At 49.9% G+C, this 57,671-nt stretch carries 47 protein-coding genes and 2 pseudogenes (2 of these 49 cut by a window edge); 38 read left to right on the forward strand and 11 right to left on the reverse strand.

Annotated features, from left to right (window positions below; translation table 11 throughout):
• The 4 genes in view from ACJHWR_RS13380 to mdtA are tightly spaced (each overlapping or abutting the next) and all read right to left on the reverse strand, a layout consistent with a single transcriptional unit that may run on beyond the window.
• Window positions 1–1,009 carry the 5' portion of an MFS transporter gene (locus ACJHWR_RS13380; protein WP_000130874.1) on the reverse strand. 407 nt of this gene lie to the left of the window's left edge, so 1,009 of the gene's 1,416 nt are visible here — the first part of the coding sequence; its start codon is at window positions 1,007–1,009; the stop codon falls past the left edge of the window.
• Entirely contained in the window at window positions 1,010–4,087 is a 3,078-nt protein-coding gene (gene mdtC / locus ACJHWR_RS13385) for a multidrug efflux RND transporter permease subunit MdtC (RefSeq protein WP_000667580.1), read from the reverse strand. It lies immediately after the preceding gene.
• Window positions 4,088–7,210, reverse strand: coding sequence for a multidrug efflux RND transporter permease subunit MdtB (mdtB, locus tag ACJHWR_RS13390; RefSeq protein ID WP_001197878.1), 3,123 nt, complete (start codon window positions 7,208–7,210; stop codon window positions 4,088–4,090). It abuts the gene before it with no gap.
• Window positions 7,210–8,457: a multidrug efflux RND transporter subunit MdtA gene (gene mdtA / locus ACJHWR_RS13395; RefSeq protein WP_000678998.1), complete on the reverse strand. Its 1,248-nt coding sequence runs from the start codon at window positions 8,455–8,457 to the stop codon at window positions 7,210–7,212. Before mdtA ends, mdtB begins: the two co-directional genes overlap by 1 nt.
• A 278-nt stretch (window positions 8,458–8,735) precedes the next feature.
• On the opposite strand from mdtA, the gene ACJHWR_RS13400 reads away from it, so the two are divergent.
• From ACJHWR_RS13400 to pphC, 4 genes are all read left to right on the forward strand, one after another.
• Window positions 8,736–8,792 (forward strand): type I toxin-antitoxin system Ibs family toxin, encoded by a 57-nt coding sequence (locus tag ACJHWR_RS13400; RefSeq protein ID WP_100792650.1) that lies wholly within the window; start codon window positions 8,736–8,738, stop codon window positions 8,790–8,792.
• 272 nt (window positions 8,793–9,064) lie between these two features.
• On the forward strand, window positions 9,065–9,124 hold the full coding sequence (ibsA, locus tag ACJHWR_RS13405; RefSeq protein WP_010723109.1) for a type I toxin-antitoxin system toxin IbsA: 60 nt from the start codon (window positions 9,065–9,067) through the stop codon (window positions 9,122–9,124).
• 221 nt (window positions 9,125–9,345) lie between these two features.
• Complete coding sequence (locus ACJHWR_RS13410; protein WP_000003151.1) at window positions 9,346–10,005, forward strand: vWA domain-containing protein; 660 nt, start codon at window positions 9,346–9,348, stop codon at window positions 10,003–10,005.
• Window positions 10,002–10,763, forward strand: a complete 762-nt coding sequence (pphC, locus tag ACJHWR_RS13415) for a protein-serine/threonine phosphatase PphC (protein ID WP_000119096.1) — start codon at window positions 10,002–10,004, stop codon at window positions 10,761–10,763. The genes ACJHWR_RS13410 and pphC overlap by 4 nt, the downstream gene beginning before the upstream one ends.
• Before the next feature lie 64 nt (window positions 10,764–10,827).
• On the opposite strand, the gene ACJHWR_RS13420 is transcribed toward pphC, so the two are convergent.
• Window positions 10,828–11,289 carry a YegJ family protein gene (locus tag ACJHWR_RS13420; protein ID WP_000722362.1) on the reverse strand — a complete coding sequence of 154 codons (462 nt, stop codon included), beginning with the start codon at window positions 11,287–11,289 and terminating at the stop codon, window positions 10,828–10,830.
• A gap of 201 nt (window positions 11,290–11,490) precedes the next feature.
• Between ACJHWR_RS13420 and yegI the strand changes: the two genes are divergently transcribed.
• Window positions 11,491–13,437: a protein kinase YegI gene (gene yegI / locus ACJHWR_RS13425; protein WP_000856069.1), complete on the forward strand. Its 1,947-nt coding sequence runs from the start codon at window positions 11,491–11,493 to the stop codon at window positions 13,435–13,437.
• Window positions 13,438–13,449: 12 nt separating this feature from the next.
• On the opposite strand, the gene yegD is transcribed toward yegI, so the two are convergent.
• Window positions 13,450–14,802, reverse strand: coding sequence for a molecular chaperone (gene yegD, locus ACJHWR_RS13430; protein ID WP_000469679.1), 1,353 nt, complete (start codon window positions 14,800–14,802; stop codon window positions 13,450–13,452).
• A gap of 133 nt (window positions 14,803–14,935) precedes the next feature.
• On the opposite strand from yegD, the gene alkA reads away from it, so the two are divergent.
• On the forward strand, window positions 14,936–15,784 hold the full coding sequence (alkA, locus tag ACJHWR_RS13435) for a DNA-3-methyladenine glycosylase 2 (RefSeq protein ID WP_000288360.1): 849 nt from the start codon (window positions 14,936–14,938) through the stop codon (window positions 15,782–15,784).
• A gap of 109 nt (window positions 15,785–15,893) precedes the next feature.
• Here alkA and ACJHWR_RS13440 read toward each other — a convergent pair whose 3' ends face one another.
• Window positions 15,894–19,211 (reverse strand): diguanylate cyclase, encoded by a 3,318-nt coding sequence (locus ACJHWR_RS13440; protein WP_000043747.1) that lies wholly within the window; start codon window positions 19,209–19,211, stop codon window positions 15,894–15,896.
• Window positions 19,212–19,528: 317 nt separating this feature from the next.
• Here ACJHWR_RS13440 and udk point away from each other — a divergent pair, with 317 nt between their 5' ends.
• The 3 genes from udk to asmA all read left to right on the forward strand — a co-directional run bounded on the left by udk (window position 19,529) and on the right by asmA (window position 22,718).
• Window positions 19,529–20,170: a uridine kinase gene (udk, locus tag ACJHWR_RS13445; protein WP_001295424.1), complete on the forward strand. Its 642-nt coding sequence runs from the start codon at window positions 19,529–19,531 to the stop codon at window positions 20,168–20,170.
• Between the two features lie 91 nt (window positions 20,171–20,261).
• Window positions 20,262–20,843, forward strand: a complete 582-nt coding sequence (gene dcd, locus ACJHWR_RS13450) for a dCTP deaminase (RefSeq protein ID WP_001234777.1) — start codon at window positions 20,262–20,264, stop codon at window positions 20,841–20,843.
• Between the two features lie 21 nt (window positions 20,844–20,864).
• Window positions 20,865–22,718: an outer membrane assembly protein AsmA gene (asmA, locus tag ACJHWR_RS13455; protein ID WP_001252329.1), complete on the forward strand. Its 1,854-nt coding sequence runs from the start codon at window positions 20,865–20,867 to the stop codon at window positions 22,716–22,718.
• Between the two features lie 51 nt (window positions 22,719–22,769).
• Here asmA and ACJHWR_RS13460 read toward each other — a convergent pair whose 3' ends face one another.
• The 4 genes and pseudogenes from ACJHWR_RS13460 to ACJHWR_RS13475 all read right to left on the reverse strand — a co-directional run bounded on the left by ACJHWR_RS13460 (window position 22,770) and on the right by ACJHWR_RS13475 (window position 25,542).
• Window positions 22,770–23,060 (reverse strand): helix-turn-helix domain-containing protein, encoded by a 291-nt coding sequence (locus ACJHWR_RS13460; RefSeq protein WP_000687871.1) that lies wholly within the window; start codon window positions 23,058–23,060, stop codon window positions 22,770–22,772.
• Window positions 23,050–23,217 (reverse strand): annotated as a pseudogene (locus ACJHWR_RS13465) (type II toxin-antitoxin system RelE/ParE family toxin); the annotation flags it as partial. The gene ACJHWR_RS13460 and the pseudogene ACJHWR_RS13465, both read right to left, overlap by 11 nt.
• Window positions 23,218–23,608: 391 nt before the next feature.
• A complete protein-coding gene (locus ACJHWR_RS13470) occupies window positions 23,609–25,192 on the reverse strand; it encodes a TerC family protein (RefSeq protein WP_001366304.1) in 1,584 nt (527 codons plus the stop codon).
• 200 nt (window positions 25,193–25,392) lie between these two features.
• Entirely contained in the window at window positions 25,393–25,542 is a 150-nt protein-coding gene (locus ACJHWR_RS13475) for a hypothetical protein (RefSeq protein WP_162829205.1), read from the reverse strand.
• A gap of 308 nt (window positions 25,543–25,850) precedes the next feature.
• On the opposite strand from ACJHWR_RS13475, the gene wza reads away from it, so the two are divergent.
• From wza to ACJHWR_RS13620, 29 genes and pseudogenes are all read left to right on the forward strand, one after another.
• Window positions 25,851–26,990 carry a polysaccharide export protein Wza gene (gene wza, locus ACJHWR_RS13480; RefSeq protein ID WP_000978094.1) on the forward strand — a complete coding sequence of 380 codons (1,140 nt, stop codon included), beginning with the start codon at window positions 25,851–25,853 and terminating at the stop codon, window positions 26,988–26,990.
• A 5-nt stretch (window positions 26,991–26,995) separates the two neighbouring features.
• Window positions 26,996–27,439, forward strand: coding sequence for a low molecular weight protein-tyrosine-phosphatase Wzb (wzb, locus tag ACJHWR_RS13485; RefSeq protein ID WP_000482901.1), 444 nt, complete (start codon window positions 26,996–26,998; stop codon window positions 27,437–27,439).
• Between the two features lie 2 nt (window positions 27,440–27,441).
• A complete protein-coding gene (gene wzc / locus ACJHWR_RS13490; protein ID WP_000137122.1) occupies window positions 27,442–29,604 on the forward strand; it encodes a tyrosine-protein kinase Wzc in 2,163 nt (720 codons plus the stop codon).
• 91 nt (window positions 29,605–29,695) lie between these two features.
• Window positions 29,696–30,535: a colanic acid biosynthesis glycosyltransferase WcaA gene (wcaA, locus tag ACJHWR_RS13495; RefSeq protein ID WP_000654489.1), complete on the forward strand. Its 840-nt coding sequence runs from the start codon at window positions 29,696–29,698 to the stop codon at window positions 30,533–30,535.
• A gap of 2 nt (window positions 30,536–30,537) precedes the next feature.
• Complete coding sequence (wcaB, locus tag ACJHWR_RS13500) at window positions 30,538–31,026, forward strand: colanic acid biosynthesis acetyltransferase WcaB (RefSeq protein WP_000888740.1); 489 nt, start codon at window positions 30,538–30,540, stop codon at window positions 31,024–31,026.
• Window positions 31,023–32,240 carry a colanic acid biosynthesis glycosyltransferase WcaC gene (gene wcaC, locus ACJHWR_RS13505; protein ID WP_001023941.1) on the forward strand — a complete coding sequence of 406 codons (1,218 nt, stop codon included), beginning with the start codon at window positions 31,023–31,025 and terminating at the stop codon, window positions 32,238–32,240. Before wcaB ends, wcaC begins: the two co-directional genes overlap by 4 nt.
• The gene (gene wcaD, locus ACJHWR_RS13510) at window positions 32,215–33,432 is read left to right on the forward strand and encodes a colanic acid polymerase WcaD (RefSeq protein ID WP_000107776.1); all 1,218 of its coding nucleotides are present in this window, start codon (window positions 32,215–32,217) and stop codon (window positions 33,430–33,432) included. The genes wcaC and wcaD overlap by 26 nt, the downstream gene beginning before the upstream one ends.
• 10 nt (window positions 33,433–33,442) lie before the next feature.
• Window positions 33,443–34,189 carry a colanic acid biosynthesis glycosyltransferase WcaE gene (gene wcaE / locus ACJHWR_RS13515; RefSeq protein ID WP_000927008.1) on the forward strand — a complete coding sequence of 249 codons (747 nt, stop codon included), beginning with the start codon at window positions 33,443–33,445 and terminating at the stop codon, window positions 34,187–34,189.
• Window positions 34,190–34,204: 15 nt separating this feature from the next.
• Window positions 34,205–34,753 carry a colanic acid biosynthesis acetyltransferase WcaF gene (wcaF, locus tag ACJHWR_RS13520; RefSeq protein WP_001153572.1) on the forward strand — a complete coding sequence of 183 codons (549 nt, stop codon included), beginning with the start codon at window positions 34,205–34,207 and terminating at the stop codon, window positions 34,751–34,753.
• Window positions 34,754–34,779: 26 nt separating this feature from the next.
• Window positions 34,780–35,901: a GDP-mannose 4,6-dehydratase gene (gene gmd / locus ACJHWR_RS13525; protein WP_000048190.1), complete on the forward strand. Its 1,122-nt coding sequence runs from the start codon at window positions 34,780–34,782 to the stop codon at window positions 35,899–35,901.
• A gap of 2 nt (window positions 35,902–35,903) precedes the next feature.
• Entirely contained in the window at window positions 35,904–36,869 is a 966-nt protein-coding gene (gene fcl, locus ACJHWR_RS13530) for a GDP-L-fucose synthase (RefSeq protein WP_000043606.1), read from the forward strand.
• A gap of 2 nt (window positions 36,870–36,871) precedes the next feature.
• Window positions 36,872–37,351, forward strand: a complete 480-nt coding sequence (gene gmm / locus ACJHWR_RS13535) for a GDP-mannose mannosyl hydrolase (RefSeq protein ID WP_000479836.1) — start codon at window positions 36,872–36,874, stop codon at window positions 37,349–37,351.
• Complete coding sequence (gene wcaI / locus ACJHWR_RS13540) at window positions 37,348–38,571, forward strand: colanic acid biosynthesis fucosyltransferase WcaI (protein ID WP_000699660.1); 1,224 nt, start codon at window positions 37,348–37,350, stop codon at window positions 38,569–38,571. The genes gmm and wcaI overlap by 4 nt, the downstream gene beginning before the upstream one ends.
• Before the next feature lie 2 nt (window positions 38,572–38,573).
• Window positions 38,574–40,010: a mannose-1-phosphate guanyltransferase gene (cpsB, locus tag ACJHWR_RS13545; RefSeq protein ID WP_000079255.1), complete on the forward strand. Its 1,437-nt coding sequence runs from the start codon at window positions 38,574–38,576 to the stop codon at window positions 40,008–40,010.
• Between the two features lie 101 nt (window positions 40,011–40,111).
• Complete coding sequence (gene cpsG, locus ACJHWR_RS13550) at window positions 40,112–41,482, forward strand: colanic acid biosynthesis phosphomannomutase CpsG (RefSeq protein WP_001296216.1); 1,371 nt, start codon at window positions 40,112–40,114, stop codon at window positions 41,480–41,482.
• A gap of 54 nt (window positions 41,483–41,536) precedes the next feature.
• Window positions 41,537–42,931 carry an undecaprenyl-phosphate glucose phosphotransferase gene (gene wcaJ / locus ACJHWR_RS13555; RefSeq protein ID WP_000183124.1) on the forward strand — a complete coding sequence of 465 codons (1,395 nt, stop codon included), beginning with the start codon at window positions 41,537–41,539 and terminating at the stop codon, window positions 42,929–42,931.
• A gap of 1 nt (window position 42,932) precedes the next feature.
• Complete coding sequence (gene wzxC, locus ACJHWR_RS13560; RefSeq protein WP_000058491.1) at window positions 42,933–44,411, forward strand: colanic acid undecaprenyl disphosphate flippase WzxC; 1,479 nt, start codon at window positions 42,933–42,935, stop codon at window positions 44,409–44,411.
• A 71-nt stretch (window positions 44,412–44,482) separates the two neighbouring features.
• Complete coding sequence (gene wcaK / locus ACJHWR_RS13565) at window positions 44,483–45,763, forward strand: colanic acid biosynthesis pyruvyl transferase WcaK (RefSeq protein ID WP_000770801.1); 1,281 nt, start codon at window positions 44,483–44,485, stop codon at window positions 45,761–45,763.
• Window positions 45,760–46,980 carry a colanic acid biosynthesis glycosyltransferase WcaL gene (wcaL, locus tag ACJHWR_RS13570; RefSeq protein ID WP_000862667.1) on the forward strand — a complete coding sequence of 407 codons (1,221 nt, stop codon included), beginning with the start codon at window positions 45,760–45,762 and terminating at the stop codon, window positions 46,978–46,980. The genes wcaK and wcaL overlap by 4 nt, the downstream gene beginning before the upstream one ends.
• 10 nt (window positions 46,981–46,990) lie before the next feature.
• The gene (gene wcaM / locus ACJHWR_RS13575; RefSeq protein ID WP_001115987.1) at window positions 46,991–48,385 is read left to right on the forward strand and encodes a colanic acid biosynthesis protein WcaM; all 1,395 of its coding nucleotides are present in this window, start codon (window positions 46,991–46,993) and stop codon (window positions 48,383–48,385) included.
• A gap of 157 nt (window positions 48,386–48,542) precedes the next feature.
• Complete coding sequence (locus ACJHWR_RS13580) at window positions 48,543–49,538, forward strand: N-acetyl-alpha-D-glucosaminyl-diphospho-ditrans,octacis-undecaprenol 4-epimerase (protein WP_000999466.1); 996 nt, start codon at window positions 48,543–48,545, stop codon at window positions 49,536–49,538.
• Between the two features lie 242 nt (window positions 49,539–49,780).
• Window positions 49,781–50,674 (forward strand): UTP--glucose-1-phosphate uridylyltransferase GalF, encoded by an 894-nt coding sequence (gene galF, locus ACJHWR_RS13585; protein WP_000183060.1) that lies wholly within the window; start codon window positions 49,781–49,783, stop codon window positions 50,672–50,674.
• A 216-nt stretch (window positions 50,675–50,890) separates the two neighbouring features.
• Window positions 50,891–51,805, forward strand: coding sequence for a glycosyltransferase (locus tag ACJHWR_RS13590; protein WP_001183563.1), 915 nt, complete (start codon window positions 50,891–50,893; stop codon window positions 51,803–51,805).
• A gap of 1 nt (window position 51,806) precedes the next feature.
• Window positions 51,807–53,573: a hypothetical protein gene (locus tag ACJHWR_RS13595; protein WP_001373134.1), complete on the forward strand. Its 1,767-nt coding sequence runs from the start codon at window positions 51,807–51,809 to the stop codon at window positions 53,571–53,573.
• Between the two features lie 3 nt (window positions 53,574–53,576).
• The gene (locus tag ACJHWR_RS13600; RefSeq protein WP_001027535.1) at window positions 53,577–54,449 is read left to right on the forward strand and encodes a glycosyltransferase family A protein; all 873 of its coding nucleotides are present in this window, start codon (window positions 53,577–53,579) and stop codon (window positions 54,447–54,449) included.
• Window positions 54,449–55,627 (forward strand): O-antigen polymerase, encoded by a 1,179-nt coding sequence (locus ACJHWR_RS13605; protein WP_001214007.1) that lies wholly within the window; start codon window positions 54,449–54,451, stop codon window positions 55,625–55,627. Before ACJHWR_RS13600 ends, ACJHWR_RS13605 begins: the two co-directional genes overlap by 1 nt.
• Window positions 55,578–56,603, forward strand: coding sequence for a glycosyltransferase family 4 protein (locus ACJHWR_RS13610; RefSeq protein ID WP_001328290.1), 1,026 nt, complete (start codon window positions 55,578–55,580; stop codon window positions 56,601–56,603). Before ACJHWR_RS13605 ends, ACJHWR_RS13610 begins: the two co-directional genes overlap by 50 nt.
• Window positions 56,584–57,285 (forward strand): annotated as a pseudogene (locus ACJHWR_RS13615) (oligosaccharide flippase family protein); the annotation flags it as partial. The gene ACJHWR_RS13610 and the pseudogene ACJHWR_RS13615, both read left to right, overlap by 20 nt.
• 42 nt (window positions 57,286–57,327) lie before the next feature.
• Window positions 57,328–57,671, forward strand: partial view of a hypothetical protein gene (locus tag ACJHWR_RS13620; protein ID WP_223216380.1) — the 5' portion only. The gene runs 91 nt beyond the window's last position; the window shows 344 of its 435 coding nt (coding positions 1–344); it begins with the start codon at window positions 57,328–57,330; its stop codon lies beyond the right edge, outside the window.

Genomic DNA, 57,671 nt, shown 5'->3' on the forward strand with positions numbered 1-57,671 from the left:
GACCCAGCGTGGTCGCCACCAGTACCCGACGATAACCAAAGCGATTCACTACCTGTACCACAATTCGCTTCATCCCCATGCTGCCGAGCACCATCGGGATCATCATCAGTCCGGCATGAAACGGTGAGAAGCCAAGGCCAATTTGCAGGAAAACCGGCGTCATAAAGGGCAACATGCCGCTACCGATACGTCCGGCAAAACTCCCCGCCAGACCCAGCGAAAAGGTACGAGTACGGAACAGTTTCAGACTGAAAAGAGCGCGGTTGTTATTTCTGGCGTGCAGCAGATAAAGCACCAGTGCTACCACGCCAACTGCGACCAGGCCAGCAATCGCCAGCGGCGATAAACCTGTACCTTTACTGCCGTCCAGCGCCAGGGTTAATACCGCCATGCCAACCGCCAGCAATAAAAAGCCGGAGAGATCGAAGCGCCGCGTCTGCATGGTGTAGTTCGGCATTAACATCAGTGTGGCGATCGCCCCAATAATCCCCACCGGAATGTTGATCAAAAAGATCCAGTGCCACGATGCGTACTCCACCAGCAGACCGCCGAGCGCCGGGCCAAGCAGCGGACCGACCTGACCGGGCAGTGTGACAAAGGTCATCGCCGCCATATACTGCTCGCGCGGTACGATTTTCATCACCGTCAACCTGCCGACCGGCACCATCATCGCACCGCCAACGCCCTGTAACGCGCGTGCCAGCAACAGTTCGTTCAGCGTGCCGGAAAGTGCGCAAAATAGTGAACCGAGAGTAAACAGCACGATGGCGGTAAAGAAAATATTGCGCACGCCGACTTTGTCCGCCAGCCAGCCGCTGGCGGGCAGCATCACAGCCACGGTCAGCACATAAGATACGATGACCATGTGCATATGCAACGGACTTTCCCCGAGGCTTTGCGCCATTGAGGGAAGCGCGGTGTTAACGATGGTGGTGTCCAGCGACTGCATAAAGAAGCCGAAAGCCACAATCCACAATTGCCAGCGGGTGCTGTCGGGAAGATCTGTCATTTACTCGGTTACCGTTTGTTTAGGTTTACGCGAAAAACGCAGCCGCAGACGGTCGAAAAAGAGATACACCACCGGCGTGGTATACAGCGTCAGGAGCTGGCTCATTACCAGTCCGCCGACAATAGTAATCCCCAGGGGTTGCCGCAGCTCCGAGCCGTCGCCGCCCGACAATACCAGCGGCAGCGCACCAAACAGCGCCGCCAGGGTAGTCATCATAATCGGGCGAAAACGCAGCAGACAGGCCTGGAAAATAGCTTCCTGCGGCGTGAGGTTACCGTGCCGTTGGGCTTCAAGCGCAAAATCGACCATCATAATGGCGTTTTTCTTCACGATGCCGATTAATAGCATGATCCCTATCAGGGCGATTAGGCTGAACGGGGCATTGAACAGCTCCAGCGCCAACAGCGCTCCAACGCCCGCCGAGGGCAGGGTGGAGAGAATCGTCAGCGGATGTACGTAACTCTCGTAAAGGATACCCAGCACGATATACACCGTGGCGATGGCGGCGATAATCAGGATCACCTGCGAGTTCATCGTCTCCTGGAACACCTGCGCCGTGCCGGCAAAACTACCGCGCACCGTCGAAGGCACACCAAGCTGGGTCATTGCGCGATCGATCGCCGCACTGGCGTCCGAGAGCGATTTACCGGTCGGCAGGTTGAACGAAATGGTCGAGGCCGCCGATAATCCCTGATGATTCACCGACAGTGGGGCGTTCGCCGGTTGCCATTTAGCGAAATACGACAGCGGGATCGCTTTTCCTTCGTTATTGATAACGAACATTTTTTCCAGCGCACTGATGTCCTGGGTATAGCGCGGATCCACTTCCATCACCACTTTATACTGGTTCATCGGCTGGTAAATGGTCGAGATTTGCCGCTGACCGAAGGCGTTATTTAACAGGCTGTTGGCGGCCTGTACGTCGATTCCCAGCCGTGCCATGGTGTCGCGGTCGTAAACCAGATTCATCTCCGCGCCGTTATCCTGCTGATCGGAGTTCACGTCCGCCAGTTCCGGCAACGTCGCCAGTTTTTTGCGGATTTTCGGCTCCCATTCGCGCAGTGCCGCCAGGTCGTCGGATAACAACGTGTACTGGTAGCTGGCGTTCGACTGACGTCCGCCAACGCGAATATCCTGTACCGCCATCAGGAACAGATTCGCCCCCGGCTCTTTCGCCAGCTTTACCCGCAGACGGTCGATAATTTGCTGCGCCGTTTCGCTGCGTTCGCCGCGTGGCTTGAGGGTGATAAACATCATCCCGCTGTTCACTCGCGAACCGCCGGTAAATCCGGTGACATTATCCACCGCCGGATCGTCACGGATAATTTTCATAAAATCCTGCAACTTGCCGCGCATCGCCTGAAACGAAATACTCTGATCCGCCTGTATCCCGCCCATCAGTACGCCAGTGTCCTGCTCCGGGAAGAAGGTTTTCGGGATCGAGATATACAGCCAGATATTCAAAGCAATGGTGCCAAGCAGCACCACGCCCACCAGACGGGTATGATTGAGCACCCATTTCAGTGACTTGCCGTAGCCTTGTTGCAGGGCTACCAACATGCGACCAAAACCACGCAGTCGCTTTTGCTCGCGCGGCTTGCTGGCTTTCAGCATCCAGCCGCACATCATCGGCGTTAGCGTCAGGGAAACCAGCAACGAAATACCAATGGCGACAGAAAGCGTCACGGCAAACTCGCGTAACAGTCGGCCCGGCAATCCGCCCATCAACAGCAGCGGCAGGAACACCGCCACCAGTGACAGACTCATCGACAGCACCGTAAAACCGACTTCGCGAGTACCTTGCAGTGCGGCCTGTAGTGGTTTCATCCCCGCTTCCAGGTGACGGGCAATGTTTTCCAGCACCACGATGGCGTCATCCACCACGAAACCAGTAGCGATGGTGAGTGCCATTAACGAAAGGTTATTGAGACTGAATCCGCACAGGTACATCGCCGCAAACGTACCAATCAGCGAAACCGGCACCGCAACGGCGGGAATAATGGTGGCGCGACCCGAACGCAGGAACAAAAACACCACCAGAATCACCAGCGCCACCGAGATAATCAGCGTCTGCTCAACCTCTTCCAGCGACGCGCGGATAGTAGGGGAGCGATCCTGGGCAATTTGCAGATCAATTGCTGCCGGGATGGTGGATTGTAATTCCGGCAGACGGGCGCGGATGCTGTCTACCGTCTGGATAATATTGGCTTCCGGCAGCTTGCGGATCATCAGCAAAATGGCCGGTTTGGCGTTGGTCATCCCGGCGTTACGTACATCTTGTACAGAGTCGGTCACCGTCGCCACATCGCCCAGACGAACCGCTCCGCCGTTGTTGTAATGAATAATCAGCGGCTGATATTCAGCGGCAGTTTTCAGTTCGTCATTGGTCTGGATCTGCCAGCGGTGGGTGCCATCTTCCAGTACGCCCTGCGGTTTACGCACGTTGGCATTGCTGATGGCAGTGCGTACGTCGTCCAGCGAGACGCCCTGATTAAACAGCGCCTGCGGATTCAGCCCGACGCGTACGGCGGGCAGCGAGCTGCCGCCAACATCGACATCACCGACACCGTCGATTTGCGAAATCGTCGGAGCCAGCTGTGTCGAGGCGAAATCGTACAGTTCACCCTGCGAATAAGTATCGGATGTCAGCGTGAGGATCATAATTGGCGCATCCGATGGGTTCGCTTTGCGATAGGTCGGACGGCTGGGCATCCCGCTGGGTAGCAGACTTTGCGCGGCGTTGATCGCCGCTTGCACATCGCGCGCTGCGCCGTTGATATCCCGGTCAAAATCAAACTGCAAAATAATGCGCGTGCTGCCGAGCGAACTGCTGGAGGTCATTTCGCTGACTCCGGCAATGCGCCCAAGTGAGCGCTCCAGCGGCGTGGCAACGGAAGACGCCATTGTTTCTGGTGACGCACCGGGCAGCGAGGCGCTGACCATAATCACCGGAAAATCGACCTGCGGCAGCGGGGCGACCGGCAGCATACGGAAGCCCAGTATGCCGCACAGGGTAATGGCGACCGACAGTAAAATCGTCGCCACCGGGCGGTAAATGAAGAGGGCAAAAAACTTCACTTACGCCTCCTCTTCATGACGGGCAAAGCGGCTTTTGGTCCACAATGCCAGGCGGTCGAACAGCAAATAAATCACCGGCGTGGTAAACAGCGTCAGCACCTGGCTGACTATCAGACCGCCGACCATGCCGATACCTAACGGACGACGTAGTTCCGCGCCGACCCCGGTACTCAACATCAGCGGCAGCGCACCAAGCAGAGCCGCCAGAGTGGTCATCAGGATCGGACGAAAACGCAACAGACAAGCCTGGTAAATAGCTTCGCGCGGCGACATGCCTTGCTCGCGCTCAGCAGCCAGCGCGAAGTCGATCATCATGATGGCGTTCTTCTTCACGATACCGATCAGCAAAATAATGCCGATAATGGCAATCACATCCAGTTCGCTACCGGCAATCATTAACGCCAGCAGCGCGCCGACCCCTGCCGTGGGTAGCGTCGAGAGAATGGTGATCGGGTGAATAAAGCTCTCGTACAGAATGCCGAGCACGATATACATCGCCACCACCGCCGCGACAATCAGCCAGACCGTGCTGCCCAGCGCCGACTGGAAGGCGAGGGTGCTGCCCTGGAACTGCGTGGTGATATCCACCGGCAGATTCAGCGTCTTTTCGGTGTCCATAATCGCTTGCACCGCATCGCCCAGCGAATAGTTATCCGGCACGTTAAAGGAGATGGTCGTTACCGGGAACTGATCCAGATGGTTGATGGAAAGCGGCGCAAAACGCTGCTCAATTTTGGCAATTGAGCTTAGCGGCACCACGCCGCCGTCGCTGCTGGTCAGGCGAATAGTATCCAGCGCCGCAAGCCCAGGAGTATTTTCGGTGTTGTGCTCCAGCACCACGCGATACTGGTTGGCCTGAGTATAAATAGTGGAAATCAGTCGCTGACCAAACGCGTTGTAAAGGGCGTTATCGACGTCCGCCATGCTGATCCCCAGACGGCTGGCGCTGTCGCGATCAACATTGACATACGCCACCAGCCCTTTGTCCTGCCAGTCGCTGGAGACATCAGAAAGCTGTGGCAGCTGCTGGAGTTTTTCCATCAACTGTGGCACCCAGGTACTGAGCGCATCCAGTGACGTGGCCTGCAAGGTAAACTGGTACTGGGTGCGGCTGACCTGAGTATCAATAGTCAGGTCCTGCGTTGGTTGCAGGAAGAGATCGACGCCCGGCACTTTATCTACCGCCGTTTGCAGACGGGCGATGACTTTTTGCACCCGGTCATCTCGTTCATCCAGTGGTTTGAGATTGATCTGTAAACGTGCACTGTTCAGCGACGGGTTAGTGCCATCAACGCCAACAAATGAGGTCAAACTTTGCACTGCCGGATCCTGCAAAATCACGTCCGCGACCTGGCGTTGCCGCTGGGCCATATTGGCAAAGGAGCTGGATTGCGGTGCCTGCAAAGTGCCCTGAATAATGCCGTTGTCCTGCACCGGGAAGAAACCTTTCGGAATGAACACCCACAGCAGCACGCTAAGCAGCAGCGTGCTGAGCGCCACGCTTAAGGTCAGCCACGGATGATTCAGCACTTTCGCCAGTCCACGACCATAGGCGGCGATTATCCTGTCGAACATTTTCTCCGAGGCACGGGAGAAGCGGTTCTGTTTACGCAGTGACTCCTGGCTGAGCATCCGTGCGCACATCATCGGCGTCAGGGTCAGCGACACCACGGCTGAGATCAAAATCGCGACTGCCAGAGTAATGGCAAATTCGCGGAACAGTCGCCCGACGATATCGCCCATAAACAGTAGCGGGATCAGCACTGCAATCAGCGAGAAGGTCAGCGAGATAATGGTAAAACCGATTTCACCCGCGCCCTTGAGCGCCGCCGCCAGCGGTTTTTCGCCTTTTTCGATATAGCGCGAAATGTTCTCGATCACCACGATGGCGTCATCGACCACGAATCCGGTGGCGATAGTTAATGCCATCAGCGTCAGGTTATTGATCGAAAAATCGAGAAACACCATGACTGCGAAGGTGCCGATTAACGACAGCGGCACTGCGACGCCAGGAATAATGGTCGCCGGAATATTGCGCAAAAACAGGTAGATAATCATGACTACCAGCGCGATAGCCATCATTAATTCAAACTGAGTATCATCGACGGATGCGCGAATATTGGTGGTACGGTCAGAAAGTACTGTCACCTTCACCGATTTCGGCAAACTCTCGGTGAGTTGTGGCAGCATCTGCCGGATGCTGTCGGCGGTGGAGATAATGTTAGCACCGGGCTGGCGCTGAACATTCATCACAATGGCCTGTTCTTTGTTCGCCCACGCGCCGAGCCAGCTGTTTTCTGCTCCTTGCTCTACGGTTGCGACATCGCCCAGACGAATCGGCGCGCCGTTCTGGTAGGCGATGATCAGCTGGCGATACTCTTCGGCGGATTGCATCTGGTCGTTCGCGGAAAGTGTGACCGCACGGGAAGGGCCGTCGAGGCTACCTTTTGCCGAGTTAACGTTAGCGCCGGTAATAGCGGTGCGCACGGTTTCGCTGGTCAGGCCGAGGGCGGCAATCGCCTGGGCGTTAAGTTTGACGCGAACAGCCGGACGCTGGCCGCCGGAAAGCGTCACCAGGCCGACGCCGGAAATCTGCGAGATTTTTTGCGCGACGCGGGTTTCCACCATATCTTCCACTTGCGTCATCGGCATGGCGGTTGAGGTGACAGCGAGCGTCATGATCGGCGGATCTGCCGGGTTCACTTTGCTGTAAACCGGCGGGTTAGGCAGATCGCTCGGCAACAAGTTGGTCGCAGCGTTAATCGCGGCCTGCACTTCCTGCTCGGCGACATCGAGCGGTAATGTTAGCTGGAACTGCAAAGTGATAACTGACGCACCGCCGGAACTTTGCGACGACATCTGTTTCAGGCCAGACATCTGCCCAAACTGGCGTTCAAGCGGCGCGGTAACGGCAGAGGTCATGACATCCGGGCTCGCACCTGGGTAGAGGGTGACCACCTGAATGGTTGGATAGTCCACTTCCGGCAGCGCCGAAACGGGCAGGGCGCGATAACCGATAATCCCGGCGAGTAAGATCGCCACCATCAGCAGCGTGGTGGCGACAGGACGCATAATAAACAGGCGCGACGGGCCGCCTGTGCTGCTCGGGGGTAACACCTGCATCAGGAGCGTGCTCCTTTTTTCGCGTATTCGCGGCTGGTGGCTTTCTCTTCCGAAGTGGTGGCGCTCTGGGCTTCCACCACTTCCACTTTCGCCCCTTCGGTCAGGCGATCAATGCCATCCGTCACCACGCGATCGCCCGCAGAAATACCTGCGCGGATCACCACTCTCTGACTGTCCTGAATGCCCGGTGTCACCAGATGTTTGCTGACCTTGTTTTCGCTATTCAGCACCCAGACAAAATGGCCTTCGTTGCCCATTTGCAGAGCGGCGGTGGGGATCACCACGGCGTTTTGTTCGGTGTCGACTAACATGCGCGCGTTAACAAACTGATTAGGGAAAAGCGCATCATCCTGATTATTAAAGCGAGCTTTCACTTTAATCGTACCGGTAGTGGCATCGATTTGGTTATCAAGGCTTAACAGCGTGCCTTCACTTAACTTCTTCGAGTTGGTGCGATCCCAGGCTTCTACCACCAGCGGTTTTCCGGCTTTTTGTGCCTGTACAACGGTGGCGATATCGCTTTCCGGCAGAGTAAAGACCAGATCGATAGGATGTGTTTGGGTGATCACCACAATCCCGGTGGTGTCGCCACTGGAGATTTGGTTACCAACATCAACCTGCTTGAGACCAACGCGACCATCAACTGGTGCGGTGATACGGCTCCAGTCGAGTTGCAATTGCGCGCTGGCGACGCTTGCTTCATCAGCCTTAATGGTACCTTCGGTTTCACTGACCAGCGCTTGTTGGGCATCCAGTTCCTGACGAGATACGAGATTGGTTTTTACCAGTTGTTGATAACGCGCCAGGTCACGGCGGGCGTTGGCAAGCGTGGCTTTATCTTTTGCCAGTTGGCCCAGGGCTTGTGCTAATGCAACTTTGAACTGGCTGGGGTCAATTTCTGCCAATAAATCGCCAGCTTTGACCTGCTGGCCTTCTTGGAAATGCAACGCCATCAGTTGACCGTCCACGCGGCTGCGCACCGTAACAGTATTAGCGGCGGTAATGGTGCCAAGCCCGGTGAGGTAACGCGGAACAGCCTGTTCTACGGCGGTCGCCGCCTGAACCGGGGCTAATGGGCCGGAACGCATACCACGGCGACCACCCGCTGGCGATTGCTGCGCTTGTTTCGTCGCCCCTGGGGCTGCACTCCGGGAGTCATTGCGGCCTTGCCAGAACCAGAATGCGGCGATGGCGGCGATAACCACCACGATTACGATTACCCAACGGGATTTATAACTGCCTTTCATCGTTAAGAGTTTCTCTTCCTGAAACGTTTCGCGGAATGATACTAGTGTAGCCAGCCAATAAGGGAGAAAAATGGAGGAATTATGAAACACTATCGGGAATCGTCTGAATGGCGGGCACATTTGCGAGCACGCATCCAGTAATAACACAGGAAACTATTTTATCTACGCGTTAGCGATAGACTGTATTCAGGGCAAAAGGAGGTAGGCCGACGATTTCAGCGGGACGCTGAAACGGGAAAGCCCCTCCCGAGGAAGGGGCCTTAAATAAGGAAAGGGTCATGATGAAGATACTCATCATCGTGGTGCTCTTAGTCATAAGCTTCCCCGCTTACTAAGACTACCAGGGCGGGGGAAACCCCGCTCTACCCTCACTCCTGAAATTATGCCTTCACGATAAGATTGTCAATCCGCAGGCTTTGTAGTCTGCGATCCTGCCAGCAAATATTCTTTGCGAGTCGTTACGGAATAATCACAGAGGAAACTATTTTGTTCACGCGTTAGCGATAGACTGCATTCAGGGCGAAAGGAGGTAAGCCGACGATTTCAGCGGGACGCTGAAACGGGAAACCCTCTCCCGGAGAAGAGGGCTTTTAATAAGGAAAGGGTTATGATGAAGCACGTCATCATACTGGTGATACTCTTAGTGATTAGCTTCCAGGCTTACTAAGAACACCAGGGGGAGGGGGGAAACCTCTCCCTAACCCTCACTCCTGAAATTATGTCACTCCGCCCTTAGTGTCAATCGACGGCTCTCCGTTCTTGCGAGGCGAATAGCAAAATTTTCTGCGCCGCCGGGCCTAATTCTGAAAGTTTCTTCGTTTGCTCTTATTTCATTATTGCAATCGGTATGATACCGGACCTCAATAATTCTCTAAGAAAGGATTTCTTATGAGCGAACAAATCACGTTTGCCACCAGCGATTTTGCCAGTAACCCGGAACCACGTTGCCCCTGCATTTTGCTGCTGGATGTTTCTGGTTCTATGAACGGTAGACCCATTAATGAACTTAACGCCGGATTGGTTACCTTTCGCGATGAGCTGCTTGCTGACCCGCTGGCCTTAAAAAGAGTGGAACTCGGTATTGTGACGTTCGGCCCAGTGCATGTGGAACAACCCTTTACCAGCGCCGCTAATTTTTTCCCGCCCATCCTGTTTGCCCAGGGCGATACACCAATGGGCGCTGCCATTACCAAAGCCCTGGATATGGTAGAGGAGCGGAAACGTGAGTATCGTGCAAATGGTATTTCGTATTATCGCCCGTGGATTTTCCTGATCACCGATGGCGCTCCAACCGATGAGTGGCAGGCTGCCGCCAACAAAGTGTTTCAGGGGGAAGAAGATAAGAAGTTTGCCTTCTTTTCCATCGGTGTTCAGGGGGCGGATATGAAGACTTTGGCACAAATCAGCGTTCGTCAGCCTTTGCCATTGCAGGGATTACAATTCCGTGAACTGTTTAGCTGGTTATCCAGTTCGCTGCGTTCGGTTTCCCGCTCCACGCCGGGAACGGAAGTTGTGCTGGAAGCGCCAAAAGGCTGGACGTCAGTGTGAGCTGGCGTCTGGTCTATGCATCAACCGTTGGAACGTCGCACATCAGCGCGGACTTGCCTTGCCAGGATGCCTGCCAGATGCAGGTTGCCTGGTTAAATGACCAGCAGCCATTATTGTCGGTATTTGTCGCTGATGGCGCAGGCAGTGTCTCGCAGGGTGGCGAAGGCGCGATGCTCGCCGTCAATGAAGCGATGGCTTATATGTCGCAAAAAGTGCAGGGCGGGGAATTGGGGCTTAATGATGTCCTCGCCACGGATATTGTGCTGACCATTCGTCAACGACTTTTTGCCGAGGCGGAAGCCAAAGAATTAGCGGTTCGCGATTTTGCCTGCACATTTTTGGGATTGATTTCATCAGCTAATGGCACCTTGATTATGCAGATTGGCGATGGCGGCGTGGTGGTAGATTTGGGTCACGGTTTGCAACTGCCGCTCACGCCGATGGTGGGGGAATATGCCAATATGACGCACTTCATTACCGATGACGATGCTGTTTCCAGACTGGAAATTTACACCAGTACTGAGCGTGCGCATAAAGTTGCAGCATTTACGGATGGTATTCAGCGACTGGCGTTAAATATGCTGGATAATTCTCCGCATGTGCCTTTCTTTACCCCGTTTTTCAATGGACTGGCGTCAGCAACGCAGGAACAACTCGATTTATTACCTGAATTGTTAAAGCAGTTTTTGTCCAGCCCGGCGGTAAACGAGCGTACGGATGATGATAAAACGTTGGCACTGGCTATGTGGACAGAATGAACATCGCATGGCGGTTGAAGACAACGGTTCAACCGCCAGTTTAAGCAATCAATATAATGGCTGGCTAGCGAACTAATTTTGCTCTTAGCTCGTCGGCTTCTTCTTTTGGATAGGTGACCAATAAAGGATCAATGGTATAACCACCGTAAATTTTATCCCCGCGCGTATACATCCAGTCTGAAATATCTTCTTTCTTGATTTTCCACTCCTGGCCATATTCTACGTTTGTAACAATACCAGGGTCATTGCTTATTATACCAATAAACATGCCGTTAGAATAAGTGACATCCGTGAGCCAGAAATGCTCGGTTTCTCCGCGATCGGTTATCGGGGCTTTGACTGCGAAAGTATCAGCATCTTTTTTATTCATAACTTCGATGAATTGATCGGTTTCTTTCCGCGCATGTTTAATCGCGTCAGACATCGCCTTTTTATCATAACCTCCTGTCACTAACGTATCCGAAATCTCACAATAGCTTGCGGTAGTAAAAAATAGCAGACTCAACATAAGTAATATCTTTTTCATTTTTTTCTCCAGAATCCCTGTGTAGTAAAAGTTAGCAAAAAACCTGTGGAAGTGAATCATTATCAGGTTGGAATTGAATTGTATCCTGATGAAATTGCATTATCATTTTTATTCTTGAGTGGGACTCTTCCAATATAGAAATAATTATAATGGGCAGTGTTATTATTCATTGAAATATAATATGACTGCCCTTGAAACATTATGAAGACAAATATAAAAGTATTTACATCGACAGATGAATTGACCACTCTCGGGCGTGAACTGGGCAAAGGCGGCGAAGGTGCGGTTTATGATATCGAGGAGTTTGTCGATAGCGTCGCCAAGATTTATCACACGCCGCCACCCGCCTTAAAACAGGACAAACTTGCCTTTATGGCTGCGACAGCTGACGCGCAATTGTTGAATTATGTCGCCTGGCCGCAGGCAACGCTTCACGGTGGACGAGGCGGAAAAGTAATCGGTTTTATGATGCCAAAAGTTTCTGGTAAAGAACCGATTCATATGATCTATAGCCCGGCACATCGTCGTCAGAGTTACCCTCATTGTGCGTGGGATTTTCTCCTCTATGTTGCGCGCAATATTGCTTCATCTTTTGCTACGGTTCACGAGCACGGGCACGTTGTGGGTGACGTAAACCAGAACAGCTTTATGGTAGGCCGTGACAGCAAAGTGGTGTTGATTGATAGCGACTCCTTTCAGATTAACGCCAATGGAACGCTGCATTTATGCGAAGTGGGCGTGTCGCATTTTACGTCGCCAGAGCTGCAAACCTTGTCGTCATTTGTTGGCTTTGAACGCACCGCGAATCACGATAATTTTGGCCTTGCGTTGCTGATTTTTCACGTCTTGTTTGGTGGTCGGCATCCTTATTCCGGTGTACCGCTTATCTCTGATGCGGGTAATGCGCTGGAGACGGATATTGCCCATTTCCGTTATGCCTACGCGTCAGATAATCAGCGACGTGGTTTAAAACCGCCGCCACGATCTATTCCGCTGTCGATGTTACCGGGCGATGTTGAAGCCATGTTTCAGCAGGCATTCACGGAAAGTGGCGTGGCAACCGGGCGTCCGACGGCAAAAGCGTGGGTAGCGGCACTTGATTCTCTACGCCAACAATTAAAGAAATGTACCGTTTCGGCAATGCATGTTTATCCCGGTCATTTGGCTGACTGCCCGTGGTGTGCTCTGGATAATCAAGGCGTTATCTATTTTATTGATCTCGGCGAAGAGGTCATTACCACCAGCGGTGATTTTGTGCTGGCGAAAGTCTGGGCGATGGTGATGGCGTCAGTAGCACCGCCAGCATTGCAACTGCCATTACCCGATCATTTCCAACCGACTGGCAGGCCGCTTCCTTTAGGCCTGTTAAGGCGTGAATACATCATTCTGATTGAGATCGCACTGTCAGCGTTATCGCTGTTGCTTTGCGGCCTTCAGACAGAACCACGTTATATTATTTTGGTTCCTGTGCTGTCGGCTATCTGGATTATTGGCAGCCTGACAAGCAAAGCGTACAAAGCAGAAATCCAGCAACGAAGAGAGGCTTTTAATCGCGCAAAAATGGACTATGACCATTTAGTCAGCCAGATCCAACAGTTGGGCGGGCTGGAAGGTTTTATCGCCAAACGGACGATGCTCGAAAAAATGAAGGACGAAATTCTTGGGTTACCGGAAGAAGAAAAGCGCGATCTGGCAGCACTTCAGGACACCGCAAGGGAACGGCAGAAGCAGAAGTTTCTGGAGGGATTTTTTATTGATGTTGCCTCTATTCCCGGCGTTGGCCCTGCGCGTAAAGCGGCGTTACGGTCCTTTGGTATTGAAACGGCGGCAGACGTTACCCGACGGAGCGTTAAGCAAGTAAAAGGTTTTGGTGATCATCTGACCCAGGCGGTTATCGACTGGAAAGCGAGTTGCGAACGCCGTTTTGTTTTCAGGCCGAACGAAGCGGTAACGCCTGCAGACAGACAAGCGGTACTGACTAAAATGGCCGCCAAACGACATCGGCTGGAATCGGCGTTGACTGTCGGTGCGACAGAGTTGCAGCGATTCCGCCTTCATGCTCCAGCACGGACCATGCCGTTGATGGAGCCGCTACGTCAGGCGGCAGAAAAACTGGCTCAGGCGCAGGCTGATTTAAGCCGCTGCTGAGCCATTTTTCAATTAACGAAACACCACTTCCGCCCAGCGTGCCAGCCCGGCGGTGACGGAGCCAAAGTCATCGCCGCCTGCAATCGGAATGCCCGGCAACTGTTCTGCCAGCGCTTTTTTAATCAGCGGCGATCGGGCGCTACCACCAGTCAGATAGATGACATCCGGTTTTTCCTGGGCGTTATCCAGCGCCAGTTGCACCTGTTCCAGAATTCGCGCCAGCGGCTGACTGAGGGCGTTTTCCAGCCCTTGCTGGCTAATCAGCGTTGCCAGTTCATCGCTGATAAACGGCAGTGAGGCGCGGGTTTCCGCTACGCTTGAAAGCGCAATTTTGCTCTCTTCTGCGCTACGTACCAGGCGATAGCTTAAACGCTGACGCCAGACTTTCTGTAACAGGGCCACTTTTTCCGGTTCGCGGGCATCGCGTACCAGATCGTTAAGCAGACGACCGTTGGCACTACTGTAGAAATCACTTTGCGCAGGGACGTCGTTGATGGCAACCGCATTCCACCACGGCAGAATCGGCAGGGCGATGCCTTTTTCGGTTTCGCCACCCATGCCCAGTAACGGCATCAGGTTTTTAAACGCCAGTGCGATATCCAGATCGTTACCGCCAATACGGCAACCACTGTGACCCAGCAGGCTGGCTTCACGATCGAGACGCGAACGCCACTGCGGCCCCATCAGCAGCAATGAACAGTCAGTCGTACCACCACCAATATCCACCACCAGCACCCGTTTTTCTTCCTGCAAGGTGGCTTCGTAATCCAGCCCAGCCGCCACCGGCTCGTACTGGAATACCACGTCCTTAAACCCGGCACGCTTCGCTGCGCGCTCCAGAATCCCTTGTGCCTGGGCGTTTGCTTCATCGCCGCCCAGCCCCTGGAAGTTGATCGGGCGACCAATCACCGCCTGGGTAATCGCTTCTGGCAATTGCGCCTGCGCCTGTTGGCGAATGTGCAGCATCATTGCGCAGACCAGATCCTCAAACAGCGCTACCTGCTGCGGTTTTAAGCCGCTGGCACCGAGGAACGATTTTGGTGATTTCACAAACCACACCTCTTCTGGATCATCAATGTACTGTGCCAGTGAGGAAAGACCGAACTGCACGCTTTTCGCCGTAACATCGATATCTTCTTCGCGGTTATAACGAATCGCCCGACGTAACAGCGCCTGCGTTTCATCGTCGTCTGCCGGAACGTCGTGATGGCGGTACAGCCATTCGCTTACCGCTTCACGCGTTGGCGCGCAAAGCATTGAAGGCAGCAGCGTGCTGTCGTTTTCCATTTTTAGCAAGTGCGGCTTACCGTCGCGCATGACCGCCACTGAACAGTTTGCTGTACCGTAATCAAAACCAATAAACACGAAATAATCCCCATGCCGGTGAAGAAGGGGCGTGACTTTAGCGAAATGTTGCCGTCGCGACAACCGGAATATGAAAGCAAAGCGTAGCGTCTGAATAACGTTTATGCTGAAAGCGGATGAATAAGGAGATGCGATGTATACCCTGAACTGGCAGCCGCCGTATGACTGGTCGTGGATGTTGGGATTTCTCGCCGCCCGTGCGGTGAACGGTGTGGAAACGGTCGCGGACAGTTATTATGCCCGTAGTCTGGCGGTGGGCGAATATCGCGGCGTGGTGACTGCTATTCCGGATATAGCCAGCCATACTCTGCACATAAATTTAAGTGCAGGTTTAGAACCTGTTGCCGCTGAGTGTCTGGCGAAAATGAGCCGCCTGTTTGATTTGCAATGTAACCCGCAGATTGTTAACGGTGCGTTGGGCAAGTTAGGCGCGGCGCGGCCCGGATTGCGTTTACCTGGTTGTGTTGATGCTTTTGAGCAGGGCGTGCGGGCGATTTTAGGCCAACTGGTGAGCGTGGCGATGGCGGCAAAATTGACCGCCAGAGTGGCACAGCTTTATGGCGAACGGCTGGATGATTTTCCGGATTATGTCTGCTTCCCCACGCCTCAGCGGCTGGCAGCAGCCGACCCGCAGGCATTAAAAGCGTTAGGTATGCCGTTGAAACGGGCGGAGGCGCTGATTCATCTGGCAAATGCGACGCTGGAGGGCACCTTACCAATGACAATACCGAGCGACGTAGAACAAGCGATGAAAACGCTGCAAACTTTTCCGGGTATCGGGCGCTGGACGGCGAATTATTTCGCCTTGCGCGGCTGGCAGGCGAAAGATGTTTTTCTACCGGATGATTATCTGATTAAACAGCGATTTCCGGGAATGACACCGGCACAAATCCGCCGATATGCCGAGCGCTGGAAGCCCTGGCGTTCTTATGCGCTGTTGCATATCTGGTATACGGAAGGCTGGCAACCAGACGGAGCATGACGTTGGTCGCCGGATGCGGTACGAGCGCCTTATCCGGCCTGGGGAATGAGCGATTTGTAGGCATGATAAGACGCGTTAGCGTCGCATCAGGCAATGGGCAAACGCTCCCTCAGTTAATCGCGAAATAACTGCTATTCACCAGCAAATCCAGCGGTTGGGCATCGGCAATCACATCGCCATAAATCAGATCGACGCCGATGCCAGAAAGCGTATCCATCACTAAGGGTAAAACGACTGGCCCGGCGATGGTTTTCATCCCGAGTCGCTGAGCGTGCCCCTGAATGATCGTAATCAGCATCTCATCCATCAAATTTCCCTGCACGTTGGCGCATAACTCACCATCAAGTAGCAGGTAATCTGCCATATTTGCTTTCAACGAGTTGAAGATTTGCAGATCGCGGCCCACCTGACTGAATACGATCCGACATCCCGCCAGCCGCAGTTTTTGCACGCTTTCTGCGTGATCTAAAATCGCGTCTGCCGGAATAATCAGATGTAATAACCGTGGTGGTAGAGGGCTATTTTCCAGCTGCTCAATTAGTTCATTCACCAGCGTGGCGCTACTCAAACCGGCAACGGAAAGGGGGAGGGCGATGCTTAAGCCTTTACTGGCAATCGCTTTTGCGGTCTGCTGGAAAAAATCGTGGAATACCCGTCGGTCAAGAGCATGGCTAAGTGCCGGATCGCTGAAGCTACGACGAAATGTTTGTTCATCAATAATCTCGCCTTCGCAACTCCAGAGCTTAAGTGAAATCAGCCACAAATTACGCGCTTGCGGGATCCGCGGCGAAGCGACACCGTGGGCGATCATCATCAACTGATTCTCTTTAATCATCCGCCACTGTTCATCAAGCGACATCACCGCCCGTTCGCTATTTGTGGCAGCTTGCTGCGGTTCGTAAACCGTCACCCGGCCCCGTCCACCATTTTTGGAGGCATAACAGGCGATATCAGCCTGCGACATCACTTCAGCCGCCTGATGATTGTTGTCATCAATCAAGGTAATCCCGGCACTGGCACCTACCCGATGTACTCGTCCTTCCCAGATAAAGTGATAGTCATTCACGGCGCTGATAATGCGTGTAGCGATAAAACGCGCACTTTCGACATTACAATCTGGCAGCAGCAGACCAAATTCATCGCCACCGAGTCGCGCCAGCACGTCGCTGGAGCGCAGCATACTCAGCATCAATGACGCCAGTTCGCGCAGTAAAGCGTCGCCAGCGGCGTGCCCGGCGCTGTCATTCACCGCTTTAAAGCGATCAAGATCGATAAACACCAGGGCATGTCGCTGATGCGTACTGTTTACCGTTTGCAGCAGGATGCGTAGTTGCTTCTCAAAACTGGCGCGATTGGCGAGATGCGTCAGTGCATCATGGGAGGCGCTGTAGCTCAGCTGGCGCAGCATTTTGCGCGATTCGGTGACGTCCTGAATCACCAGAACCGAACCAATATTGCTGCCGTCCAGAGTACTTAACGGCGTAATACTGTAATGCACGTCGTAGCTGCCGCCGCTTCGGCAGTGCAACACCACATCTTGTTCAATCGCGGAACGTGAGGTGTCGGCACTGTAAATGTTCTCCATTAATGGTCCGTTGTCGCCAAAAGTAATATGCAACACCGTCAGGAGCGGAACACCTAACGCTTCTTCCTGCGTCCAGCCGCTCATCTTCTCCGCCACCGGATTCATAAAGGTAATTTTCATTGCCATATCAATACAGACCACGGCTTCGCCGATGGAATCCAGCGTTATGTGCAGGCGCTCTTTTTCCTGAAACAATGCCTCGTTAAGCTGTTTCACTTCGGTCATATCCATATTAATGCCGAGCAGGCGTTCGACTTCGCCTTCTTTATTCAGTACCCGGTTAGCGAGGGCGCGGATATGGCGAATGCCGTCTTTCACGGTAATGCGAAATTCCAGTTTAAAGGGCGAGCGTGATTGCAACGAATCACGAATCACTTTTTCGGCGTGCTGGCGATCTTCCGGCAGCACGCACTCGTACCACACCTGCCAGTTCGGTTTGATATGCGGAGGAATTTCATACAGCTCGAACATCCGCTTATCCCAGCTAAAAATATTCGGCTTCAGCTCCCACTCCCAGATGCCAATCCCGCCCGCTTCGTTGGCCAGCGTGATGCGCTCCATCAGTTGCTGATTCACCTGTTCGGTGCGTTTTAGCTCGTTAATGTCTTCAATCTGAGCGATAAAATAGAGCGGCGTGCCATCCGTGTGGCGCACCAGTGAGACGGCAAGCAACGCCCAGACAACATCGCCATTGCGGTTGTAGTAGCGTTTTTCCATTGAATAGGTGTTTATTTCACCGCTGATCAGCTTTTCAACCTGTTGGAGATCTTTATTGAGATCCTCCGGCCAGGTCAGTTGCTGAAAGGTGAGTCCGCGCAGCTCTTCCTGACTGTAACCGAGAAACTGGCAGAGTGCTTTGTTGGATTGCAGCCATTGCCCCTCGGTGCCCACTAATGCCATGCCGATGGCGGAATATTCCATGGCGTTACGAAAACGGGTTTCGCTTTCGGAAATGTGTTTGCGTTCCGCACGAAAGGCATACATCACCATGGTCATGATGTTGGCGGGCAGCAGGATCAGCAAAAACGGTAGCCACGGCATATGGCTCATCAGGTATGTACGCGGCGTAGCAAGCAGGGAGGGATCAGCGGCCATCATCAGTGACACCATCATCACCGTGGTAAGGAAGATCAAAAAGGCTTCCATTCGTGGCAGGCGCACGGCGCTCCACATCAACAGCACAATAATGAAAGTAAAAGGCCACGGCAGATACAGCATCGAAAGCCAGCTTAACGTCAGTGTGATGGCTAACGTGAGCAGCGACTCAAAAAGCAACCGTGGGTTGCGATGGCGCAGCAGATAGTGTGGTTTAAATAACAATCCCAGCGGCACCAGTGCCAGTGCGCCGATGGATTCTGACAGTACCCATATCAAAAATGCCCTGAGAGGATCGTCTCCGGGCGTCAGCAGGATAACCAGAACACCCCCTAACAGAGGTGGAACAATGGCGCTGCCGAGTGCCAGACGCAGCCAGTCAGCCAGATTTTGCAATGGGTTATACCACGGCAGCAATTTACGCAGTAGCACTGCCCCGACCACGGCTTCAACAATATTGATGGTCGTCCAGGTCATGTTCAGCGAGCTGGTGGAAAAAAGCAGGATGGATGCGGCGATATTTCCCAGCGAGCAGCTCAGCGCAATCCCCGGCCACATGCGCCCGGCATGGCGATAAAACGCCACCATCATGATGGACGTCGGGAACCACAGTGGGGCGAGTTGGGTGCCAAACTGCGAAAGCTCAAGCGAGAAAAGGGTAAAGATAAACGAGACTAAACCTAAACTGACCAGGTGAAGCAGCGGGTGGGGCAGGGCAATTAATACATGCTGTGATTGTTTGCTCATTACCGCTTTATCCGCAAGACCAGGTCGCCAGTATTCGTTTCTGTGTTTATGCTAGTACAAAAGTTTTACATTTTATATGCGAATTGCTCATAAAGTGACGTAAAGGCGGATAATTTGCGCAACTGCGTATAACAATTTTTACTTTGTATAAAACTGATCAACGTAATTTGCCACCGGGAATTCTTCGTCAACAATTAACTCTGAGCGCGCGGCAACGCTATTCGACTGGTATCAGGCGGATGAAATCCCTATAATTGCCGCGTTTGGCGCTTCGTCGCCCCCTTCCTAACATCCAGGTTAATCAGGTCGCTAAATATATGACTGATCAGTCTCATCAGTGCGTCATTATCGGTATCGCTGGCGCATCGGCTTCCGGCAAGAGTCTTATTGCCAGTACCCTTTATCGTGAATTACGTGAGCAAGTCGGTGATGAACACATCGGCGTAATTCCCGAAGACTGCTATTACAAAGATCAAAGCCATCTGTCGATGGAAGAACGCGTTAAGACCAACTACGACCATCCCAGCGCGATGGATCACAGCCTGTTGCTTGAGCATTTACAAGCGTTGAAACGCGGCTCGGCCATTGACCTGCCGGTTTACAGCTATGTTGAACATACGCGTATGAAAGAAACGGTGACGGTTGAGCCGAAGAAAGTCATCATTCTCGAAGGCATTTTGCTGCTGACGGATGCGCGTTTGCGTGACGAACTTAACTTCTCCATTTTCGTTGATACCCCGCTGGATATCTGCCTGATGCGCCGCATCAAGCGTGACGTTAACGAGCGTGGGCGTTCAATGGATTCAGTGATGGCGCAATATCAAAAAACCGTGCGTCCGATGTTCCTGCAATTCATTGAGCCTTCTAAACAATATGCGGACATTATCGTGCCGCGCGGCGGGAAAAACCGCATCGCCATCGATATATTGAAAGCGAAAATAAGTCAGTTCTTTGAATAAGCTTGATAAATTGTGTACCGTTCAGTGATAACCTGGTATGCCCTTGACGTAATTGGCGTTAAGGGAGTGATGCACGAAAGGAGAAAATGCCATGCGTCTGTGTGACCGAGATATTGAAGCCTGGCTTGATGAAGGCCGTTTGTCGATCAACCCACGTCCGCCAGTGGAGCGTATTAATGGCGCGACGGTGGATGTGCGCCTGGGCAATAAATTTCGTACCTTCCGTGGTCACACGGCAGCGTTTATCGATCTGAGCGGTCCCAAAGATGAAGTGAGCGCCGCGCTTGACCGCGTGATGAGCGATGAGATCGTTCTCGATGAAAGCGAGGCGTTCTATCTTCACCCAGGAGAGCTGGCGCTGGCGGTGACGCTGGAGTCGGTGACGCTGCCAGCCGATCTGGTGGGCTGGCTGGACGGGCGTTCCTCACTGGCGCGTCTGGGGCTGATGGTGCACGTCACCGCGCACCGCATCGATCCGGGCTGGTCTGGCTGCATTGTGCTGGAGTTCTACAACTCCGGTAAGCTGCCGCTGGCGCTGCGTCCGGGCATGTTAATTGGTGCGCTGAGCTTTGAGCCGCTTTCCGGCCCGGCGGCGCGACCTTACAACCGCCGTGAAGATGCGAAATATCGCAACCAGCAGGGCGCGGTAGCCAGCCGAATCGATAAAGACTAACTCAGGCCCATTGAGGATACCATGAGACGATTTCTGACGACGCTGATGATACTCCTGGTCGTGCTGGTGGCCGGGTTATCTGCGTTAGTGTTGCTGGTGAATCCGAATGATTTCCGCGACTATATGGTCAAGCAAGTTGCTGCACGTAGCGGTTATCAATTGCAGCTCGACGGGCCACTGCGTTGGCACGTCTGGCCGCAGCTTAGTATCCTCTCCGGGCGAATGTCTCTCACCGCCCAGGGCGCGAGCCAGCCACTGGTTCGCGCCGACAACATGCGTCTGGACGTGGCGCTTTTACCACTACTGAGTCATCAACTGAGCGTTAAGCAGGTGATGCTAAAAGGGGCAGTGATTCAACTGACGCCGCAGACGGAAGCGGTGCGCAGTGAAGACGCTCCGGTTGCACCGCGCGACAATACCTTGCCGGATCTGTCAGACGATCGCGGATGGTCGTTTGATATATCCAGTCTTAAGGTGGCGGACAGCGTGCTGGTGTTCCAGCATGAAGATGACGAGCAGGTGACAATCCGCAATATTCGCCTGCAAATGGAACAAGATCCCCAACATCGTGGCTCATTTGAGTTCTCCGGGCGGGTTAATCGCGATCAGCGCGATCTCACGATATCCCTTAACGGTACGGTAGATGCTTCTGATTATCCGCATGATTTAACGGCGGCTATTGAACAAATTAACTGGCAGTTGCAGGGTGCCGATTTACCAAAACAAGGTATTCAGGGGCAGGGGAGTTTCCAGGCCCAGTGGCAGGAGTCACATAAACGCCTTTCATTTAACCAAATTAGTTTGACCGCCAATGACAGTACGCTGAGCGGGCAAGCACAGGTCACGTTGACAGAGAAACCGGAATGGCAGCTGAGACTGCAATTCCCGCAACTGAATCTTGACAACCTCATCCCCCTTAATGAAACAGCGAACGGTGAGAACGGTGCCGCGCAGCAAGGGCAGAGCCAATCAACGTTGCCGCGCCCGGTCATTTCTTCGCGTATTGATGAACCGGCCTATCAGGGACTGCAAGGCTTTACGGCTGATATTTTGTTGCAGGCCAGTAACGTGCGCTGGCGCGGAATGAATTTTACAGATGTTGCCACGCAAATGACCAACAAGTCGGGTTTGCTGGAAATTACTCAACTGCAGGGCAAACTTAACGGTGGACAGGTTTCACTGCCGGGCACGCTGGACGCGACATCAATAAATCCGCGGATAAACTTCCAGCCACGGCTGGAAAACGTTGAGATTGGCACCATTCTGAAGGCGTTTAACTATCCGATTTCGTTGACCGGAAAGATGTCACTGGCTGGTGATTTCTCCGGTGCTGACATAGATGCCGACGCATTCCGCCATAACTGGCAAGGACAGGCACATGTCGAAATGACCGACACGCGCATGGAAGGGATGAACTTCCAGCAGATGATTCAGCAAGCGGTAGAACGTAATGGTGGTGATGTGAAGGCCGCTGAAAACTTCGATAACGTAACGCGTCTTGACCGCTTTACCACCGATTTGACGTTGAAGGATGGCGTCGTGACGTTAAACGACATGCAAGGTCAATCGCCAGTGCTGGCGCTGACAGGGGAAGGCATGTTGAATCTGGCAGATCAAACCTGCGACACCCAGTTTGACATTCGTGTGATTGGTGGTTGGAACGGGGAAAGCAAACTGATTGATTTCCTCAAAGAAACGCCAGTACCGCTGCGGGTTTATGGCAACTGGCAGCAACTCAATTACAGCCTGCAAGTGGATCAGTTACTGCGCAAACATCTACAGGACGAAGCGAAACGTCGCCTGAATGACTGGGCCGAGCGGAATAAAGATTCCCGCAATGGCAAAGATGTGAAGAAGTTGCTGGAGAAGATGTAAGACAAGTTATGCAGATGGCGGCGTCAATTGTCGCCATCTGTATTTATAGCACTAAGCAGCATGTGGATATTGAATTTCAATACGTTGAATATGCAATCCTGCATGAGCCATCATGGTGATCAATTTATCGATACTAAAGATCTGGATCTTACCTCTGGCAAGTTCAGATATGCGAGGTTGAGTGACCCCTAAAGCAGACGCTGCCTGAGCCTGGCTAAACCCTTGTTGTTCAATCCAGTTATTAATGATCGTTACAAGTTCGGCACGGATCCGCATATTTTCCGCTTGTTCAGGGGTGTCACTCACCGCATCCCACACACTATCAAAGGTTTCAATTTTCATTTTTCCGCTCCTGAACAAGTTCTTTATAGCGTCGTTTGGCTAAATCAACATCCGATTGACTGGTAGTCTGTGTTTTCTTTTGAAAACAATGCAATACGTAAACCGCTTCTTCAAATTTTGCGATATACATGACGCGATAGATCCCATCAGCATCGCGAGCGGCGGCACCATTATATTCTGAATATGTAAGATCGAAGGCTGTTCCGTTCACTTGATGTTCCTCGCTACTATGGAACGCTTAAGCCGGTGAACGTGCCAGGGTGGCTCAATCGCCACCACCCTGGCAACCCGGGCTCCCGGCGGTAAATCGCCGCTGGCGCGGTTCCCTCATCTTATTCCTTTCGGCTATCGGGTACGGGCGCGAGGTAACATCCCTGTAAAACGCGCCCTCAGCCCACATCCATGTGGGCTGCCCCGGCCTACAGGAAACGATTCGGCGATTTACAGCCGGACCCACACCCCCGCTGTGATGTCCATGTACCACAGACAACGCTTCATTGCTGAAGTTATAAGGCGTTACGCAGCATTGGGTAAAATGGCCGATACCATCACACCTCGTACTCCATCTCGCCATCCTTATGCAGCGGAATAATTTGCACCTTCTGCACGCGATGGCTTTCCACCTGCAACGTTTTAAGCAAATAATCCCCCACCTGAACTTCTTCGCCAGGTTTTGGAATACGCTGCAAATACTCCATCAACAGCCCGGCAATGGTGTGATATTCACGTTTTTCATCCAGCGGCAGCGGCACATATTGCACCAGATCTTCCAGCGGCATATGACCATTCGCCGTCCAGGAACCGTCCGCATTTTTCTGAATATCATGGCGGGCGTCGATCTCTTCCACTTCATTCGGTAAGTTACCGGCAATGGTTTCTGTGACGTCACTTAATGTCACAATCCCTTCCACCGAGCCAAACTCATCCACTACAAAAGCAAAGTGTGTGCGGGCATTACGGAACTGCTCCAGGGCTGGTAACAACGGCAAGGTTTCCGGGAACACCAGCGGCTGGCGAATCAACACCCGCAGGTTGAGCGGTTCGCCGCGCAGAGACTGTTGTAGCAGGTCGATAACGTGAACAACACCGAGCAAATCTTCCGCGTCATCGCCATCAGTAACCACCAGTCGCGTGTGCTGATTTCGCTCCAGCAACTGGCGGATTTCTTCTTCCGGCGCGTTGAGATCGATATGCTCAATATCGTGGCGCGACGTCATAATGCTGCTGACAGTACGCTGGTTAAGATTAAGTACCCGCTCAATCATCCGCCGTTCCTGCGGATTAAAGATCTGCTGGTTACCATGATCCACCAGCATGGACGCGGTTTCGGCGTCCAGTTCCGCATCTTCTTTTTGCCCGCTAAGCAGGCGCATTACCGCTTCGGTAGTCCGCTGGCGCAGCGTCTGGTTAGCGGAAAGAAAACGTCGCCGGTTAAAGATAGCCAACTGATTGAGCGCCTCGATCATCACCGAGAAACCAATAGCAGCGTACAGGTAGCCTTTCGGTATGACGAAGCCGAAACCTTCTGCCACCAGGCTAAAGCCAATCATCAACAGGAAGCTTAAGCAGAGAATAACGATCGTCGGGTGACTGTTAACAAATTGCGTTAAGGGCTTGCTGGCCATCAACATCAGGCTAATAGCGATAACGACGGCGGCCATCATGACCAGTAAATGGTCGACCATCCCGACGGCGGTAATCACCGAGTCGAGTGAGAAGATGGCGTCCAGTACCACAATTTGTGTCACCACCCCCCAGAACTTCGCACCTTTGCGTTGTGTGGGGTTATTGCTGTCTTTCCCCTCCAGCCGTTCGTTCAGCTCCATCGTGGCTTTGAACAGCAGGAAGAAACCACCAAACAGCATGATTAAATCGCGGGCGCTAAAGGTAAACGAGCGGAAGCTGAACAGCGGTTGAGTCAGGGTGACCAGCCAGGAGATTGACGCCAGCAGTAACAGGCGCATTAACATCGCCAGCAGCAGCCCGGTAACCCGTGCGCGGTCGCGCTGCTTCGGCGGTAGTTTTTCGGCGAGGATGGCAATAAAGACCAGGTTATCAATGCCGAGGACCAGTTCGATCACAATCAGCGTGATTAACCCGGCCCAGATAGACGGATCGGCAATCCATTCCATAGTAAGTACAAAACCTATTCGTTGTATGACAAATGTCACAATTCGATCATGGATAAATCGGGGCAAAAATGCAATGTTACAGCACTATTTATCTCATATTATTTGAGGGTTATAACCTCACATTATCCCCGAATTATAAGTGGTAATAATAAAACGTTATTTAAGAAATATCGCATGTGGAGACGCTATATTAAATATTGTCAACCTAAAGAAACTCCTAAAAACCATATTGAATGACACTTAATATAATTCTTAAAAATAGCCAATTGCCGAATTGTTACCTTGCCTGCTATTCCGTTAGCTGTAACACTTCCTCCTGCATTATTGGAGAGCCAATATTCAATTACCATAATGTCACCTTATATTCGGAAGTTAATTTCCGCAATAACCCTTTCTCATCAACGACTGTATGTTGAGAGGGTTTTAAAAATTAAGCTAAATCAGTGTATTGGTAGCTAAAAAGCCACGGGCGGTAGCGTGTCTGGATGCCTGAAAGACCAGTCTGAATTATTCTGTCAATAGCCTGCGGATGAAATCAATTTTTTTAGGACTGATGCCAGTTAAATTTTTATTCAATTAACTGCAAGGTAAATGTGCATGGCGACATTGCTATTAATAGTGCACAGGATAATTACTCTGCCAAAGTGATAAATAAACAATGATGAAATCCAAAATGAAATTGATGCCATTATTGGTGTCAGTAACCTTGATAAGCGGTTGCACAGTACTTCCGGGCAGCAATATGTCGACGATGGGGAAAGACGTCATCAAACAGCAGGACGCTGATTTCGATCTCGACAAAATGGTGAATGTTTATCCGTTGACCCCGCGCCTGATTGATCAATTACGCCCACGCCCGAATGTAGCGCGCCCCAATATGACGCTGGAAAGTGAGATCGCGAATTATCAGTATCGCGTCGGGCCGGGAGACGTTCTTAATGTCACCGTCTGGGATCACCCGGAACTCACCACGCCAGCCGGTCAGTACCGCAGCTCCAGCGACACCGGCAACTGGGTACAGCCTGACGGCACCATGTTCTACCCGTATATCGGCAAAGTTCACGTGGTGGGGAAAACGCTCGCTGAAATCCGCAGTGATATTACCGGGCGCTTAGCGACGTACATCGCTGACCCGCAGGTGGACGTTAATATCGCCGCCTTCCGCTCGCAAAAAGCCTATATCTCCGGTCAGGTGAATAAATCCGGTCAACAGGCGATCACCAACGTGCCACTGACCATTCTCGACGCCATCAACGCCGCAGGTGGCCTGACCGACACCGCTGACTGGCGCAACGTGGTGCTAACACACAATGGTCGTGAAGAGCGCATTTCTTTGCAGGCGCTGATGCAAAACGGCGACCTCAATCAGAACCGACTGCTTTACCCCGGCGATATTCTCTACGTGCCGCGTAATGATGATCTGAAAGTGTTTGTGATGGGTGAAGTGAAGAAACAGAGCACCCTGAAAATGGACTTTAGCGGCATGACCCTGACTGAAGCCCTGGGCAATGCTGAAGGTATCGACATGACCACCTCCAACGCCAGCGGCATCTTTGTCATTCGTCCGTTGAAAGGCGAGGGCGGGCGTAACGGCAAGATTGCCAATATCTACCAGCTGGATATGTCCGATGCCACGTCGCTGGTGATGGCGACAGAATTCCGCCTGCAACCTTATGACGTGGTGTATGTCACCACCGCCCCGGTATCCCGCTGGAACCGTCTGATCAATCAGTTGCTGCCAACTATTAGCGGTGTCCGTTACATGACGGATACAGCCAGCGACATTCATAACTGGTAATCGTCATGTTTAACAACATCTTAGTTGTCTGTGTCGGCAATATTTGCCGTTCCCCGACGGCGGAACGCTTACTGCAACGTTATCACCCGGAGCTGAAAGTGGAGTCCGCTGGACTCGGCGCGCTGGTCGGTAAGGGCGCTGACCCTACTGCTATCAGCGTCGCCGCAGAACATCAACTGTCTCTGGAAGGTCACTGTGCACGGCAAATCAGCCGTCGCCTGTGTCGCAACTACGACCTGATTTTGACCATGGAAAAGCGCCATATCGAACGCTTATGCGAGATGGCACCTGAGATGCGCGGCAAAGTGATGCTGTTTGGTCACTGGGATAACGAATGTGAAATCCCCGATCCGTATCGCAAAAGCCGGGAAACGTTTGCAGCGGTGTACACATTACTTGAACGATCTGCCCGCCAGTGGGCGCAGGCATTGAACGCAGAGCAGGTATAAGAATGACAGAAAAAGTAAAACAACATGCCGCTCCGGTAACGGGCAGTGATGAAATCGATATTGGTCGCCTGGTCGGCACCGTCATTGAAGCGCGCTGGTGGGTAATTGGCATCACCGCCGTATTTGCCCTCTGTGCCGTGGTTTACACCTTCTTCGCCACGCCGATTTATAGTGCCGACGCACTGGTACAAATCGAGCAAAACAGCGGCAATTCGTTAGTGCAGGACATTGGTTCGGCATTAGCCAACAAACCGCCAGCATCGGACGCCGAGATCCAGTTGATTCGTTCGCGTCTGGTGCTTGGTAAAACGGTGGACGATCTCGACCTCGATATTGCAGTGAGCAAAAACACGTTCCCTATTTTCGGTGCGGGCTGGGATCGCCTGATGGGACGCCAGAACGAGACGGTAAAAGTGACCACCTTTAACCGCCCGAAAGAGATGGCGGATCAGGTGTTTACGCTTAATGTGCTGGACGATAAAAACTACACTCTGAGCAGCGATGGCGGCTTTAGCGCCCGTGGGCAAGCGGGCCAGATGCTGAAAAAAGAAGGCGTCACGCTGATGGTTGAAGCCATTCACTCCAGCCCGGGCAGTGAGTTTACCGTCACCAAATACTCCACGCTGGGGATGATCAACCAACTGCAAAACAGCCTGACGGTAACGGAGAACGGCAAAGACGCAGGCGTACTGAGCCTGACTTATACCGGTGAAGATCGCGAACAGATCCGCGACATTCTTAACAGCATCGCCCGTAACTATCAGGAACAAAATATTGAGCGCAAATCCGCGGAAGCGTCGAAAAGCCTCGCCTTCCTCGCGCAACAGTTACCGGAAGTACGTAGCCGCCTTGATGTTGCCGAAAATAAATTGAATGCCTTCCGTCAGGATAAAGATTCTGTTGATCTGCCGCTGGAAGCAAAAGCGGTGCTCGATTCGATGGTGAACATCGACGCACAATTGAACGAACTGACCTTTAAAGAAGCGGAAATCTCCAAGCTGTACACCAAAGTTCACCCGGCGTATCGCACGCTGCTGGAGAAACGGCAGGCGCTGGAAGACGAAAAAGCCAAACTGAACGGTCGCGTAACGGCGATGCCGAAAACCCAGCAGGAGATTGTCCGTCTGACCCGCGATGTCGAGTCTGGGCAGCAGGTCTATATGCAGCTGCTGAATAAAGAGCAGGAGCTGAAAATCACCGAAGCCAGCACCGTCGGCGATGTGCGCATTGTTGACCCGGCAATCACCCAGCCAGGTGTGCTAAAACCGAAGAAAGGGCTGATTATCCTTGGGGCGATTATCCTTGGCCTGATGCTCTCTATCGTGGCTGTGCTGCTGCGCTCGTTGTTTAATCGCGGCATTGAAAGCCCGCAAGTGCTGGAAGAACATGGCATTAGCGTCTATGCCAGCATCCCGCTGTCGGAGTGGCAGAAAGCGCGCGATAGCGTCAAAACCATCAAAGGGATTAAACGCTATAAACAGAGCCAGCTACTGGCGGTGGGGAATCCAACCGATCTGGCGATTGAAGCCATCCGTAGTCTGCGTACCAGTCTGCACTTCGCGATGATGCAGGCGCAGAACAATGTGTTGATGATGACCGGGGTTAGCCCGTCAATCGGTAAAACCTTTGTCTGCGCCAACCTGGCGGCGGTGATTAGCCAGACCAATAAACGGGTGTTGTTGATCGACTGCGATATGCGCAAAGGCTACACCCACGAGCTGTTGGGCACTAATAACGTTAATGGCCTGTCGGAAATTCTGATTGGACAGGGCGATATTACTACTGCTGCTAAACCGACCTCTATTGCCAAATTTGACCTGATCCCGCGCGGTCAGGTGCCGCCAAATCCTTCTGAACTGTTAATGAGCGAACGCTTTGCCGAACTGGTGAAGTGGGCGAGTAAAAACTACGACCTGGTGTTGATTGATACGCCGCCGATTCTGGCAGTGACCGATGCGGCAATTGTTGGTCGTCATGTCGGAACCACGTTAATGGTGGCGCGTTATGCGGTCAACACATTGAAAGAAGTGGAAACCAGTCTGAGCCGCTTTGAGCAAAATGGTATTCCGGTGAAAGGGGTGATTCTGAACTCCATCTTCCGCCGCGCCAGCGCGTATCAGGATTATGGCTATTACGAATACGAATATAAGTCGGATGCGAAATAACGACGCTGCATTCGCACCGCCCCGTAGGCCGGATAAGGCGTTCACGCCGCATCCGGCAAGCAAACCAGCTCATAAGCCGTGAGAACAACCTATGAAAGACAATCCGCTGATTTCAATCTATATGCCGACCTGGAACCGCCAACAACTGGCTATTCGGGCGATAAAATCGGTCCTGCGCCAGGACTACAACAACTGGGAGATGATTATCGTGGATGATTGCTCCACCTCCTGGGAACAACTACAACAGTACGTCACCGCCCTCAACGATCCGCGCATCACTTACATTCACAACGACATTAACAGCGGGGCGTGCGCGGTACGTAACCAGGCGATTATGCTGGCGCAAGGGGAATACATCACCGGGATCGATGATGATGATGAATGGACACCCAACCGCCTGAGCGTCTTCCTCGCCCATAAACAGCAACTGGTCACTCACGCCTTTTTGTACGCTAACGACTACGTTTGCCAGGGCGAAGTCTATTCCCAACCGGCAAGCTTGCCGCTGTATCCCAAATCGCCGTATTCACGCCGCCTGTTCTACAAACGCAATATTATTGGCAATCAGGTCTTTACCTGGGCGTGGCGTTTCAAAGAGTGCTTGTTCGATACCAAACTGAAAGCGGCACAGGATTACGACATCTTCCTGCGGATGGTAGTGGAGTACGGCGAACCGTGGAAAGTGGAAGAGGCGACGCAGATCCTGCATATCAATCATGGTGAAATGCAGATCACCTCGTCACCGAAAAAATTCTCCGGATACTTCCACTTTTACCGCAAGCACAAAGACAAATTCGACCGCGCCAGCAAAAAATATCAGCTGTTTACCCTCTACCAGATCCGCAATAAACGCATGACCTGGCGCACTTTGCTGACGCTGCTGTCGGTGCGTAACGGCAAACGTCTGGCTGATGGTATTCGGGGGCGCTAAAGATGCTGGAAGATCTGCGCGCCAACAGCTGGAGTTTACGTCCGTGCTGCATGGTTCTTGCCTATCGCGTCGCTCATTTTTGTTCGGTGTGGCGCAAAAAGAACGTCCTCAACAATCTGTGGGCGGCCCCGCTGCTGGTGCTGTATCGCATTATCACCGAATGCTTTTTCGGTTATGAAATCCAGGCCGCCGCGACCATTGGCCGCCGTTTCACTATCCATCACGGTTACGCCGTGGTGATCAATAAAAACGTGGTCGCGGGGGATGATTTCACCATTCGTCACGGCGTCACTATCGGCAATCGTGGTGCCGATAACATGGCATGTCCACACATTGGCAACGGCGTCGAACTCGGTGCCAACGTCATTATTCTTGGTGATATCACGCTTGGTAACAACGTCACCGTGGGCGCGGGCAGCGTGGTGCTCGACTCTGTCCCGGACAACGCGCTGGTGGTGGGAGAAAAAGCGCGAGTGAAGGTAATTAAATGAATATTCTGCAATTCAATGTGCGACTGGCGGAAGGCGGGGCAGCAGGTGTGGCGTTAGATCTCCACCAGCGCGCGCTGCAACAGGGGCTGGCGTCACATTTTGTCTACGGCTACGGCAAAGGTGGCAAAGAGAGCGTCAGCCATCAGAACTATCCGCAGGTCATCAAACATACGCCGCGGATGACCGCGATGGCGAACATTGCGTTGTTTCGTCTGCTTAATCGCGATCTGTTCGGCAATTTCAATGAGTTATATCGCACCATTACTCGCACACCGGGTCCGGTGGTCCTGCATTTTCATGTGCTGCACAGCTACTGGTTGAATCTTAAGAGCGTGGTGCGCTTTTGCGAAAAAGTGAAAAACCATAAAACGGATGTCACTCTGGTCTGGACGCTACACGACCACTGGAGCGTTACCGGACGCTGCGCCTTTACCGACGGTTGCGAAGGCTGGAAAACGGGCTGCCAGAAATGCCCGACCTTAAATAATTATCCGCCGGTGAAGATTGATCGCGCACACCAACTGGTGGCGGGCAAACGCCAGTTATTCCGTGAGATGCTGGCGCTGGGCTGTCAGTTTATTTCCCCCAGCCAGCATGTGGCTGATGCTTTCAATAGTCTGTACGGTCCAGGGCGTTGCCGGATTATCAATAATGGCATTGATATGGCAACCGAAGCGATTCTGGCGGACTTGCCTCCGGTACGCGAAACCCAGGACAAGCCGAAAATCGCGGTGGTGGCGCATGATCTGCGTTACGACGGCAAAACTAACCAGCAACTGGTACGTGAGATGATGGCGCTGGGCGACAAAATTGAACTGCATACCTTTGGTAAGTTCTCGCCGTTCACCGCTGGCAACGTGGTTAATCACGGCTTTGAAACTGACAAGCGCAAGTTGATGAGCGCGCTCAATCAGATGGATGCGTTGGTATTCAGTTCTCGCGTCGATAACTACCCGCTGATTTTGTGTGAGGCGCTATCGATTGGCGTGCCGGTGATTGCCACCCATAGCGATGCGGCGCGGGAAGTGCTGCAAAAATCCGGCGGTAAAACCGTCAGCGAAGAAGAGGTGCTGCAACTGGTGCAGTTAAGCAAACCGGAAATTGCGCAGGCGATATTTGGTACCACGCTGGCTGGGTTTAGCCAACGCAGCCGCGCCGCCTACAGTGGACAACAGATGCTGGAGGAGTATGTCAACTTCTATCAGAATCTGTAGCTACCTACTGCTGCCGCTGATTTACCTGCTGGTTAACGTCAAAATCGCCCAGCTTGGCGAAAGTTTCCCCATTACCATCGTCACTTTTTTACCCGTCTTGTTACTGCTGTTTTTAGAGCGCATCAACGTTAAAAAATTGATGATTGCCTTAGGGGTTGGTGCGGGACTCACGGCGTTTAACTACCTGTTTGGTCAGTCGTTGGATGCCAGTAAATACGTCACTTCAACCATGCTGTTTGTCTATATTGTGATCATTATTGGCATGGTGTGGAGTATTCGTTTTAAAACAATTTCGCCACACAACCATCGCAAGATATTACGTTTCTTTTATCTGGTGGTCGGGCTGGTGGTGGCGCTGGCGGCGGTGGAGATGGCGCAAATTATCCTCACCGGCGGTAGCAATATTATGGAGTCGATTTCGAAATATCTGATTTACAGCAACAGCTATGTGCTGAATTTCATTAAATTCGGCGGCAAGCGCACGACAGCACTTTATTTCGAACCGGCATTTTTCGCTCTGGCATTAATCTCAATTTGGCTCAGCATCAAACAGTTTGGTATCAAAACGCCTAAAACCGATGCTATGATTCTCGCAGGGATAATATTATCCGGATCGTTTTCAGGGGTTATGACCTTTATCCTTTTTTATTTGCTGGAGTGGGCATTTCAATATCTGAATAAAGAGGCGATTAAGAAAAAGTTACCGTTAGCATTGGTTTCTCTGGCTGTATTCCTGGTTGGTGTGGTAATCGCGTTTCCTTATATTTCCACCCGTCTGGGCGATTTAGGTACGGAAGGGTCGTCATCGTATTATCGTATTGTCGGTCCGCTGGTGATGGTCGGTTATTCTTTGACCCATATTGACGGTGTAGTCAGATTTGGCTCACTTTATGAATATGTCGCATCATTCGGAATATTTAACGGTGTGGATGTCGGAAAAACCATAGACAATGGTTTGTATCTGCTGATTATTTATTTTTCCTGGTTCGCGGTGTTTTTATCACTGTGGTACATGGGGAAAGTGATAAAAATGATGATCAACGCTTTTGGTGATAACCGCAATTTTCGCGTGCAATTATATCTTTTTACTCCGGTGTCGCTGTTTTTTACCGGTTCGATATTTAGCCCGGAATATGCATTTTTAATCGTCTGTCCGTTTATTTTGCGAAAAGCGTTAAATATTACGAGGTAAGAATAAGAACATGTTGCTTAGCATAATCACTGTCGCGTTTCGTAACCTCGCAGGGATAGTCAAAACACATGCCTCGCTGGCGCATCTGGCGCAGGCGGACGATATCAGCTTCGAATGGATTGTTGTCGATGGCGGTTCCAATGACGGCACCCGTGAGTACCTGGAAAATCTCAAGGGTATCTATAACCTACGCTTTGTCAGCGAACCAGATAACGGTATCTACGACGCCATGAACAAGGGCATTGCGATGGCACAAGGCAAGTTCGCGTTGTTTCTCAACTCAGGTGATATTTTTCATCAGGATGCCGCAAATTTTGTCCGTAAGTTAAAAGTACAAAAAGATAACGTGATGATCACCGGCGATGCGCTGCTGGATTTTGGCGACGGGCATAAAATTAAACGTAGCGCCAAACCGGGCTGGTATATTTATCACAGCCTGCCCGCCAGTCATCAGGCGATATTTTTTCCGGTATCCGGCTTGAAAAAATGGCGTTATGACCTGGAATATAAAGTTTCTTCCGATTACGCGCTGGCAGCCAAAATGTATAAAGCTGGTTATGCATTTAGAAAACTCAATGGCCTGGTGTCTGAATTTTCTATGGGGGGAGTATCTACCACCAATAATATGGAATTATGTGCTGACGCCAAAAAAGTCCAACGGCAGATATTACATGTGCCTGGCTTCTGGGCAGAATTATCCTGGCATTTACGCCAGCGTACTACCTCAAAGACGAAAGCCTTATATAACAAAAGCTGAATATAAGGGAAAACGATGCAGGATTTAAGTGGGTTCTCGGTGCCGAAAGGGTTCCGGGGCGGCAACGCTATTAAAGTGCAATTGTGGTGGGCAGTACAGGCAACATTATTTGCCTGGTCGCCACAAGTATTGTATCGCTGGCGGGCATTTTTATTACGTTTATTCGGCGCAAAAATAGGAAAAAACGTAGTGATTCGTCCGTCAGTAAAAATTACCTATCCGTGGAAATTAACCTTAGGTGATTACGCGTGGGTCGGCGATGACGTCAATTTATATACCCTCGGTGAAATAATCATTGGCGCACATTCGGTGATATCGCAAAAAAGTTATTTATGCACCGGGAGCCACGACCATGCAAGTCAACATTTCACCATTAACGCCACGCCTATTGTGATTGGCGAGAAATGCTGGCTGGCGACAGATGTTTTTGTTGCCCCTGGCGTCACGATCGGCAACGGCACCGTCGTGGGTGCGCGAAGCAGTGTTTTTAAATCGCTTCCGGCAAATGTGGTTTGCCGGGGGAACCCCGCAGTGGTGATACGCAAACGCGTTGAAACTGAATAAATTCAAAAAATACAGAGGAATAAGACATGTCAAAAGTCGCTCTCATCACCGGCGTAACCGGACAAGACGGTTCTTACCTGGCAGAGTTTCTGCTGGAAAAAGGTTACGAGGTGCATGGTATTAAGCGTCGCGCATCGTCATTCAACACCGAGCGCGTGGATCACATTTATCAGGATCCGCACACCTGCAATCCGAAATTCCATCTGCATTATGGCGACCTGAGTGATACCTCCAACCTGACGCGCATTTTGCGTGAAGTGCAGCCGGATGAAGTGTACAACCTGGGCGCAATGAGCCACGTTGCGGTTTCTTTTGAGTCACCGGAATATACCGCAGACGTCGATGCGATGGGTACGCTGCGCCTGCTCGAGGCGATCCGCTTCCTCGGTCTGGAAAAGAAAACCCGTTTCTATCAGGCTTCTACTTCTGAACTGTACGGTCTGGTGCAGGAAATTCCGCAGAAAGAGACCACGCCGTTCTACCCACGCTCTCCGTATGCGGTCGCCAAACTGTACGCCTACTGGATCACCGTTAACTACCGCGAATCCTACGGCATGTACGCCTGTAACGGTATTCTCTTCAACCATGAATCCCCGCGCCGTGGCGAAACCTTCGTTACCCGCAAAATCACCCGCGCAATCGCCAACATCGCCCAGGGGCTGGAGTCGTGCCTGTACCTCGGCAACATGGATTCCCTGCGTGACTGGGGCCATGCCAAAGACTACGTAAAAATGCAGTGGATGATGCTGCAACAGGAACAACCGGAAGATTTCGTTATTGCTACCGGCGTTCAGTACTCCGTACGTCAGTTCGTGGAAATGGCGGCAGCACAGCTGGGCATCAAACTGCGCTTTGAAGGCACGGGCGTTGAAGAGAAGGGCATTGTGGTTTCCGTCACCGGGCATGACGCGCCGGGCGTTAAACCGGGTGATGTGATTATCGCCGTTGACCCGCGTTACTTCCGTCCGGCTGAAGTTGAAACGCTGCTCGGCGACCCGACCAAAGCGCACGAAAAACTGGGCTGGAAACCGGAAATCACCCTCAGAGAGATGGTGTCTGAAATGGTGGCTAATGACCTCGAAGCGGCGAAAAAACACTCTCTGCTGAAATCTCACGGCTACGACGTGGCGATCGCGCTGGAGTCATAAGCATGAGTAAACAACGCATTTTTATTGCTGGCCATCGCGGGATGGTCGGTTCCGCCATCAGGCGGCAGCTCGAACAGCGCGGTGATGTAGAGCTGGTATTACGCACCCGCGATGAACTGAACCTGCTGGACAGCCGCGCGGTGCATGATTTCTTTGCCAGCGAACGTATTGACCAGGTCTATCTGGCGGCGGCGAAAGTGGGCGGCATTGTTGCCAACAACACGTATCCGGCGGATTTCATCTATCAGAACATGATGATTGAGAGCAACATCATTCACGCCGCGCATCAGAACGACGTGAACAAACTGCTGTTTCTCGGATCGTCCTGTATCTACCCGAAACTGGCAAAACAGCCGATGGCAGAAAGCGAGTTATTGCAGGGTACGCTGGAGCCGACTAACGAGCCTTATGCTATTGCCAAAATCGCCGGGATCAAACTGTGCGAATCTTACAACCGCCAGTATGGACGCGATTACCGCTCGGTCATGCCGACCAACCTGTATGGCCCGCATGACAACTTCCACCCGAGTAATTCGCATGTGATCCCTGCATTGCTGCGTCGCTTCCACGAGGCGACGGCACAGAATGCACCGGACGTGGTGGTGTGGGGCAGCGGTACACCGATGCGCGAATTTCTGCACGTCGATGATATGGCGGCGGCGAGCATTCATGTGATGGAGCTGGCGCACGAAGTCTGGCTGGAGAACACCCAACCGATGCTGTCGCACATTAACGTCGGCACGGGCGTTGACTGCACTATCCGCGAGCTGGCGCAAACCATCGCCAAAGTGGTGGGTTACAAAGGTCGGGTGGTTTTTGATGCCAGTAAACCGGATGGTACACCGCGCAAACTGCTGGATGTGACACGCCTGCATCAGCTTGGCTGGTATCACGAAATCTCACTGGAAGCGGGGCTCGCCAGCACTTACCAGTGGTTCCTTGAGAATCAAGACCGCTTTCGGGGGTAATGATGTTTTTACGTCAGGAAGACTTTGCCACGGTAGTGCGCTCCACACCGCTTGTCTCTCTCGACTTTATTGTCGAGAACAGTCGCGGCGAGTTTCTGCTTGGCAAAAGAACCAACCGCCCGGCGCAGGGTTACTGGTTTGTGCCGGGAGGGCGCGTGCAGAAAGACGAAACGCTGGAAGCCGCATTTGAGCGGCTGACGATGGCGGAACTGGGGCTGCGTCTGCCGATAACAGCAGGCCAGTTTTACGGTGTCTGGCAGCATTTTTATGACGATAACTTCTCCGGCACGGATTTTACCACTCACTATGTGGTGCTCGGTTTTCGCTTCAGAGTCGCGGAAGAAGAGCTGTTACTGCCGGATGAGCAGCATGACGATTACCGCTGGCTGACGCCGGACGCACTGCTCGCTAGTGACAATGTTCACGCTAACAGCCGCGCCTATTTTCTCGCTGAGAAGCGTGCCGGAGTACCCGGATTATGAAAATACTGGTCTACGGCATTAACTACTCGCCGGAGTTAACCGGCATCGGCAAATACACCGGCGAGATGGTGGAATGGCTGGCGGCAGAAGGTCATGAGGTGCGGGTTATTACCGCACCGCCTTACTACCCGCAATGGCAGGTGGGCGAGAACTATTCCGCCTGGCGGTACAAACGGGAAGAGGGGGCCGCCACGGTGTGGCGCTGCCCGCTGTACGTGCCAAAACAGCCGAGCACCCTGAAACGCCTGTTGCATCTCGGCAGTTTTGCCGCCAGCAGTTTCTTTCCGCTGATGGCGCAACGTCGCTGGAAGCCGGATCGCATTATCGGCGTGGTACCAACGCTGTTTTGCACGCCGGGAATGCGCCTGCTGGTGAAACTGTCTGGTGCGCGCACGGTGCTACATATTCAGGATTACGAAGTGGACGCCATGCTGGGGCTGGGCCTTGCCGGAAAAAGTAAAGGCGGCAAAGTGGCACAGCTGGCGACGGCGTTCGAACGTAGCGGACTGCATAACGTCGATAACGTCTCCACGATTTCGCGCTCGATGATGAATAAAGCTATCGAAAAAGGCGTGGCGGCGGAAAACGTCATCTTCTTCCCCAACTGGTCGGAAATCGCCCGTTTTCAACATGTTGCAGACGCCGATGTTGACGCCCTTCGTAACCAGCTTGGCCTGCCGGATAACAAAAAAATCATTCTTTACTCCGGCAATATTGGTGAAAAGCAGGGGCTGGAAAACGTTATTGAAGCTGCCGATCGCCTGCGCGATGAACCGCTTATTTTTGCCATTGTCGGGCAGGGCGGCGGCAAAGCGCGGCTTGAAAAAATGGCGCAGCAGCGTGGACTGCGCAACATGCAATTTTTCCCGCTGCAATCGTATGACGCTTTACCCGCACTGCTGAAGATGGGGGATTGCCATCTGGTGGTGCAAAAACGCGGCGCGGCAGATGCCGTATTGCCGTCGAAACTGACCAATATTCTGGCGGTAGGCGGTAACGCGGTGATTACTGCTGAAGCCCACACAGAACTGGGACAGCTTTGCGAAACCTTTCCGGGCATTGCGGTTTGCGTAGAACCGGAATCGGTCGAGGCGCTGGTGGCGGGGATTCGTCAGGCGCTCCTGCTGCCCAAACACAACACGGTGGCACGTGAATATGCCGAACGCACGCTCGATAAAGAGAACGTGTTACGTCAATTTATAAATGATATTCGGGGATAATTATGGCGCAGTCGAAACTCTATCCAGTTGTGATGGCAGGTGGCTCCGGTAGCCGCTTATGGCCGCTTTCCCGCGTACTTTACCCCAAGCAGTTTTTATGCCTGAAAGGCGATCTCACCATGCTGCAAACCACCATCTGCCGCCTGAACGGCGTGGAGTGCGAAAGCCCGGTGGTGATTTGCAATGAGCAGCACCGCTTTATTGTCGCGGAACAGCTGCGTCAACTGAACAAACTCACCGAGAACATTATTCTCGAACCGGCAGGGCGTAACACTGCACCGGCCATTGCGCTGGCGGCGCTGGCGGCAAAACGTCATAGCCCGGAGAACGACCCATTAATGCTGGTGCTGGCGGCGGATCATGTGATTGCCGATGAAGACGCGTTCCGTGCCGCCGTGCGTAATGCCATGCCGTATGCCGAAGCGGGCAAGCTGGTGACCTTCGGCATTGTGCCGGATCTACCTGAAACCGGATATGGCTATATTCGTCGCGGTGAAGTGTCGGCGGGTGAGCAGGATGCGGTGGCCTTTGAAGTGGCGCAGTTTGTCGAAAAACCGAATCTGGAAACCGCCCAGGCCTATGTGGCAAGTGGCGAATATTACTGGAACAGCGGTATGTTCCTGTTCCGTGCCGGACGCTATCTCGAAGAACTGAAAAAGTATCGCCCGGATATTCTCGATGCCTGTGAAAAAGCGATGAACGCCGTCGATCCGGATCTCGATTTTATTCGTGTGGATGAAGAGGCGTTTCTCGCCTGTCCGGAAGAGTCGGTGGATTACGCGGTCATGGAACGCACGGCAGATGCCGTTGTGGTGCCGATGGATGCGGGCTGGAGCGATGTCGGTTCCTGGTCTTCATTATGGGAGATCAGCGCCCACACCGCCGAGGGCAACGTTTGCCATGGCGATGTGATTAATCACAAAACTGAAAACAGCTATGTGTACGCCGAATCTGGCCTGGTCACCACCGTCGGGGTGAAAGATTTGGTGGTAGTGCAGACCAAAGATGCAGTGCTGATTGCCGACCGTAATGCGGTGCAGGATGTGAAGAAAGTGGTCGAGCAGATCAAAGCTGATGGTCGCCATGAGCATCGGGTGCATCGCGAAGTGTATCGTCCGTGGGGCAAATATGACTCTATCGACGCGGGCGACCGCTACCAGGTGAAACGCATCACCGTGAAACCGGGCGAAGGCTTGTCGGTACAGATGCATCATCACCGCGCGGAGCACTGGGTGGTGGTCGCGGGAACGGCAAAAGTCACCATTGACGGTGATATCAAACTGCTTGGTGAAAACGAGTCCATTTATATTCCGCTGGGGGCGACGCACTGCCTGGAAAACCCGGGGAAAATTCCGCTCGATTTAATTGAAGTGCGCTCCGGCTCTTATCTCGAAGAGGATGATGTGGTGCGCTTCGCGGATCGCTACGGACGGGTGTAGCAGTTGAATAATCAACCGGAATAAATCTCCGGCAAATAACGACAAAAACAAAATTGGCCGTTTCGGTCAGGGCCAACTATTGCCTGAAAAAGGGTAACGACATGAAAAAATTAACCTGCTTTAAAGCCTATGATATTCGCGGGAAATTAGGCGAAGAACTGAATGAAGATATTGCCTGGCGCATTGGTCGCGCTTATGGCGAATTTCTCAAACCGAAAACCATTGTGTTAGGCGGTGATGTCCGCCTCACCAGCGAAACCTTAAAACTGGCGCTGGCGAAAGGTTTACAGGATGCGGGCGTCGATGTGCTGGATATCGGTATGTCCGGCACCGAAGAGATCTATTTCGCCACGTTCCATCTCGGCGTGGATGGCGGCATCGAAGTTACCGCCAGCCATAATCCGATGGATTACAACGGCATGAAACTGGTGCGCGAAGGGGCTCGCCCGATCAGCGGCGATACCGGACTGCGCGACGTCCAGCGTCTGGCAGAAGCCAACGACTTTCCTCCCGTCGATGAAACCAAACGCGGTCGCTATCAGCAAATCAATCTGCGTGACGCTTACGTTGATCACCTGTTCGGTTATATCAACGTCAAAAACCTTACGCCGCTCAAGCTGGTGATTAACTCCGGGAACGGCGCGGCGGGTCCGGTGGTGGACGCCATCGAAGCCCGCTTTAAAGCCCTCGGCGCACCGGTGGAGTTAATCAAAGTGCATAACACGCCGGACGGCAATTTCCCCAACGGTATTCCTAACCCGTTGCTGCCGGAATGTCGCGACGACACCCGCAATGCGGTCATCAAACACGGCGCGGATATGGGCATTGCCTTTGATGGCGATTTTGACCGCTGTTTCCTGTTTGACGAAAAAGGGCAGTTTATCGAGGGTTACTACATTGTCGGTTTGCTGGCAGAAGCGTTCCTCGAAAAAAATCCCGGCGCGAAGATCATCCACGATCCACGTCTCTCCTGGAACACCGTTGATGTGGTGACTGCCGCAGGCGGTACGCCGGTAATGTCGAAAACCGGACACGCCTTTATTAAAGAACGGATGCGCAAGGAAGACGCCATCTACGGTGGCGAAATGAGCGCCCACCACTATTTCCGTGATTTCGCTTACTGCGACAGCGGCATGATCCCGTGGCTGCTGGTCGCCGAACTGGTGTGCCTGAAAGGAAAAACGCTGGGCGAACTGGTGCGCGACCGGATGGCAGCGTTTCCGGCAAGCGGTGAGATCAACAGCAAACTGGCGCAACCCGTTGAGGCGATTAACCGCGTGGAACAGCATTTTAGCCGTGAGGCGCTGGCGGTGGATCGCACCGATGGCATCAGCATGACCTTTGCCGACTGGCGCTTTAACCTGCGCTCCTCCAACACCGAACCGGTGGTGCGGTTGAATGTGGAATCGCGCGGTGATGTGCCGCTGATGGAAGCGCGAACGCGAACTCTGCTGACGTTGCTGAACGAGTAATGTCGGATCTTCCCTTACCCCACTGCGGGTAAGGGGCTAATAACAGGAACAACGATGACAAATCTAAAAAAGCGCGAGCGAGCGAAAACCAATGCATCGTTAATCTCTATGGTGCAACGCTTTTCAGATATCACCATCATGTTTGCCGGACTATGGCTGGTTTGCGAAGTCAGCGGACTGTCATTCCTCTACATGCACCTGTTGGTGGCACTGATTACGCTGGTGGTGTTCCAGATGCTGGGCGGCATCACCGATTTTTATCGCTCATGGCGCGGTGTTCGGGCAGCGACAGAATTTGCCCTGTTGCTACAAAACTGGACCTTAAGCGTGATTTTCAGCGCTGGACTGGTGGCGTTCAACAATGATTTCGACACGCAACTGAAAATCTGGCTGGCGTGGTATGGGCTGACCAGTATCGGACTGGTGGTTTGCCGTTCATGTATTCGCATTGGGGCGGGCTGGCTGCGTAATCATGGCTATAACAAGCGCATGGTCGCGGTGGCGGGGGATTTAGCCGCCGGACAAATGCTGATGGAGAGCTTCCGTAATCAGCCGTGGTTAGGGTTTGAAGTGGTGGGCGTATACCACGACCCAAAACCGGGCGGCGTTTCTAACGACTGGGCGGGCAATCTGCAACAACTGGTCGAGGATGCGAAAGCGGGCAAGATTCATAACGTCTATATCGCGATGCAGATGTGCGACGGCGCGCGAGTGAAAAAACTGGTCCATCAACTGGCGGACACCACCTGTTCGGTGCTGCTGATCCCCGATGTCTTTACCTTCAACATTCTCCATTCACGCCTCGAAGAGATGAATGGCGTACCGGTGGTGCCGCTGTATGACACGCCACTTTCCGGGGTTAACCGCCTGATAAAACGTGCGGAAGACATTGTGCTGGCGACGCTTATCCTGCTGCTGATCTCTCCGGTGCTGTGCTGTATTGCGCTGGCGGTGAAACTCAGTTCGCCAGGGCCGGTTATTTTCCGCCAGACTCGCTACGGCATGGATGGCAAACCGATCAAAGTGTGGAAGTTCCGTTCGATGAAAGTGATGGAGAACGACAAAGTGGTGACTCAGGCGACGCAGAACGATCCGCGCGTCACCAAAGTGGGGAACTTTCTGCGCCGCACCTCGCTGGATGAATTGCCGCAGTTTATCAATGTGCTGACCGGCGGGATGTCGATTGTCGGGCCACGTCCACACGCGGTGGCGCATAACGAACAGTATCGACAGCTCATTGAAGGCTACATGCTGCGCCATAAGGTGAAACCGGGCATTACCGGCTGGGCGCAGATTAACGGCTGGCGCGGCGAAACCGACACGCTGGAGAAAATGGAAAAACGCGTCGAGTTCGACCTTGAGTACATCCGCGAATGGAGCGTCTGGTTCGATATCAAAATCGTTTTCCTGACGGTATTCAAAGGTTTCGTTAACAAAGCGGCATATTGATATGAGCTTACGTGAAAAAACCATCAGCGGCGCGAAGTGGTCGGCGATTGCCACGGTAATCATTATCGGCCTCGGGCTGGTGCAGATGACCGTGCTGGCGCGGATTATCGACAACCACCAGTTCGGCCTGCTTACCGTGTCGCTGGTGATTATCGCGCTGGCAGATACGCTTTCTGACTTCGGTATCGCTAACTCGATTATTCAGCGAAAAGAAATCAGTCACCTGGAACTTACCACGTTGTACTGGCTGAACGTCGGGCTGGGGCTTGTGGTGTGTGTGGCGGTGTTTTTGTTGAGTGATCTCATTGGTGACGTGCTGAACAACCCGGACCTGGCACCGTTGATTAAAACATTGTCGCTGGCGTTTGTGGTGATCCCCCACGGGCAGCAGTTCCGCGCGTTGATGCAAAAAGAGCTGGAGTTCAACAAAATCGGCATGATCGAAACCAGCGCGGTGCTGGCGGGCTTTACTTTTACGGTGGTTAGCGCCCATTTCTGGCCACTGGCGATGACCGCGATCCTCGGTTATCTGGTCAATAGTGCGGTAAGAACGCTGCTGTTTGGCTACTTTGGTCGCAAAATTTATCGCCCCGGTCTGCATTTCTCGCTGGCGTCGGTGGCACCGAACTTACGCTTTGGTGCCTGGCTGACGGCGGACAGCATCATCAACTATCTCAATACCAACCTTTCAACGCTGGTGCTGGCGCGTATTCTCGGCGCGGGCGTGGCAGGGGGATACAACCTGGCGTACAACGTGGCCGTTGTGCCGCCGATGAAGCTGAACCCAATCATCACCCGCGTGTTGTTTCCGGCATTTGCCAAAATTCAGGACGACACCGAAAAGCTGCGCGTTAACTTCTACAAGCTGCTGTCGGTAGTGGGGATTATCAACTTTCCGGCGCTGCTGGGGCTGATGGTGGTGTCGAATAACTTTGTACCGCTGGTCTTTGGTGAGAAGTGGAACAGCATTATTCCGGTGCTGCAATTGCTGTGTGTGGTGGGGCTGCTGCGCTCAGTGGGGAACCCGATTGGTTCGCTGCTGATGGCGAAAGCGCGGGTCGATATCAGCTTTAAATTCAACGTATTCAAAACCTTTCTGTTTATTCCGGCGATTGTTATTGGTGGGCAGATGGCGGGCGCAATCGGCGTCACGCTTGGCTTCCTGCTGGTGCAGATTATCAACACCATTCTGAGCTATTTCGTGATGATTAAACCGGTGCTCGGTTCCAGTTATCGCCAGTACATCCTGAGTTTGTGGCTGCCGTTTTACCTCTCGCTGCCGACGCTGGGGGTCAGTTATGCGCTGGGCATTGTGCTGAAAGGGCAACTGGCGCTGGGGATGCTGCTGGCGGTGCAAATAGCCGCGGGCGTGCTGGCGTTTGTGGTGATGATTGTGCTGTCGCGCCATTCGTTGGTGGTGGAAGTGAAGCGTCAGTTTTGTCGCAGCGAAAAAATGAAAATGCTTTTACGGGCGGGGTGAATGGTTGTTTTAGGCTCCGGCAATAAAAACAACAACATAACCTCACCTGGCACCAAATTTATGAGGAAAAAATGAAATTACTTATTCTGGGCAACCACACTTGCGGCAATCGTGGCGACAGCGCCATCTTGCGCGGCTTACTTGATGCCATCAACATCCTCAATCCACATGCCGAAGTGGACGTGATGAGCCGCTATCCGGTCAGTTCTTCCTGGCTGCTCAACCGCCCGGTAATGGGCGATCCGCTGTTCCTGCAAATGAAACAACACAACAGCGCGGCGGGCGTTGTCGGGCGCGTTAAAAAAGTCCTCCGTCGCCGCTATCAGCACCAGGTATTGCTCTCACGCGTCACCGACACTGGCAAGCTGCGTAATATCGCCATCGCCCAGGGATTCACCGACTTCGTGCGCCTGCTGTCAGGTTACGACGCCATTATTCAGGTCGGCGGATCGTTTTTTGTCGATCTCTATGGCGTTCCGCAGTTTGAACATGCGCTTTGCACTTTCATGGCGAAAAAGCCGCTGTTTATGATTGGTCACAGCGTCGGCCCGTTCCAGGATGAGCAATTTAACCAACTGGCGAACTACGTTTTTGGTCACTGTGACGCGCTGATCCTGCGCGAATCGGTCAGCCTTGATTTGATGAAACGCAGCAATATCACCACCGCAAAAGTGGAACATGGCGTCGATACCGCGTGGCTGGTCGATCACCACACAGAAGACTTCACCGCCAGCTATGCCGTTCAACATTGGCTGGACGTTGCCGCACAACAGAAAACGGTGGCAATTACCCTGCGCGAACTGGCACCGTTCGACAAACGTCTCGGCACCACTCAACAAGCGTATGAAAAAGCCTTTGCCGGGGTGGTCAATCGCATTCTCGACGAAGGCTATCAGGTTATTGCGCTCTCCACCTGTACGGGCATCGACAGCTATAACAAAGACGACCGCATGGTGGCGCTCAACCTGCGCCAGCACATCAGCGATCCTGCCCGTTACCACGTGGTGATGGATGAACTCAACGATCTGGAAATGGGCAAAATTCTCGGTGCCTGTGAACTCACCGTCGGTACGCGCCTGCACTCAGCCATTATCTCAATGAACTTTGCTACTCCGGCGATTGCCATCAACTATGAACATAAATCCGCCGGGATTATGCAACAACTGGGGCTACCAGAGATGGCAATTGATATCCGTCATTTACTGGACGGCAGCCTGCAAGCGATGGTTGCGGATACCTTAGGCCAGCTTCCGGCGCTGAACGCACGACTTAACGAAGCTGTCAGTCGTGAGCGTCATACAGGAATGCAGATGGTGCAATCTGTGCTTGAACGCATCGGGGAGGTGAAATGAAGGTCGGCTTCTTTTTACTGAAATTTCCGCTGTCGTCGGAAACCTTCGTCCTCAATCAAATTACCGCGTTTATTGATATGGGCTTTGAGGTGGAGATTGTCGCGCTGCAAAAAGGCGACACCCAGAACACCCACGCGGCATGGACGAAATACAACCTTGCTGCCAGAACCCGCTGGTTACAGGACGAACCTACGGGCAAAGTGGCGAAACTGCGCCACCGCGCCAGCCAGACGTTACGCGGCATTCATCGTAAAAATACCTGGCAGGCGCTCAACCTCAAACGCTATGGCGCCGAGTCGCGGAACCTGATTTTGTCTGCCATTTGTGGTCAGGTCGCAACACCGTTTCGCGCCGATGTGTTCATCGCTCATTTTGGCCCTGCGGGGGTAACCGCAGCAAAACTACGCGAACTGGGTGTCATTCGCGGCAAAATTGCCACTATCTTCCACGGTATTGATATCTCCAGTCGGGACGTGCTCAACCACTACACTCCCGAATATCAACAACTGTTTCGCCGTGGCGACCTGATGTTACCGATAAGCGATTTGTGGGCCGGAAGGCTGCAAAAAATGGGCTGTCCGAGGGAAAAAATCGCCGTATCGCGTATGGGCGTGGACATGACGCGCTTTAGCCCGCGTCCGGTGAAAGCGCCCGCAACGCCGCTGGAAATCATCTCCGTCGCACGCTTAACCGAGAAAAAAGGCCTGCATGTGGCGATCGAAGCCTGCCGGCAGTTGAAAGAGCAGGGCGTGGCATTTCGCTATCGCATCCTCGGCATTGGCCCGTGGGAACGACGCCTGCGCACGCTCATCGAACAATATCAACTGGAAGATGTGGTAGAGATGCCGGGCTTTAAACCGAGCCATGAAGTGAAAGCGATGCTCGACGACGCGGATGTCTTCCTGTTGCCATCGATAACGGGTGCGGATGGCGATATGGAAGGTATTCCGGTGGCGCTAATGGAAGCGATGGCGGTCGGCATTCCGGTTGTTTCAACTCTGCATAGCGGAATACCAGAACTGGTGGAGGCCGATAAATCCGGCTGGCTGGTGCCTGAGAACGATGCTCGCGCACTGGCGCAACGACTGGCGGCGTTTAGCCAACTGAACACCGACGAACTGGCTCCGGTCGTCAAACGTGCGCGCGAAAAAGTCGAACACGATTTTAACCAGCAGGTGATTAATCGAGAACTCGCCAGCTTGCTGCAGGCTTTATAGAGGAGAACGTATGCCATTTAAAAAACTCTCCCGACGCACCTTCCTGACGGCAAGCTCCGCGCTTGCCTTCCTCCATACCCCTTTCGCCCGTGCACTTCCCGCCCGACAAAGCGTTAACATTAACGACTACAACCCACACGACTGGATCGCCTCATTTAAACAAGCCTTCGGCGAAGGGCAAACGGTCGTCGTGCCTGCCGGATTGGTTTGCGACAATATCAACACCGGCATCTTCATTCCTGCAGGTAAAACGTTACACATCCTTGGAAGCCTGCGCGGCAACGGCAGAGGGCGATTTGTCTTACAGGACAGCAGCCAGGTGACAGGGGAGGAGGGTGGCAGTATGCATAACATCACCCTGGATGTGCGTGGCTCTGACTGCACCATCAAAGGGCTGACGATGAGCGGCTTTGGTCCGGTAACGCAGATTTATATCGGCGGCAAAAACAAACGAGTAATGCGTAACCTCTCCATCGATAACCTGACCGTTAGCCACGCTAATTACGCCATCTTACGCCAGGGATTTCATAACCAGATTATCGGTGCCAACATCACCAACTGTAAATTTAGTGATTTACAGGGCGACGCCATTGAATGGAACGTGGCGATTAACGACCGTGATATTTTGATATCTGACCATGTCATCGAGCGCATCAACTGTACCAACGGCAAAATCAACTGGGGTATCGGCATAGGCCTTGCGGGAAGTACCTACGATAATAACTACCCGGAAGACCAGGCAGTGAAAAACTTTGTCGTGGCGAATATCACGGGATCGGATTGTCGGCAGTTGATCCATGTTGAAAATGGTAAACATTTTGTTATTCGTAATATCAAAGCCCGCAATATCACGCCGGATTTCAGCAAGAAAGCAGGCATTGATAACGCGACAGTTGCTATTTACGGTTGTGACAATTTCGTGATTGATAATATTGAAATGATTAATAGCGCTGGGATGTTAATCGGCTATGGGGTAATTAAAGGCAAATATCTCTCAATACCGCAAAATTTCCGAGTGAATAATATTCAAATGGATAACACCCATCTTGCTTATAAATTGCGCGGTATCCAAATCTCTGCCGGGAATGCTGTCTCCTTTGTGGCGCTGACTAACATTGAGATGAAGCGTGCGTCGCTGGAGTTACACAACAAACCGCAACATCTTTTTATGCGAAATATCAAGGTGATGCAGGAATCCTCAGTTGGACCCGCATTGAGCATGAACTTCGACATGCGCAAAGACGTTCGCGGCGTCTTTATGGCGAAAAAAGAAACACTGCTGTCACTTGCAAATGTTCATGCGGTGAATGAAAAAGGGCAAAGCTCCGTCGATATCGACAGAGTTAATCACCACATTGTTAATGTGGAAAAGATTAACTTTAGATTGCCAGAACGGAGGGAGTAGATTTGCGACCATTCATAAACTTACTGGATATAATGTTCTAAAAGATTATAATCCTCACACTAACTGTTAAAGCTGGGGCTGGGCAGCATTGACTACTCAGGGAAGGTACTCATCTTTATCTTGTGTTTCTTACGTAACAACCAGACTAAAGTGATTTATGAACGATAACGTTTTGCTCATAGGAGCTTCCGGATTCGTAGGAACCCGACTACTTGAAACGGCAATTGCTGACTTTAATATCAAGAACCTGGACAAACAGCAGAGCCACTTTTATCCAGAAATCACACAGATTGGCGATGTTCGTGATCAACAGGCACTCGACCAGGCGTTAGCCGGTTTTGACACTGTTGTACTACTGGCAGCGGAACACCGCGATGACGTCAGCCCTACTTCTCTCTATTATGATGTCAACGTTCAGGGTACCCGCAATGTGCTGGCGGCCATGGAAAAAAATGGCGTTAAAAATATCATCTTTACCAGTTCCGTTGCTGTTTATGGTTTGAACAAACACAACCCTGACGAAAACCATCCACACGATCCTTTCAACCACTACGGCAAAAGTAAGTGGCAGGCAGAGGAAGTGCTGCGTGAATGGTATAACAAAGCACCAACAGAACGTTCATTAACTATCATCCGTCCTACCGTTATCTTCGGTGAACGCAACCGCGGTAACGTCTATAACTTGCTGAAACAGATCGCTGGCGGCAAGTTTATGATGGTGGGCGCAGGGACTAACTATAAGTCCATGGCTTATGTTGGAAACATTGTTGAGTTTATCAAGTACAAACTGAAGAATGTTGCCGCAGGTTATGAGGTTTATAACTACGTTGATAAGCCAGACCTGAACATGAACCAGTTGGTTGCTGAAGTTGAACAAAGCCTGAACAAAAAGATCCCTTCTATGCACTTGCCTTACCCACTAGGAATGCTGGGTGGATATTGCTTTGATATCCTGAGCAAAATTACGGGCAAAAAATACGCTGTCAGCTCAGTGCGCGTGAAAAAATTCTGCGCAACAACACAGTTTGACGCAACGAAAGTGCATTCTTCAGGTTTTGTGGCACCGTATACGCTGTCGCAAGGTCTGGATCGAACACTGCAGTATGAATTCGTTCATGCCAAAAAAGACGACATAACGTTTGTTTCTGAGTAATGCAGACGAGTCAGAGAAATAAGGACCAGGTTGGACTACGATTATTCGGAAAGAGGTACTGATTAAATTATCAGTATGCGGAATTCCGAGTAATCCGAGTAACCCAGATGCTGATGGTGTGTAGTGTTATTCTAAGGTTTAAGCAAAGTTATGCGGAACTAAGCTTTGGTATATAGCCATAACGTTTGGCTAACCTATGGCAATAATTTACGCACTATCAGCCACTTAGAGGTAGGAAAAGAATGACGAATTTAAAAGCAGTTATACCGGTAGCAGGTCTTGGGATGCATATGTTGCCTGCCACTAAGGCGATTCCCAAAGAGATGCTACCGATCGTCGACAAGCCAATGATTCAGTACATTGTTGACGAGATTGTGGCTGCAGGGATCAAAGAAATCCTCCTGGTAACTCACGCGTCCAAGAACGCAGTCGAAAACCACTTCGACACCTCTTATGAATTAGAATCTCTCCTTGAACAGCGCGTGAAGCGTCAACTGCTGGCGGAAGTACAGTCTATCTGTCCGCCGGGCGTGACCATTATGAACGTGCGTCAGGGCGAACCTTTAGGTTTAGGCCACTCCATTTTGTGTGCACGACCCGCCATTGGTGACAACCCATTTGTCGTGGTATTGCCGGACGTTGTGATCGACGACGCCAGTGCCGACCCGCTGCGCTACAACCTTGCTGCCATGATTGCACGTTTCAACGAAACGGGCCGCAGCCAGGTGCTGGCAAAACGTATGCCGGGTGACCTCTCTGAATACTCCGTCATTCAGACTAAAGAGCCGCTGGATCGTGAAGGTAAAGTCAGCCGTATTGTTGAATTCATAGAAAAGCCGGATCAGCCGCAGACGCTGGACTCAGACATCATGGCCGTTGGTCGATATGTGCTTTCTGCCGATATTTGGCCGGAACTTGAACGCACTCAGCCTGGTGCATGGGGGCGTATTCAGCTGACTGATGCCATTGCCGAACTGGCGAAAAAACAGTCCGTTGATGCCATGCTGATGACTGGTGACAGCTATGACTGCGGTAAAAAAATGGGTTATATGCAGGCGTTTGTGAAGTATGGACTGCGCAACCTCAAAGAAGGGGCGAAGTTCCGCAAAGGCATTGAGAAACTGTTAAGCGAATAATGAAAATCTGACCGAATGTGACGGTTGGCAAGGAAACTATAACAGCAGTGAAGATTCGTGGCGAAAGTAATTTGTTGCGAATATTCCTGCCGTTATTTTGTATAAACAATCAGAATAACAAATAGTTAGCAATAGGCTTTTCGTCAAAGTTTTCCTGGATTTTCCTTGTTTCCAGAACGGATTGGTAAGACAATTAGCGTTTGAGTTTCGAGGGAGATGCAGCAATGTCTCTCAGTAACAGTACGCAATATCAATGAGTTCAGTGCACTGGTAGCTGTTAAGCCAGGGGCGGTAGCGTGGATTGATGGAATGAAAAATAAGTGCCCACGAATTGCAGTAATAATGTCGGTTTATATTAATGATAAATTTAATGAGTTTAAAGAGGCTTTTGACAGTATTATTAATCAAACATACTCTAACTTTGTTTTCTTTATTTATGCCGATGGCAAGATAAATCCAGATATTGAAAGTTTTTTGCAAAATTATAATTCGCAACATGTGATTTTCATTAGAAGTGAAAAAAATAAGGGATTAGCTTATGCTTTGAATAAATTAATATCAGTGGCGCTAGTTAATAATGAATTTGATTTTATTGCCAGAATGGATGCTGATGATATAAGTTTAGAAGATAGATTTCAACGACAAATAGATTTTTTTATGGCTAACCCTGAGTTAGATGTTGTTGGTGGGTTGTGTCAAGAGTTTGGTGGTGAGTCAGCAAGAGAAAAATGCAAGATCTATTTTACAGATGAAGCCATTAAAAACAATGCCTTTAAAAAATGTCCTTTCGTTCATCCAACCGTGATGTTTAAATCGTCTGTATTTAATAACGGGATGCGATACCCTGAAAATCAGCCACTGACAGAAGATATGTGCTTATGGCTCGAGTTAATATCCGCGAATAAAAAGTTTGCAAATATTGACTCCGTTCTTCTAAAGTACAGAATTAATGAGCAGACGCTAAAAAGAAGAAGAGGTTTGAATAAGGCTGTAACCGAATTATCCACAAGATTGTATTACGCCAAGAAACTTAAAATGCTTAGCGTACGGAATTTGTTATATATATTAATCCATTTTGGTGTCAGAGTCCTTCCTTCAAATATATTTAAACTTGTACATAAGTTAAATTAAAATGAATAAAACTGTTTATACATATGATGTATGGGATACTATTTTAAAACGTCATTGTTTACCATCATATACGTTAGAGGTTTCGTTGTACTGGCTACTTTTGTATCTTGGAAAACCTGAGAAACATAAGGATGTGTATAAAAAAGTAAAAGCACTGGAGAGTGATTTTTTTAATCGAAAAGAAGAATATTTTATTGAAGAGCTTATTGTTGGGATATTAATTGAAAATAATTTAATGAATGGATTTTGCAATAACTCTGTGACTGCTGCTTGGGAACAAATATATTATTTCGTAGAGAGAAATTGTACATATAAAAATAAAGAGGTTATAGAGTTAATTGGGAGTGACTATGGGGACAAATTATTTATTTCTGATTTTTATACTGACTCCAGTTTCATAAAGAAATTGCTACACCACCACCAAGTATCGGTTTTAGATGGTGTGACGTCAGCTGAGTATGGCGTCAGTAAGCATATGGGTTCATTGTATGAAAAAATAGAACTATTGAAGCAAAGGAAATGGATCCATACTGGAGATAATGAATTAGCTGATATAAAAATGGCAAAGCGTGCAGGTGCCCAAGTTAGACTTATAAAATCCAAAAAGAAGAAAATAAATAAGTTAAAAATAAAAAATGACTATGAGCGGTTAGCATTTATTATTTTGTCCTTTAGCCTGTTTATATTAAAAACTTCCAGAAAGAAAAAGTGCAATAAGATCTACTTTTTTACAAGGGAGGGGGTTTTTTTCAAAAAAAACTTTGATCTTCTACTAAACCAAATACCTAACATATTCCCATCTATAACTACGGAAATATTGCCAATCAGTCGAGTAGCCAGCTTAGCATTGAAGTTTAATGAGTCTGATGAATTTTTAGGATTTAATGATGCATTAACCCAGTATGGCTATGGAGTGTCTACGTTTCTTAGTTTCTTTCATCTTGATGATTGTTACTCCGAGCTCACAACAAAGTATCATGATGTAAATGATTTATTATCTCACAGAAATGATCCTTTGGTAAAACAACTAATAAAAAGTATAGAGGATAAAAAAAAACGAACAGAAAATTTTCTTACATCCATTGAGTTCGATTCTGAGCCAAGTATCATCGTGGATATTGGTTGGCGGGGTAGCATCCAAGATAATTTAATGTCGCGGAAAAATAATTATATTCAACATGGATGTTATCTCGGATTGTTTGATTTTTACCCAGGCCAGTCAGGTCAGAATAAATCATCTGTAATTTTTGATAACAACAGATTTAGACAAAAATGGACCATGAAAGGTGTAGCTTTTATGGAGACGGTTTTCAATGCTTTGGACGGAAGTGTTGTCGATTATGTAAACAATAAACCGAAAAGAAAAGAAAATTACGCTGAGATAGAAAATTCAAAACATTTAATAGTTATGCAAGATGCTATCATTGAGGAATTTATGAATCTATCTATTATGTTAAAAGAGGGAAAGTTAAATATCAATGATATTGAAAGATTAGCTATTGAAAGTTACAAAAAAATAGTAACTAACCCATCTAAAGAAATAGCTGATTTTTATGTTGGCAGTATCCAAAATGAAAGCTTCGGTTTGAATGATTTTATCGACAAAGAATTTAACATTAGCGCAGTAGATGTTTTCCGAAGTTTTTTTTCTAAAAGTAAAAGAAATGAAATAAGAATAAAATTGCATAGAAATGGATGGCGTGAGTCGATACTTAAATCCTCTAAAGTATCGCTGAGCGCAAAATTATGTTCACTTTTAATTAGATAAAATATGAATATTTCAGTAATAATTTGTTGCTATAACTCAGAAAATAGAATCGTAAACACCCTTTTTCATCTTTCACAATGTGTATCTCTATCCAAGGGGTTAATTGACGAGATTATTCTTGTTGACAATAACTCATCTGATGAAACTGTTAAAACAGCTGAGGATTTTTGGCGTAATACGGGGGAGGAGCAAATCTTTAAAATTGTTTTTGAATCGATTCCGGGCCTTGTTCATGCTAGACGGCGAGGGCTGGACGAGTCCAAAAATGAGATTGTTGTTTTTTGTGATGATGATAATTGGCTGGTACCATCTTATTTTACAAAACTAGAGAAATATTTTGAAAACAAACAAGTAGGCGCTGTCGGGGGACGCGGTATTCCTATTGCTAATACCGTTATTCCTGAGTGGTTTTTTGAGAATCTGGATGCATATGCATGTTCTGCACAAACTTCTAACATGTTGTATGGTGCTAGCTTGGCTATTCGGTCTAGTATCTTAAAAAAATTTTATACGGATGCTTTATCAGTAAAGCTAAAGGGTAGAACAAAAGACAGTCTGGATTCTGGGGAAGATAACTTATTGTGTAATTTTGTCAAAAAACAAGGATACACTCTGATACCTGACAATACACCATTTTGCCATTTCATGGAAAGCAAGCGATTGGATGTCGATTATCTATATAAACTGGCTGAATCATTTGGAAAAGCAACGGCATCAATGAAAAACAATTCCTTCACCACCGATTATGTATATTTGACAGCAAAAATGTTATTAGCTATATCTAGGATCTTCTCTAAAAAAAATAAAAAGATATATTTAAAACGTGAGATTTCCTTTCTCAGAGGTTATTTGAGGTTTAGAAAGGAATCGAAGTAATGAGAGGGGGAATGCTTGTAATTGCGTGGTATTCTATTTTTCTGTTGATTTCAGCTACGGGCATGACCGGTCTAAATAAGCTGAGTACTGAAGCTATTCTGTGCTATATTGCATTTTTATTCTGTTTTTTCTTTGGCATGATGTTAGGTGGTGTTTCGCTCCCAAACGGAATGAAAATGTTGCAACAGGAGCAAAAGATAAAGAAAAGGCATGCTTCTGCCATAGTTCTAATTTATTGCTTTTTTATTTTTTATTCTTTAATTGCTCTTTTAAATATATATTATTTCAATAAGGTTGATCTATCATCTTATAGACAAGCATTTTTTGATGGTTCAAGAGATAATGTTAAATACTTCTATGGCGTGTTTGGCTTTTACTTCTATTATTTACTTAGCCTGTTAGTATTCGCCTTAGTTCCTTATACTATTATAACGAACAGCAAAAAGACTATTTCATTATGTTTCTTTGCCTTGCTGCTATACGATATTATTTTCCTTTCAAGAACTGGTGTTTATTACTTTATATTATCTTATATAGTATCGAGTATTCTTCTCAAGAAAGGAATCAAGAAAATTATAATTGTAGGGATGGTTGCCTTATTATTCTCATTGATAATGAGTTACACAAGGGATATGAAGAGTGACATCATTGGTACATTATTTAGCTCAATTATAAATTATCATATAGCTCCGTTTGTCTTGTTTGATGAAAATATAATATCAAATCATTTGATTAAATATAATGGGGCTGGCTTGGCATCGTTGGGGATATATAATATCATTTTTTATCCCATTGATTCGTCTATCATGTCATCAATAAACGATTTTAGAGCACAGTTGAATGAATTCTATGATTTGGGAGTAAATCGTTATTTGCCATATAATGCCTATTATACTTCTTTGGGTGGGGTATATATAGATAGCGGCCTGATTGGTAGCATGATGGTTAGTTTTATGACTGGTTTTATTATTGTCGGAATCGAGAAGAGTGCTTTTAAATCAACTAAGTTCTTAGTCTCTTCTGTGTTTTTTACTACATTATGTATGGAATCTATATTTTCCCCAATAACACTAAATATTTTTGCCTTTACAATAATTGTCTACTTAGTTGTTTTGATGGTCCTTAAATATGAAAATAGCGATGATAATACCATCTTTAAAAAATACCGCGCCAAATAATATAGCCCTTTCAATATGTGAAGGGGCAAGGAAGCATGGTGTCAATATAGATATTTATTATCTTGATGAAATTGTAGAGTTGGATATAGACGAGTCAGAACTGAATATAAATAGGCTAAATGATAGAACCATTTTAAACAGTTATGATATTGTTCACTCTCATGGCTTAAGACCCGATGTTATTAATTGTAAGACCAGCAAAAATGTCATTAATGTAAGTACGCTTCATAGTTTTATTTTAGATGATCTTAAGAATAAATATGGAATAAAAGGATATCTGATCGCTTTTGCTTGGCTTAAATTATTAAAGCGATTTGATTCATGTATTGCAATTAGTGAGGCGACTAAACGGTTTTATGTTAAACATGGTCTTAAATGCCACCATATATATAATGGAATCGACTTTCCTGACATCGAATTATATCAAGATAACTCAAGGCTAAATAACGGCAAAATAAATATAGTATCGATCGCGCATCTGGAAAAAATAAAAGGCTTAGAGCAACTCCTATATCTAGCCGCGGAGCGAGAAGAGTTCCATGTTCATATAATTGGTGAAGGAACTTACCGTGGGAAATTAACAAATATTATTGATAAGTTTGATTTATCTCAGCGTGTAACTTTGCATGGATATATATCAAATGCGAGTTCTATGTTGGGGAAATTTGATGTTTATGTGCAACCATCTAAAAGTGAGGGGTTTGGCATTGCAGTCATTGAAGCTCTTGTAAATAAAATCCCAACAGTTTGCTCAGACATTGAAGTGTTCAGAGAGTTATTTGGCTCAGGAGAAGTTGAATTTTTCAAGTTAGACGATATTAATTCACTTTACGATGCAATTTCAAGTGCATTAACCAAGACAGATATGTCTCGAGATGCAAGTGCCACAGCGATAAGCCAAAAATTTTCTTCAGAAGTGATGTCATTGAACTATTTAAGTTGGTATAAAAAATTATATGAAGAAAGAAATTTATAAATATGGCACAATAATATTATGCTATGGAATTAACTTTATACTACCTATTCTTTTCTTTAAAGAAATAAGTTTAATATTATCTCCAATAGTATTATCATCATTTTTCTTTGTTTTGGCATTGCTAATGTATTGTCAATTCATTGTTGAATACGGGTTGCAAATATCATTATTAAGAAAGTTAAATGAAAATAAGAGTGATTTAAGTCGGCTTTTATCTACTATTCTTGGACTAAAAGTAATACTATTCGTCCTATGCGCAGTATTCATTTATTGTATTTTGCTATATAATAATGAAGTTATATTTTTTATACTTGTTTTCATTCTGCTAGGAAACGTATTCTCATGCCAGTTCCTCTATCAAGTAGTTGATCAGCTCCATTTTTTTTATGTATTAAATTCGCTTGTTAAGCTAATTTTCATACCCCTCATTTTTATCAATGATAATTATATCTATCTGATGATATGTTATAGTTGTTTCAATATCCTACCTAACTTAGCTGCACTTGCTTATTTTTTATATAAGAATAAAGTTAAGGTTGTAAAAGTTCCTGCTTGTGAAATTTATAATTTATCTAAGGAATGTTTTAGCTATTTTATCTCGAATATTTCGATAACATTATACACTAATTTTTATCAGATCTTATTAGGCATTATATCGCCCGCTTATCTGGCCGCGTATGCATTAAGTGACAAAATTATTAGGGGGATCGTGTCAGGGAATTATGTGTTTATACAGATAGTACAAGTACAATACTTAAATGATGAATCAAAGTTCATCAATGGTACATGGAAAACGATTGTTTCATTATTATTACTGGGGGGGATGGAGTTTTTATTTATTTTCTTTGGAGCGGATTTTTTCTCTCGTTATTTATTCCCTACAATATCTTTACTGCCAATTTTTCTAAAACTAATGTCATTGCTAATTGTTGTTATCTTGTTGAGTAACTTTTTTGCAATGGTTTATCTTCCGTGTTCAGGCAATACTTTATTCCTCTCACGTGTTCTGATTTTTGTTTCTATTGTGTCCGTAGTAGTTGCCCCGATACTAATATGGCTCTATGCAGG

This window comes from Escherichia sp. WS568 (assembly GCF_046486085.1).
GTDB lineage: Bacteria > Pseudomonadota > Gammaproteobacteria > Enterobacterales > Enterobacteriaceae > Escherichia > Escherichia coli.

Excerpts from the sequence above, each read along its gene's own strand:
- mdtB (WP_001197878.1), bottom strand. The coding sequence starts at position 7,210 with ATGCAGGTGTTACCCCCGAGCAGCACAGGCGGCCCGTCGCGCCTGTTT.
- mdtA (WP_000678998.1), bottom strand. The coding sequence starts at position 8,457 with ATGAAAGGCAGTTATAAATCCCGTTGGGTAATCGTAATCGTGGTGGTT.
- ACJHWR_RS13410 (WP_000003151.1), top strand. The coding sequence starts at position 9,346 with ATGAGCGAACAAATCACGTTTGCCACCAGCGATTTTGCCAGTAACCCG.
- ACJHWR_RS13420 (WP_000722362.1), bottom strand. The coding sequence starts at position 11,289 with ATGAAAAAGATATTACTTATGTTGAGTCTGCTATTTTTTACTACCGCA.
- yegI (WP_000856069.1), top strand. The coding sequence starts at position 11,491 with ATGAAGACAAATATAAAAGTATTTACATCGACAGATGAATTGACCACT.
- alkA (WP_000288360.1), top strand. The coding sequence starts at position 14,936 with ATGTATACCCTGAACTGGCAGCCGCCGTATGACTGGTCGTGGATGTTG.
- ACJHWR_RS13440 (WP_000043747.1), bottom strand. The coding sequence starts at position 19,211 with ATGAGCAAACAATCACAGCATGTATTAATTGCCCTGCCCCACCCGCTG.
- udk (WP_001295424.1), top strand. The coding sequence starts at position 19,529 with ATGACTGATCAGTCTCATCAGTGCGTCATTATCGGTATCGCTGGCGCA.
- dcd (WP_001234777.1), top strand. The coding sequence starts at position 20,262 with ATGCGTCTGTGTGACCGAGATATTGAAGCCTGGCTTGATGAAGGCCGT.
- asmA (WP_001252329.1), top strand. The coding sequence starts at position 20,865 with ATGAGACGATTTCTGACGACGCTGATGATACTCCTGGTCGTGCTGGTG.
- ACJHWR_RS13460 (WP_000687871.1), bottom strand. The coding sequence starts at position 23,060 with ATGAAAATTGAAACCTTTGATAGTGTGTGGGATGCGGTGAGTGACACC.
- ACJHWR_RS13470 (WP_001366304.1), bottom strand. The coding sequence starts at position 25,192 with ATGGAATGGATTGCCGATCCGTCTATCTGGGCCGGGTTAATCACGCTG.
- ACJHWR_RS13475 (WP_162829205.1), bottom strand. The coding sequence starts at position 25,542 with ATGGTAATTGAATATTGGCTCTCCAATAATGCAGGAGGAAGTGTTACA.
- wza (WP_000978094.1), top strand. The coding sequence starts at position 25,851 with ATGATGAAATCCAAAATGAAATTGATGCCATTATTGGTGTCAGTAACC.
- wzb (WP_000482901.1), top strand. The coding sequence starts at position 26,996 with ATGTTTAACAACATCTTAGTTGTCTGTGTCGGCAATATTTGCCGTTCC.
- wzc (WP_000137122.1), top strand. The coding sequence starts at position 27,442 with ATGACAGAAAAAGTAAAACAACATGCCGCTCCGGTAACGGGCAGTGAT.
- wcaA (WP_000654489.1), top strand. The coding sequence starts at position 29,696 with ATGAAAGACAATCCGCTGATTTCAATCTATATGCCGACCTGGAACCGC.
- wcaB (WP_000888740.1), top strand. The coding sequence starts at position 30,538 with ATGCTGGAAGATCTGCGCGCCAACAGCTGGAGTTTACGTCCGTGCTGC.
- wcaC (WP_001023941.1), top strand. The coding sequence starts at position 31,023 with ATGAATATTCTGCAATTCAATGTGCGACTGGCGGAAGGCGGGGCAGCA.
- wcaD (WP_000107776.1), top strand. The coding sequence starts at position 32,215 with ATGTCAACTTCTATCAGAATCTGTAGCTACCTACTGCTGCCGCTGATT.
- wcaE (WP_000927008.1), top strand. The coding sequence starts at position 33,443 with ATGTTGCTTAGCATAATCACTGTCGCGTTTCGTAACCTCGCAGGGATA.
- wcaF (WP_001153572.1), top strand. The coding sequence starts at position 34,205 with ATGCAGGATTTAAGTGGGTTCTCGGTGCCGAAAGGGTTCCGGGGCGGC.
- gmd (WP_000048190.1), top strand. The coding sequence starts at position 34,780 with ATGTCAAAAGTCGCTCTCATCACCGGCGTAACCGGACAAGACGGTTCT.
- fcl (WP_000043606.1), top strand. The coding sequence starts at position 35,904 with ATGAGTAAACAACGCATTTTTATTGCTGGCCATCGCGGGATGGTCGGT.
- gmm (WP_000479836.1), top strand. The coding sequence starts at position 36,872 with ATGTTTTTACGTCAGGAAGACTTTGCCACGGTAGTGCGCTCCACACCG.
- wcaI (WP_000699660.1), top strand. The coding sequence starts at position 37,348 with ATGAAAATACTGGTCTACGGCATTAACTACTCGCCGGAGTTAACCGGC.
- cpsB (WP_000079255.1), top strand. The coding sequence starts at position 38,574 with ATGGCGCAGTCGAAACTCTATCCAGTTGTGATGGCAGGTGGCTCCGGT.
- cpsG (WP_001296216.1), top strand. The coding sequence starts at position 40,112 with ATGAAAAAATTAACCTGCTTTAAAGCCTATGATATTCGCGGGAAATTA.
- wcaJ (WP_000183124.1), top strand. The coding sequence starts at position 41,537 with ATGACAAATCTAAAAAAGCGCGAGCGAGCGAAAACCAATGCATCGTTA.
- wzxC (WP_000058491.1), top strand. The coding sequence starts at position 42,933 with ATGAGCTTACGTGAAAAAACCATCAGCGGCGCGAAGTGGTCGGCGATT.
- wcaK (WP_000770801.1), top strand. The coding sequence starts at position 44,483 with ATGAAATTACTTATTCTGGGCAACCACACTTGCGGCAATCGTGGCGAC.
- wcaL (WP_000862667.1), top strand. The coding sequence starts at position 45,760 with ATGAAGGTCGGCTTCTTTTTACTGAAATTTCCGCTGTCGTCGGAAACC.
- wcaM (WP_001115987.1), top strand. The coding sequence starts at position 46,991 with ATGCCATTTAAAAAACTCTCCCGACGCACCTTCCTGACGGCAAGCTCC.
- ACJHWR_RS13580 (WP_000999466.1), top strand. The coding sequence starts at position 48,543 with ATGAACGATAACGTTTTGCTCATAGGAGCTTCCGGATTCGTAGGAACC.
- galF (WP_000183060.1), top strand. The coding sequence starts at position 49,781 with ATGACGAATTTAAAAGCAGTTATACCGGTAGCAGGTCTTGGGATGCAT.
- ACJHWR_RS13590 (WP_001183563.1), top strand. The coding sequence starts at position 50,891 with ATGCAGCAATGTCTCTCAGTAACAGTACGCAATATCAATGAGTTCAGT.
- ACJHWR_RS13595 (WP_001373134.1), top strand. The coding sequence starts at position 51,807 with ATGAATAAAACTGTTTATACATATGATGTATGGGATACTATTTTAAAA.
- ACJHWR_RS13600 (WP_001027535.1), top strand. The coding sequence starts at position 53,577 with ATGAATATTTCAGTAATAATTTGTTGCTATAACTCAGAAAATAGAATC.
- ACJHWR_RS13605 (WP_001214007.1), top strand. The coding sequence starts at position 54,449 with ATGAGAGGGGGAATGCTTGTAATTGCGTGGTATTCTATTTTTCTGTTG.
- ACJHWR_RS13610 (WP_001328290.1), top strand. The coding sequence starts at position 55,578 with ATGAAAATAGCGATGATAATACCATCTTTAAAAAATACCGCGCCAAAT.